This is a genomic window from Kinneretia sp. DJ1R-11 (genome assembly GCF_025717595.1).
In the GTDB taxonomy this organism is placed as follows: domain Bacteria; phylum Pseudomonadota; class Gammaproteobacteria; order Burkholderiales; family Burkholderiaceae_C; genus Paucibacter_A.
In genome coordinates this window covers 57,304-114,974 of record NZ_JAJIRR010000015.1, presented here as the reverse complement: position 1 = coordinate 114,974, position 57,671 = coordinate 57,304, and the positions used below count along the sequence as shown (strand labels likewise).

General features: G+C 66.4%; 43 protein-coding genes and 1 tRNA gene (1 of these 44 running past the window's edge). 24 read left to right on the top strand and 20 right to left on the bottom strand.

Annotated elements, in window-relative coordinates; translation table 11 throughout:
• Positions 1-330: 330 nt before the first annotated feature.
• Positions 331-972 (top strand): MBL fold metallo-hydrolase, encoded by a 642-nt coding sequence (locus tag LNV23_RS20795; protein WP_263564744.1) that lies wholly within the window; start codon positions 331-333, stop codon positions 970-972.
• 21 nt (positions 973-993) lie between these two features.
• On the opposite strand, the gene LNV23_RS20790 is transcribed toward LNV23_RS20795, so the two are convergent.
• Positions 994-1,608: a PEP-CTERM sorting domain-containing protein gene (locus LNV23_RS20790; protein ID WP_263564743.1), complete on the bottom strand. Its 615-nt coding sequence runs from the start codon at positions 1,606-1,608 to the stop codon at positions 994-996.
• Positions 1,609-2,031: 423 nt separating this feature from the next.
• Between LNV23_RS20790 and LNV23_RS20785 the strand changes: the two genes are divergently transcribed.
• Positions 2,032-2,700, top strand: coding sequence for an MlaC/ttg2D family ABC transporter substrate-binding protein (locus LNV23_RS20785; protein ID WP_263516955.1), 669 nt, complete (start codon positions 2,032-2,034; stop codon positions 2,698-2,700).
• A 3-nt stretch (positions 2,701-2,703) separates the two neighbouring features.
• Here the strand turns inward: LNV23_RS20785 and LNV23_RS20780 are convergent, their stop codons facing one another.
• Both LNV23_RS20780 and LNV23_RS20775 read right to left on the bottom strand, forming a co-directional pair.
• On the bottom strand, positions 2,704-3,297 hold the full coding sequence (locus LNV23_RS20780; protein ID WP_263564742.1) for an NADPH-dependent FMN reductase: 594 nt from the start codon (positions 3,295-3,297) through the stop codon (positions 2,704-2,706).
• Positions 3,294-4,073 (bottom strand): arylamine N-acetyltransferase family protein, encoded by a 780-nt coding sequence (locus LNV23_RS20775; protein WP_263564741.1) that lies wholly within the window; start codon positions 4,071-4,073, stop codon positions 3,294-3,296. The genes LNV23_RS20780 and LNV23_RS20775 overlap by 4 nt, the downstream gene beginning before the upstream one ends.
• 154 nt (positions 4,074-4,227) lie before the next feature.
• On the opposite strand from LNV23_RS20775, the gene recC reads away from it, so the two are divergent.
• From recC to LNV23_RS20750, 5 genes are read left to right on the top strand one after another with little or no spacing between them, the layout of a single operon-like run.
• Positions 4,228-7,869, top strand: coding sequence for an exodeoxyribonuclease V subunit gamma (gene recC / locus LNV23_RS20770; protein ID WP_263564740.1), 3,642 nt, complete (start codon positions 4,228-4,230; stop codon positions 7,867-7,869).
• Entirely contained in the window at positions 7,866-11,654 is a 3,789-nt protein-coding gene (gene recB, locus LNV23_RS20765; RefSeq protein WP_263564739.1) for an exodeoxyribonuclease V subunit beta, read from the top strand. The genes recC and recB overlap by 4 nt, the downstream gene beginning before the upstream one ends.
• Positions 11,651-13,630, top strand: coding sequence for an exodeoxyribonuclease V subunit alpha (gene recD, locus LNV23_RS20760; protein WP_411910608.1), 1,980 nt, complete (start codon positions 11,651-11,653; stop codon positions 13,628-13,630). The genes recB and recD overlap by 4 nt, the downstream gene beginning before the upstream one ends.
• Before the next feature lie 36 nt (positions 13,631-13,666).
• Positions 13,667-14,818 carry a metallophosphoesterase family protein gene (locus tag LNV23_RS20755; RefSeq protein WP_263564738.1) on the top strand — a complete coding sequence of 384 codons (1,152 nt, stop codon included), beginning with the start codon at positions 13,667-13,669 and terminating at the stop codon, positions 14,816-14,818.
• On the top strand, positions 14,815-17,487 hold the full coding sequence (locus LNV23_RS20750) for an AAA family ATPase (protein ID WP_263564737.1): 2,673 nt from the start codon (positions 14,815-14,817) through the stop codon (positions 17,485-17,487). The genes LNV23_RS20755 and LNV23_RS20750 overlap by 4 nt, the downstream gene beginning before the upstream one ends.
• A gap of 178 nt (positions 17,488-17,665) precedes the next feature.
• Here LNV23_RS20750 and LNV23_RS20745 read toward each other — a convergent pair.
• Positions 17,666-17,742 (bottom strand) — tRNA-Pro (locus LNV23_RS20745).
• Positions 17,743-17,800: 58 nt separating this feature from the next.
• Complete coding sequence (ispB, locus tag LNV23_RS20740; protein WP_263517167.1) at positions 17,801-18,730, bottom strand: octaprenyl diphosphate synthase; 930 nt, start codon at positions 18,728-18,730, stop codon at positions 17,801-17,803.
• A gap of 351 nt (positions 18,731-19,081) precedes the next feature.
• Between ispB and rplU the strand changes: the two genes are divergently transcribed.
• From rplU to proB, 4 genes are all read left to right on the top strand, one after another.
• Complete coding sequence (gene rplU / locus LNV23_RS20735) at positions 19,082-19,393, top strand: 50S ribosomal protein L21 (RefSeq protein WP_263516960.1); 312 nt, start codon at positions 19,082-19,084, stop codon at positions 19,391-19,393.
• Between the two features lie 49 nt (positions 19,394-19,442).
• Complete coding sequence (gene rpmA / locus LNV23_RS20730; RefSeq protein ID WP_263516961.1) at positions 19,443-19,700, top strand: 50S ribosomal protein L27; 258 nt, start codon at positions 19,443-19,445, stop codon at positions 19,698-19,700.
• 178 nt (positions 19,701-19,878) lie between these two features.
• Positions 19,879-20,979, top strand: coding sequence for a GTPase ObgE (gene obgE / locus LNV23_RS20725; protein WP_263564736.1), 1,101 nt, complete (start codon positions 19,879-19,881; stop codon positions 20,977-20,979).
• Positions 20,976-22,094 (top strand): glutamate 5-kinase, encoded by a 1,119-nt coding sequence (gene proB / locus LNV23_RS20720; protein ID WP_263564735.1) that lies wholly within the window; start codon positions 20,976-20,978, stop codon positions 22,092-22,094. Before obgE ends, proB begins: the two co-directional genes overlap by 4 nt.
• A 94-nt stretch (positions 22,095-22,188) precedes the next feature.
• Here proB and LNV23_RS20715 read toward each other — a convergent pair whose 3' ends face one another.
• Complete coding sequence (locus tag LNV23_RS20715; RefSeq protein ID WP_263564734.1) at positions 22,189-22,788, bottom strand: RNA pyrophosphohydrolase; 600 nt, start codon at positions 22,786-22,788, stop codon at positions 22,189-22,191.
• A 164-nt stretch (positions 22,789-22,952) separates the two neighbouring features.
• Between LNV23_RS20715 and LNV23_RS20710 the strand changes: the two genes are divergently transcribed.
• From LNV23_RS20710 to LNV23_RS20700, 3 genes are read left to right on the top strand one after another with little or no spacing between them, the layout of a single operon-like run.
• Positions 22,953-24,695 carry a proline--tRNA ligase gene (locus LNV23_RS20710; RefSeq protein ID WP_263564733.1) on the top strand — a complete coding sequence of 581 codons (1,743 nt, stop codon included), beginning with the start codon at positions 22,953-22,955 and terminating at the stop codon, positions 24,693-24,695.
• Positions 24,692-25,861 carry a DUF418 domain-containing protein gene (locus tag LNV23_RS20705; protein WP_263564732.1) on the top strand — a complete coding sequence of 390 codons (1,170 nt, stop codon included), beginning with the start codon at positions 24,692-24,694 and terminating at the stop codon, positions 25,859-25,861. The genes LNV23_RS20710 and LNV23_RS20705 overlap by 4 nt, the downstream gene beginning before the upstream one ends.
• Before the next feature lie 34 nt (positions 25,862-25,895).
• A complete protein-coding gene (locus LNV23_RS20700) occupies positions 25,896-26,534 on the top strand; it encodes a lytic transglycosylase domain-containing protein (RefSeq protein WP_263564731.1) in 639 nt (212 codons plus the stop codon).
• 11 nt (positions 26,535-26,545) lie between these two features.
• Here LNV23_RS20700 and LNV23_RS20695 read toward each other — a convergent pair whose 3' ends face one another.
• From LNV23_RS20695 to hemA, 6 genes are all read right to left on the bottom strand, one after another.
• Positions 26,546-27,115, bottom strand: a complete 570-nt coding sequence (locus tag LNV23_RS20695; RefSeq protein ID WP_263516968.1) for a UbiX family flavin prenyltransferase — start codon at positions 27,113-27,115, stop codon at positions 26,546-26,548.
• Positions 27,116-27,133: 18 nt separating this feature from the next.
• Entirely contained in the window at positions 27,134-27,445 is a 312-nt protein-coding gene (gene grxD / locus LNV23_RS20690; protein ID WP_263564730.1) for a Grx4 family monothiol glutaredoxin, read from the bottom strand.
• 61 nt (positions 27,446-27,506) lie between these two features.
• Positions 27,507-28,103, bottom strand: coding sequence for a hypothetical protein (locus LNV23_RS20685; RefSeq protein WP_263564729.1), 597 nt, complete (start codon positions 28,101-28,103; stop codon positions 27,507-27,509).
• A gap of 109 nt (positions 28,104-28,212) precedes the next feature.
• Positions 28,213-29,049, bottom strand: a complete 837-nt coding sequence (gene prmC, locus LNV23_RS20680; protein WP_263564728.1) for a peptide chain release factor N(5)-glutamine methyltransferase — start codon at positions 29,047-29,049, stop codon at positions 28,213-28,215.
• Positions 29,046-30,131: a peptide chain release factor 1 gene (gene prfA, locus LNV23_RS20675; protein ID WP_263564727.1), complete on the bottom strand. Its 1,086-nt coding sequence runs from the start codon at positions 30,129-30,131 to the stop codon at positions 29,046-29,048. Before prfA ends, prmC begins: the two co-directional genes overlap by 4 nt.
• Positions 30,132-30,210: 79 nt before the next feature.
• Positions 30,211-31,521: a glutamyl-tRNA reductase gene (hemA, locus tag LNV23_RS20670; RefSeq protein ID WP_263564726.1), complete on the bottom strand. Its 1,311-nt coding sequence runs from the start codon at positions 31,519-31,521 to the stop codon at positions 30,211-30,213.
• A 125-nt stretch (positions 31,522-31,646) separates the two neighbouring features.
• Between hemA and LNV23_RS20665 the strand changes: the two genes are divergently transcribed.
• Positions 31,647-31,925, top strand: coding sequence for a hypothetical protein (locus LNV23_RS20665; protein WP_263564725.1), 279 nt, complete (start codon positions 31,647-31,649; stop codon positions 31,923-31,925).
• Here the strand turns inward: LNV23_RS20665 and miaB are convergent.
• The 4 genes from miaB to LNV23_RS20645 form a co-directional block, all read right to left on the bottom strand.
• Complete coding sequence (gene miaB / locus LNV23_RS20660; RefSeq protein ID WP_263564724.1) at positions 31,909-33,273, bottom strand: tRNA (N6-isopentenyl adenosine(37)-C2)-methylthiotransferase MiaB; 1,365 nt, start codon at positions 33,271-33,273, stop codon at positions 31,909-31,911. The two genes, LNV23_RS20665 and miaB, sit on opposite strands and share 17 nt — an antisense overlap.
• Before the next feature lie 70 nt (positions 33,274-33,343).
• Entirely contained in the window at positions 33,344-33,745 is a 402-nt protein-coding gene (locus tag LNV23_RS20655) for a hypothetical protein (protein ID WP_263564723.1), read from the bottom strand.
• A gap of 116 nt (positions 33,746-33,861) precedes the next feature.
• A complete protein-coding gene (locus LNV23_RS20650; protein ID WP_263564722.1) occupies positions 33,862-35,217 on the bottom strand; it encodes a L,D-transpeptidase family protein in 1,356 nt (451 codons plus the stop codon).
• A 74-nt stretch (positions 35,218-35,291) separates the two neighbouring features.
• On the bottom strand, positions 35,292-36,482 hold the full coding sequence (locus tag LNV23_RS20645) for a YybH family protein (protein ID WP_263564721.1): 1,191 nt from the start codon (positions 36,480-36,482) through the stop codon (positions 35,292-35,294).
• A gap of 222 nt (positions 36,483-36,704) precedes the next feature.
• Between LNV23_RS20645 and LNV23_RS20640 the strand changes: the two genes are divergently transcribed.
• Positions 36,705-37,577 (top strand): hypothetical protein, encoded by an 873-nt coding sequence (locus LNV23_RS20640; protein ID WP_263564720.1) that lies wholly within the window; start codon positions 36,705-36,707, stop codon positions 37,575-37,577.
• A gap of 30 nt (positions 37,578-37,607) precedes the next feature.
• Here LNV23_RS20640 and arsH read toward each other — a convergent pair whose 3' ends face one another.
• From arsH to LNV23_RS20620, 4 genes are all read right to left on the bottom strand, one after another.
• Entirely contained in the window at positions 37,608-38,342 is a 735-nt protein-coding gene (gene arsH / locus LNV23_RS20635; RefSeq protein ID WP_263564719.1) for an arsenical resistance protein ArsH, read from the bottom strand.
• Positions 38,339-39,004, bottom strand: a complete 666-nt coding sequence (locus LNV23_RS20630) for an aquaporin (RefSeq protein ID WP_263564718.1) — start codon at positions 39,002-39,004, stop codon at positions 38,339-38,341. Before LNV23_RS20630 ends, arsH begins: the two co-directional genes overlap by 4 nt.
• Positions 39,005-39,036: 32 nt before the next feature.
• Complete coding sequence (locus LNV23_RS20625; RefSeq protein ID WP_263564717.1) at positions 39,037-39,543, bottom strand: arsenate reductase ArsC; 507 nt, start codon at positions 39,541-39,543, stop codon at positions 39,037-39,039.
• A 138-nt stretch (positions 39,544-39,681) separates the two neighbouring features.
• Positions 39,682-40,005 carry an ArsR/SmtB family transcription factor gene (locus LNV23_RS20620; RefSeq protein WP_263564716.1) on the bottom strand — a complete coding sequence of 108 codons (324 nt, stop codon included), beginning with the start codon at positions 40,003-40,005 and terminating at the stop codon, positions 39,682-39,684.
• Positions 40,006-40,099: 94 nt separating this feature from the next.
• Here LNV23_RS20620 and LNV23_RS20615 point away from each other — a divergent pair, with 94 nt between their 5' ends.
• From LNV23_RS20615 to LNV23_RS20580, 8 genes are all read left to right on the top strand, one after another.
• Positions 40,100-42,400: a heavy metal translocating P-type ATPase gene (locus tag LNV23_RS20615; protein WP_263564715.1), complete on the top strand. Its 2,301-nt coding sequence runs from the start codon at positions 40,100-40,102 to the stop codon at positions 42,398-42,400.
• An 85-nt stretch (positions 42,401-42,485) separates the two neighbouring features.
• Positions 42,486-42,860: a hypothetical protein gene (locus LNV23_RS20610; protein WP_263564714.1), complete on the top strand. Its 375-nt coding sequence runs from the start codon at positions 42,486-42,488 to the stop codon at positions 42,858-42,860.
• Positions 42,861-43,061: 201 nt separating this feature from the next.
• Positions 43,062-44,345, top strand: a complete 1,284-nt coding sequence (locus LNV23_RS20605; RefSeq protein WP_263564713.1) for a TolC family protein — start codon at positions 43,062-43,064, stop codon at positions 44,343-44,345.
• Entirely contained in the window at positions 44,342-45,664 is a 1,323-nt protein-coding gene (locus LNV23_RS20600; protein ID WP_263564712.1) for an efflux RND transporter periplasmic adaptor subunit, read from the top strand. The genes LNV23_RS20605 and LNV23_RS20600 overlap by 4 nt, the downstream gene beginning before the upstream one ends.
• Positions 45,665-45,697: 33 nt before the next feature.
• The gene (locus tag LNV23_RS20595) at positions 45,698-48,892 is read left to right on the top strand and encodes an efflux RND transporter permease subunit (RefSeq protein ID WP_263564711.1); all 3,195 of its coding nucleotides are present in this window, start codon (positions 45,698-45,700) and stop codon (positions 48,890-48,892) included.
• A 189-nt stretch (positions 48,893-49,081) separates the two neighbouring features.
• Positions 49,082-49,924 (top strand): hypothetical protein, encoded by an 843-nt coding sequence (locus tag LNV23_RS20590; protein WP_263564710.1) that lies wholly within the window; start codon positions 49,082-49,084, stop codon positions 49,922-49,924.
• A gap of 332 nt (positions 49,925-50,256) precedes the next feature.
• Positions 50,257-51,702 carry a tyrosine-type recombinase/integrase gene (locus LNV23_RS20585; protein WP_263564709.1) on the top strand — a complete coding sequence of 482 codons (1,446 nt, stop codon included), beginning with the start codon at positions 50,257-50,259 and terminating at the stop codon, positions 51,700-51,702.
• A gap of 1,609 nt (positions 51,703-53,311) precedes the next feature.
• Positions 53,312-57,671, top strand: the 5' portion of a protein-coding gene (locus LNV23_RS20580) for an NACHT domain-containing protein (RefSeq protein ID WP_263564708.1). It continues 2,153 nt past the right edge of the window; the window shows 4,360 of its 6,513 coding nt (coding positions 1-4,360); the start codon lies at positions 53,312-53,314; its stop codon lies off the right edge, out of view.

Genomic DNA, 57,671 nt, shown 5'->3' with positions numbered 1-57,671 from the left:
CGCTCAGGATCGAACCTCGATCGCTACTTGTCGAACGGCTGGTCTCAGATGAGCAGCGGCCCTACGTTGCACCGCCAGTCGAATGGTCGCTGCTGATCGAAGCAGCTGCTTAGACCGCCGGCCGCGAGTGGCTTTGACCAGCCTCAAGCAGTCAGGCCCCCCGAGTCTTCTCCACGCCGTTTACGCGCCTCCTGGCGCTTCCAATCAGCTACCTTTCCCAACTGTGACGCCAGGCTTCGAAACTTTGGCCACATCGCCTGGCCGGTCACCCCCCAAGACTTCGATAATTTGACAGTAACTTCGAAACTTTGTTCTCAGCCTCCTCCTGCCATGACCTTGCGCTATCAAACCATCCCCGTGACCGCTTTCCAGCAGAACTGTTCCCTGGTCTGGTGTGATCAGACGATGGACGCGGCCGTGATCGACCCCGGCGGGGACCTTCTGCGTATCCGGGCGGCGGTGCAGCAGCAAGGGCTCACGCTCAAGGCGATCTGGTTGACCCATGCTCATATCGATCATGCCGGCGGCACCGGGCAGCTGGCGCGTGAGTTGCAGCTGCCCATCATCGGCCCGCATCCGGGTGATCAGTTCTGGATCGATGGCCTGGCGCAGCAAAGTCAGATGTTCGGCTTCCCAGCCGCGGAGCCCTTCGCGCCGACGCGCTGGCTGGCCGATGGCGACACCGTGCAGATTGGCCGCCAGACCTTGAATGTGCGTCACTGCCCCGGCCACACACCTGGCCATGTGGTATTTCATTCGCCGGCGATTGCGCGCGCCTTCGTCGGCGATGTGCTGTTCGCCGGCAGCATCGGCCGCACTGATTTTCCCGGCGGCGACCATGGCACGCTGCTGGCCTCGATTCGCGAGCGGCTCTGGCCCATGGGCGACGAGACGGTGTTCATCCCCGGCCACGGCCCGGAAAGCAGCTTTGGCGCCGAGCGGCGCAGCAATCCCCATGTGCGGGATCGCTGAATGCGGCGCCTCTCCAGGCTCTCAGCCCGGCTGCTGGGCGCGGCGCTTCGTCAGGGCGCCGATCAGGCCCAGGCCCGCCAGCAACATCAGATAGGACTCGGGTTCAGGGACTGCGCTCACGGTGTCAATCCGCCCGGTCAGGCCCTGGCTGTTCTCCTGAAACTGCTGAGCCACCACCTGGGTCAGCGCTGGCGGCGTGCTGGGCAAGAGGCCCTGGCTGTAGTCAATGGCGTTCAAGTCACTCCAACGCAGGATCAGCGAGACGGCACCGAGCTGAAATGTCAGGCCGTCCACCAGCGGCCCCGTGGGGTCCGGGGGGTTGAGCTGGTTGTCGCGCACATAGATCAAGCCCCCGGCGCTGGCGTCCAGCTGCTGCCAGCTGTCTGTGCCGATCTGGTAGCGGATCGTCAGGGCTGAAATGTCGAGCGAATGCCGGTTGGGATTGACGGGCGTCAGTTCCTTGGCTGCCGTGTCGAAGTTCACCACCGCCTGAAAGCCGTCGCCCAGCTGGTGGCTTGACGTGCTTCCCACGCCAATGAGCTGGCCTTGGAAACTCCAGCTGACGAGATCGGCCTGGGCCAGTGGGGCCAGTGCCAGCAGTGCGGCGCCACAGAGGGCATGAAGTTTGGATGTCATGGCATGTTCCTGGTCGAGGATCAAAAAAGAGAGGGGAGGCTTGGCTGCCCAGGACTGCAGTGTCAAAGACATCCGGCGCGCTGTGTGCGACATGTCACGACGTTTTGTGACGCGGCTGTCGCACACCAGAGCGGGCTGATCTGGAGCGCAGACTTTGCTCGTAAGAGCACAATGGGACTGTCTGGCTTGCCGTCCGGCTTCGAAGTCAGGCATGACCTGACCCTGGCAGCTTCTTGAGGGGGCGCCTCGCGCTGCTCAGGAGCGCGCCGCGCGGCACTGCCGTTGCTGTGCTGTTGTTTTTGGCGCCTTGCTTTCAGAATCGGCTGTCCGCCGAGTCGGCTGGCGCCTGCAAAGGGCAGGGCCGCTGCCGTTTCGGCACCGCCGGGGCCTTTGCCCGGGCGCACCAGAAGGAAACGGTTCGCCATGAAAGACGCATCCCCCTCCACCTCCAGCTTGGCCCGCCGCGGCCGCGCCGCCTTGGCCTCGGGCTTGCTGGCACTGATGGCCATCAACCCGGGCTTGTCTTTGGCCGCTGATGCCAGCGCGCCCGACACCTTGATTCGTCAGCTGTCGCAGGAAACCGTGGAGGCCATCAAGGCAGACAAGGCGATTCAGGCCGGCGACCTGCAGCGCATTGTCCAGCTGGTCGACGAGAAGATCATGCCCCATGTCGATTTCGACAAGACCACGAAAAGCGCTGTGGGCCGACACTGGAATCAGGCCACGCCCGAGCAGCGTGAGCGCTTGAAGACCGAGTTCAAAGGCTTGCTCCTGCGCGTCTATGCCGGCGCGCTCTCGCAGTTCAAGGACCAGACTATCCGCCAGCTGCCGTTGCGCCCGGGCGCGGCCGATGGCGGCCACGTCGAGATCAAGACCCAGATCGTCGGTAAGGGCGAGCCGTTGCAGCTGAATTACAGCCTGGAGAAGTCGGAAGCCGGCATCTGGAAGATCTGGGACTTCAATGTGCTCGGTGCCTCCATGGTGCAGACCTACCGCAACCCCTTTGCGCAGGAAGTCGGCGCCAACGGCATCGATGGCTTGATCAAGATGCTGGCCGAGAAGAACAAGAAGCCGCTGCCGGCCAAGGCCTGAGCTTCAGCGGTGCAGAGGGCGGCTGGCCACAAAGCCGGCCAGCTCGCCCACCAGGCGCCGCAGCCTGCGCTGTGCTGCTTCATCGCTGAGCAGCAGCGCGTCATCAAAATCGCCATCGTCCAGAGTCAGTCGCGTCGGTGCCAGCCAAGCGCGCAGCTCCTGCACGCAGTTGGCCATGCCGCCCAGCGGTGAGCTGTCGGACAGGCTCACCAGGCCCACCGCACAACCTTGAAGATAGGGCCTTGGGTCACTGGCCAGCACTTGCATAAAGTCCAGCGCGTTCTTGAATACGCCAATCATGGCGCCGTGGTAGGCCGGGCAGGTCCAGAGCATGGCGTCGGCGCTGCGGAAGGCCGCGACCAGGCGTTGCAGCGAGGCTTGGTGTTCGCTTGGGTAGTCGGCCAGCGCCCAGTCGGGCCGGTACATGGGCAGCTGCAGCTCGCGCACATCGAGGGTTTCGCATTCCATGCCCAGCTCGGCCGCCATGGCCATGCCGGCGCGCAGGGCGGCCGCAGACCGTGAGGCTTCGCGCAGACTGCCGCCCAGGCCGACGATCTTGCCGCGCGGTTGATGTGTGGATTGTTGCGTGTCGCTCATGCTTGGATTCCGAAATGGTCGAGCAAGGCCTGTTGACAGGCCGCTTCCGAAGGCAAGAGGTGCTCGGTCTTGAGGCCTTCGGCCGAGGTTTGGATCAGACGCAGATCACTGAGGCTGATGCGGCCGCCATCGTCCGTGGCCCGCGAGCAGATGCGCTTGCGCGTGAAGTGCGAGTCGGCTGAAGTCTGGTGGAAGCGGCACATGGGCTCGAAGTCCATCAGAGCATGGGCCTGCAGCGTGAACCGGTACGCGTCGCCCCAAACGGCGCAGGCCTCTTGCTTGACCTGCCGCTGCTGCAGCGTGAAAACGCCGCCCTGCGCTTGAATGCGGTAGTGGTGGCGGCCTTGCAAGCTCGGCGGGGCTTCGGGTTCGAGCGGCAGGGGCTGCAGGAAGCAATCGCCGAAACCCACATCGACCAGGTAGGCGCCGTCTTCCAGATCTACGGCGAGGCAGAGGTGGTCGAACTCGGGTCCATAGTTCCCATCGGCTCCGGCCACCCGGGCGGCCAGCAGGCTGACGCGGTAGCCCAGCTCACGCAGCAGCGCCGCGAACAAGCCGTTCAGCTCATAGCAAAAGCCACCGCGCCGCCGCTCGACGATCTTGCGGAACAGCGCGGCCTCCTCAAGGACGATGGCTTCGCCGCTGTGGATGCTGAGGTTCTCGAACGGGATCTCGTGCAGATGGGCCCATTGCAGGGCGGCCAGGGTGGCGAGATTGGGCTGGCTGCTGCCCCGGTAGGCGAGGCGCTCCAAATAGGCGTCGACGTTGATGCGCATGGGCTGGCATTGTGCGCAAGTGCGGCGCCCTCGCCCAAGGTCATGGCCGCTGGACTAGGCGGACTCTTTTCTTGCGGCCACCCAGTTCTGTGCTTGAATTTGGCCCGGCGCGAGGAACGCCGACCCTCGGCCAGAACAAGACCCCATCCCTTCCATGAGCGCACTCCCATCCACCGACATCACCCCCGGCCTGCTGGTCCTGCACGGCAACCGCGCCGAGCTGCTGGGCGATGCGGTGTTCGAGTGGCTGCGCCGCAGTCCCTTGCGCCCGCTGGAAGAGGAGGTGCTGCTGGTGCAGAGCAATGGCGTGGCCGAGTGGCTGAAGATGCAGCTGGCCAGCCAGCGCGGCATTTGCGCCGCCACTCGGGTGGAGCTTCCCGCCCGCTTCATGTGGCGCAGCTACCGCCAGCTGCTGGGCCGCGAGACGGTGCCGCCGCAGTCGCCGCTGGACAAGCTGCCGCTGACCTGGCGGCTGATGCGCTTGTTGCCCGAACTGATGGAATCAGCGGCAGCTTCCGATCCGCAAGCGGCCGAGGTCTACGCGCCGCTGGCTGATTTTTTGCAGCGCGGTGGCCTGGACCGGCGCCTGCAGCTGGCCCAGCGCCTGGCGGATCTGTACGACCAGTACCAGATCTACCGCAGCGACTGGCTGGACGCTTGGGGCCTCGGCCACGATGTGCTGCCCGCCCAGCTGGCCCCGGCGGGCGAACAGCTGGACCTGCGCCAGGCCCCGCCGCTGGCGCCCGATCAACGCTGGCAGGCCTGGCTCTGGCGTGCCTTGCTGCAGCCGCTCTCGGCGGCCGAGCGGGCCGGCACCCGGCCGGTGCTGCACCAGCGCTTCATGCAGGCCTTGCTGGATGAGCGCCAGCCGCCGCGCGGCCTGCCGCGCCGCCTGGTGCTGTTCGGCATGACCCATGTGCCGCAGCAGACCCTGCAGGCCCTGGCCGCCCTGGCGCGGCATTGCCAGGTCATCCTGGCCCTGCCCAACCCCTGCCGCTACCACTGGGCCGACATCATCGACGGCCGCGAGCTGCTGCGTCAGCAACTGCTTCAGCAGCGCCGCCGCCAGCCCCTGCGCCAGGGCCGCGATCTGGCCGAGCTGCCGCTGGAGGAGATGCATGCCCACGCCCACCCCTTGCTGGCCGCCTGGGGCCGCCAGGGCCGCGATTTTGTGCGGGCGCTCGATGCCTTTGATGACGCGGCGCAGACCCAGGCACGCTTTCCCGCGGCCAAGATCGACCTCTTCGATGAAGGTGCTGCGGAAGGCGAGGGCGGCAGCCTGCTGCAGCAGGTGCAGGCCCGCATCCGTGACCTGGTGCCCCTGGCCGAGCATGCCGGCTATGGCCGCAGCACGCCCGAGCCGGCCGTGCTGCAAGACCGCTCCATGGTCTTCCACATCGCCCACGGTGCCCAGCGCGAGGTCGAGATCCTGCACGACCAGCTCTTGAGCCTGCTGGCCGCGCCGCCACCGCCGGGGTCGGCGAAGCTGCAGCCGCGCGACATCGTCGTCATGCTGCCCGATGTCGAGGGCTTTGCGCCGGCCATCCGCTCGGTCTTCGGCCAGTACGCGCGCAGCGATGCGCGCCACATTCCTTTCGACATTGCCGACTTGAGCGAGCGCGGCAACAACCCGCTGATGGTGGCGCTGGAGTGGCTGCTGCGCTTGCCGCAAGCGCGCTGCACCGCCAGTGAGCTGCGCGATCTGCTCGATGTGCCGGGCCTGGCCCTGCGCTTCGGCCTGGAGCCGGCCGATCTGCCGCGCCTGGCGCAGTGGATCAGCGGCGCCGGCATCCGCTGGGGCCTGAACGCCGAGCAGCGCGCCAGCCTGGGCCTGGCGGCTTGCGGCGAGCAGAACAGCTGGGCCTTCGGCCTGCGCCGCATGCTGCTGGGCTTTGCCAGCGGCCAGGGCGAGGCTTTCCAGGGCATCGAGCCCTACGGCGAGATCGGCGGGTTGGAGGCGCATCTGGCTGGCTCGCTCGCCGATCTGCTCGGCGCCTTGCTGGACTGGCAGGCGCAGAGCGCCAGCCTGGCCACGCCGGCCGAGTGGGCGGCGCGCGGCCGCGCCTTGCTGGAGACTTTCTTCGAAGCCAGCGACGAGCGCGAACGCCTGAGCCTGGCGGCGCTGAACGCCGGCCTCTCGGCCTGGCTGGAGGCCTGCGAGGCGGCTGGTTTTGTGGATCAGCCGGTGGACCTGGCCGTGGCCCGCGAAGCCTGGCTGGACGGGGTGGACGAGCCGGGCCTGAACAAGCGCTTCCGCGCCGGTGGCGTCACCTTCTGCACCTTGATGCCCATGCGGGCCGTGCCCTTCGAGGTGGTCTGCCTGCTGGGCATGAACGATGGCGACTACCCGCGCCGCAGCACCCGCAGCGATTTCGATTTGATGGGCCTGCCCGGCCAGCTGCGCCCGGGCGACCGCTCACGCCGGCTGGACGACCGCCAGCTGCTGCTGGAGGCCTTGCTCTCGGCGCGGCGCCAGCTCTACATCAGCTGGAGCGGCCGCAGCGCGCGCGACAACAGTGAGCAGCCGCCCTCGGTTCTGGTCTCGCAGCTGCGCGACTACCTGGCCGCCGGCTGGGGTCAGGGCTTGCCCGAGGCGCTCAGCACCGAGCACCCACTGCAGCCCTTCAGCCGCCGCTATTTCGAGCAGCCGGCCGATCCGCGCCGCTTGACTCATGCCCGCGAGTGGCGCGATGCGCATCTGCAAGCCCAGCCGGTGACCGGCGAGCCCTTGGGCATGGATGCAGCCGCTGAAGAGGAGCAAGCGCCGCTCAAGCTCGCCACCCTGGTCGCCTTTCTGCGCAATCCGGTGCGCGAGTTCTTCCGCCGCCGGCTCAATGTGCACTTCGAGGATGCGGAAGACGAGGCCGGCGAGGACGCCGAGGCCTTCGCGCTCGATGGCTTGCAAGACCACAGCCTGCTGGCCGGTCTGCTGGATCAGGTGCTCAATGCCCAGGAGCAACGCCTGCAAAGCGGCGCGCCGCCGCTCAATCAGGGCGATCTGGCCGAGCAGATCCGCCTGCAGGCCGCCCGCCTGCAGCGCGCCGGCCGCCTGCCCATGGCCGAGTTGGGCCGGCGTGAGGAACAACGCCTGGCCGAGGAACTCCTGCCCATGCTGGACCGCTGGCTGCGTCTGCAGGCCGACTACCCCGATGCCGCGCCCAAGGCCCCGCTGCGCCTGGGCCCGCTGGATGATTGGCTCGACGGGCTGCAGCAGGCCGGCGAGGGCCTGCTTGCCGAGCGCGTCTGGCTGCAGCTGCTGCCCAGCCGCCTGTGCGGCAAGGCCGCAGCCAAAGGCAAGCCGCCTGCGCTGCGCATGGAGCGCCTGATCGCCCCCTGGGTGCGCATGCTGGCGGCCAGCAGCTGCGGTTTCGACACCGTGCCCGGCGTGCTGGTCGGGCGTGATGCCTGGCTGCAGCTGCAGCCGCTGAGCCGGGAGGAGGCGCAGCCCCTGCTGGCCGATCTGATCGCGCTGTGGCAGCAAGGCATGCAAGAACCGCTGCCGCTGGCGCCAAAGACCGCGCTGGCTTTTCTCGATGCCGAAAAAGGCAAGCCGGCCGAAGTGTTCGAGGGCGGCGGCTTTGCCACGGCGGGGCGCCAGGCCATGCCGGGCGAGGGCGAGGAGATGAGCCTCACTCGCCTCTACCCCAGCTATGCCGCGCTCAGCGCCGACGGCCGTTTTGCCGATCTGGCCCAGCGCCAATTCGGCCCTCTGCGGGCCTGGGCCGAGCAAGGCGTGGTGATGCAGCTGCATGAAGCCGTGCAGGGCGTTGTGTCGAACCTTGAGCCCCAGCCATGAGCGCCATCGTGAACACCCCGGGCATTTCCCTCGACCCCCTGAGCTTCCCGCTCTGGGGCAGCCGCCTGATCGAGGCCAGCGCCGGCACCGGCAAGACCTGGACGATTGCGGCCCTCTATCTGCGCCTGGTGCTGGGCCATGGCGGCGAGGAGGCGGCCTTCGGGCGTCCCTTGCTGCCGGCCGAGATTCTGGTGATGACCTTCACCCGCGCGGCCACGCGCGAGCTGTCCGACCGCATCCGCGCACGCTTGCTGGAAGCGGCGCGGGTGTTCCGCGGCGAGATGGCTGCCCCCGATGGGCTGCTGCAAGCCCTGCTCGAGGCCTACCCCGAAGGCCCCGGCCGCCGCGCTGCCGCCTGGCGCCTGGCCGCCGCGGCCGAGGGCATGGACGAAGCGGCCGTGCACACCATCGACGCCTGGTGCCAGCGCATGCTGCGCGAGCATGCCTTCGACAGCGGCTGCCTGTTCGACGAAGAGCTGGTGGCCAACGAGCGCCTGCTGCTGGACGGCGCCACTCAGGACTACTGGCGCCAACAGGTCTACCCGCTGGCCGGCGAACAGCTCGATGCCGTGTTCGAGGTCTGGCCCGGCGTGGCTGCGCTGGGCGCCGATGCCCAGGCCTTGATGGTTCAGGAGCTGGAACTTGCGAGTGAGGGCGCCGGTTTTGAGCAGGCGCTGCCGGGCTCGCTGGGTGGCCTGATCGAGCAGTTGCAGGCTCGTCGAAGAGAAGCGCTGGCCTTTTTGAAGGACGGATGGGTGGAGCGCGCCGAGGCCATGCAGGGCTGGATCGACACGCAGCTGGCGCCCAAGCAATGCGCCTTCGACAAGCGCAAGCTGGCGACGCGGCATTACACCGCCTGGCTGAAAACCCTGGCCGAATGGGCGCTCGACCCGGAGCAGGAGACGCTGGAGCTCAGCGATTCGGCCCTCAAGCGCTTGCCGCTCAGCGGCATGAAAGAAGCGCTCAAGCCCGATGCTGCCGAGCCCGACTGGCCGCCCGAGTTCGCCGCCTTCGAAGAGTTGCTCGCCGGCCTGGCCGCCTTGCCCTCGGCCAGCGCACCGCTGCGCTTGCATGCGGCCCTGCACATCCGCGATCGCCTGGCCGAGCTCAAGCGCCAGGACGGCAGCTTCGGTTTTGCCGACATGCTGCAGCGCCTGGACGAGGCCCTCGATGAAGGGCGGCATGGCGAGCACGCGCGCCGCCTGCGCGAACGCATGCGGGCGCAGTACCCAGTGGCCTTGATCGATGAGTTCCAGGACACCTCGCCGCTGCAGACCCGCATCTTCGACCGGCTCTACCGCATCGCCGACAACGCGCGCGACAGCACGCTCTTGCTGATCGGCGACCCCAAGCAATCGATCTACGGTTTCCGTGGCGCCGATATTTACAGTTATCTGAATGTGCGCCGCCAGACCGAGGGGCGCCACTACCTGCTGGGCACCAACCACCGTTCGACCCAGGCCCTGGTTCAGGCGGTCAACACCGTGTTCGCCCGCGCCGAGGCCTTTGACGCCGGCGCCTTCTTGCTGGGCAGTGCGGGGCAGGCCAGCCCCTTGCCCTTCCAGCCCGTGGCGGCGCGCGGCCGGGGCGAGGCGTTCGTCTGCAGCAGCGGTGCCGTGCCGGCGCTGCAGCTGTGGCTGGACCTGGATTTGCAAGACGGCCGCGCCAGCCAGCAGCGCTTTGGTGAAGTCTCCGCCGAGACCATCGTCGGCCTGCTCAACGATGAGAAAGCCGGTTTCTTGAATGAAACCCAGGGCAGCTTCCAGCGCCTGCGCCCGGCCGACATCGCCGTGCTGGTGCGCAATGCCCGCGAGGCCTCGGCCGTGCGTGAGGCCATGCGGCGCCGTGGCCTGGCCTCGGTCTACCTGTCGGACAAGGATTCGGTCTTCGCCAGCGATGAGGCCCGCGACCTGCTGGCCTGGCTGCGCGCCGTGGCTTCCCCGCTCGATGCCCGCCTGGTGCGCGCCGCCCTGGCCAGCCCGACCTTGGGGCTGAGCCTGGTTGAGCTGGCCGAACTGGCCCGCGACGACGAAGCCTTTGATCTGCGCAGCGAGCAGCTCAAGGCCTTGCACAGCGTCTGGCAGCAGCAAGGGGTGCTCAGCATGTTGCGCCAGACCCTGCACCGCTTGCGGCTGCCCAGCCGCTGGCTGGCCGCAGGCCTGACGTTGCAGGTCAGCGGTGAGCGCCGCTTGACCAATGTGCTGCACCTGGCCGAGCTCTTGCAGTCGGCCAGCAGCCAACTGGACGGCGAGCAGGCCCTGATCCGCTGGCTGGCGGCCCAGATCGCCGAGCCCGGCAGCACCGGCGGCGAGGAGCAGATCGTGCGCCTGGAGAGCGATGCCGATCTGGTCAAGGTGGTGACGGTGCACAAATCCAAGGGCCTGGAGTACCCACTGGTCTTCCTGCCCTTTGCCGCCAGCTTCCGCGCCGTGGACAAGCGCCGCGCGCGCTACGTCAAGCTGGAGCAGCAGCTGCATCTGGAGCCCGATGCCGAGCAGATCGCCGCCGCCGATCTGGAGCGCCAGCGCGAGGACCTGCGCCTCTTTTACGTGGCCCTGACCCGCGCGCGCCATGCCCTGTGGCTGGGCGTTTCGGCCCTGAAGGTGGGGCAGAGCGAAGACTGCCAGGTGCATCGCAGTGCCTTGGGCTATGTGCTCGGCGGCGGTGTGCCGCAGACGCCGGAGGAGTTTTGGGCCTCGGCCGAGGATCTGGCCGCAGGCGACCCGGCGGGCATTCATTTGAACCGCCTGATCTACCGCCCGGACTGGCCCTGCAGCGCCCTGCAAGCGCGCGAGTCGGCGCCGCCGCTGCGCGAAGCCGAGGTGTATGAGGCCCAGTTCGAGCGCCGCTGGACGGTCAGCAGCTTCTCGGCCCTGGTGCGCGCGCTGGGTAGCGCCAAGGCGCCGGCCCTGGATGCCGGCCGCCTGATCAGCGACGCCGCCGCGCGCGACGACGAAGACCGTCTGGCTGACCCCGAGGCCGCGGCCCTGGCGGCGCTGGCGCCCGCTGAAACCCAAGCTTCAAGCAGTGTCAGCCTGCTGCCCGCCTGGCACCGCTTTCCCCGCGGCGCTTTCGCCGGTAATTTCTTGCACGATCAGCTGGAATGGCTGGCCGGCGAGGGCTTTGCCCTGGCCGAATCTCTGTCCCTGCAAGCCCAGCTGCGGGCACGCTGCGATCGCCAGGGCTGGGGCAACTGGTCAGACGAGGTCTTGAGCTGGCTGAGCCGCCTGCTGCAAACACCGCTTCCGCCGCTGAGCGAGGGCGCTTCGCTGGCGCGCCTGGACGCGCTGCTGCCGGAAATGGAGTTCTGGTTCCCCAGCAGCGGGCTGAGTTCACAGTCCATCGACGCGCTCTGCCGCCAGCATCTGCTCGGCGGCCGGCCGCGCCCGGCCCTGCCCGAGCGCGCGCTGCAGGGTTTGATGATGGGCTTTGCCGACTTGGTGTTCGAGCAGGGCGGGCGCTTCTGGGTGCTGGACTACAAGTCCAATGCCCTGGGCGAGCGCGATGCCGATTACGACCACGAGGCCCTCGAGGCCGCCATGGCCGAACACCGCTATGACGTGCAGGCCGCCCTCTACCTGCTGGCCCTGCATCGCCTGTTGCGCCAGCGCCTGGGTGAGCATTACGAGCCGGCCCAGCACCTGGGCGGCGCGCTCTACCTCTTCATGCGCGGCATGGACGGCCCCGAGGCCGGCTGCCTGTGGGTGCGGCCACCGCTGGCGCTGTTGGAGGGGCTGGAGGCATTGATCGACACGCAAGACGAAGAAGAGCAAGAAGAGGCATGAACATGGACCCGATCACGCCTTCCGCGCTGCAGCAGGAATTGAAAACCTGGGTGCAGAAGCAGTGGCTGCGCCGCCTGGATGCGGCCCTGACCGGCTTCATGCACGAACTGGATCCGCAGGCCGATGCGGCCGTCTTGCTGGCCGTGGCCTTGCTCAGCCATCTGGAAGGGCGCGGCCATGCCTGCTTGCCCCTGGCGCAGCTCTGCGAGGATGCGCCCGATCTGCTGGGCTGGGGCGCCGAGCCGGCGCAGCGGCTGGCGGAGCTGGACCTCCCGAAAACCTCGGTCGAGTGGACGCAGCATTTGGCGGCCAGCCCCCTGGTCTGGCAGCCCGGCGCGCCCGACAGCCACAGCCCGCTGGTGCTGCAAGGCCAGCGCCTCTATCTGCGCCGCTACTGGCAGTACGAGCAGCGTGTGGCCAGCCAGGTGTTGGCGCGCGTATCGGCGACCGAGCGGCTCGACACAGCGGCGCTGCGCGCCTGGCTGGGGCGTTTGTTCCCCTCACCGGCCGCGGGCCTGGACTGGCAGCAGCTGGCCTGTGCCGTGGCCTTGCGCAGCCGCCTGGCCGTCATCACCGGCGGCCCGGGCACGGGCAAGACCTACACGGCCGCGCGCCTGCTCGCACTGCTGTTCGCCGTCCACCCGCAGCGCCAGACCTTGCGCGTGGCCCTGGCTGCGCCCACGGGCAAGGCGGCAGCGCGGCTCAAGCAGTCCATCGAATCGGCCCTGCAGGGCCTGGCCGAGGCGCTGGCGCCGGACTTCGATCTGCGCGAGCTGGCCTCTCACATCGGGCCCGCGCGCACCCTGCATGCCTTGCTCGGCGCAAGGCCCGACACGCGCGCTTTCCGCGCCGATGCGGCCCATCCGCTGGAGCTGGACGTGTTGATCGTGGACGAGGCGTCCATGGTTCATCTGGAGATGATGGCGGCCTTGCTGGAGGCCCTGCCGCCCGGTGCGCGCTTGATCCTCTTGGGCGACAAGGACCAGCTCGCCTCGGTGGAGGCCGGCGCGGTGCTGGGGGATCTCTGCCGCGAGGCCGAGCGTGGCGGCTACAGCGCGGCCACCGCGGCTTTTGCGCAGGCGGCGACGGGTCAAGTCTTGCCGGCCGACTACTTGCAGGCCGAGCGGCCTCAAGCCCTGGCCCAGGCCACGGTGATGCTGCGCGAAAGCCGGCGTTTTGGTGGGCCGATCGGCCAGCTGGCCCTGGCGGTCAACCGCGGCGATGTGGCGGCGGCTCAAGGCTTGATGGCGCAGGCAGAAGATCAGGCCTTGCTGCAGCTGCCCTCGCCCGAGCCGGCTGATGTCTTGCGCCTGGCCCTGCAGGGCCGGCCCGGTGCGCCGGGCGGTTATGCCTCGTATTTGCAAGCCTTGCGCCAGCGCCCGCCGGCGGAAGCGGGCCTGTTGGCCTTTGAGGACTGGGCGCGTCGGGTATTGGGCGAGTTCGAGCGCTTTCGCCTGCTCTGCGCCGTGCGGGCCGGCGTCTGGGGCACCGAGGGGATTAATCTGGCGGTGGAGCGGGCCCTGGCCGAGGCGGGCCTGCTCAGCCGGCGCGGCGAGTGGTACGAGGGTCGGCCCCTCATGGTCACGCGCAACGACCCCAGCGTCGGTGTGTTCAACGGCGACATCGGCATCGCGCTCAAGCCGCACAAGCTGCTCGATGCCCAGGGCCTGATCCCTTTGCGCGCCTACTTCCTCGACGGCCCGCAGCTGCGCTCGGTCGGCGTGAGCCGGCTCAACGATGTGGAGACGGCGTTTGCGATGACGGTGCACAAATCCCAGGGCTCGGAGTTCGAGCACACGGTGCTGGTGCTGCCCGAGCAGGGCGGCAGCCACTTGAGCCGCGAGCTGGTCTACACCGGCATCACCCGCGCCCGCAAGTTCTTCACCCTGGTCAGCCCTCAGGCCCAGACCTTCCACCAGGCCTTGCGCCAGCGCACCCGGCGGGCCAGTGGCTTGCTGGACTTGCTGGCTGTTTGAGTCTTCCACATCGATCTTTTTTCACCCCCGCAGCCCATGCCCAGATTCCTGCACACCGCCGATTGGCAGATCGGCCGCTTGTTCAGCAGCTTCGATCCCGAGGATGCCTTGCCCCTGGCCGAGGCGCGCTTGGCGGCCGTGGAGCGGCTGGCCGCATTGGCCTGTACGCACGAGGTCGATGCGGTGCTGGTGGCTGGCGATGTGTTCGATGCGCAGACGGTGTCGGAGCGCACGATTCGCCGCATGTTCAATGCCATGGCGGGCTTCAGCGGACCCTGGGTGCTGATCTCGGGCAACCACGATGCGGCCCTGGCCGAAAGCGTGTGGACGCGTGCGCAGCGCCTGGGCGCGGTGCCTGCCCATGTGCATCTGGCCCTGCGGCCTGAGCCCTTGCTGCTGGAGGCCTGCCGCACGGCCATCCTGCCGGCACCGCTGAGCCAACGCCACACTTACGGGGACAGCACGGCCTGGTTCGACGCGGCCGAAACACCGGCGGGCTGGCTGCGCCTGGGCCTGGCGCATGGCAGCGTGCAAGGCATCCTGGCCGAATCCATGGTCGACGCGACCAACCCGATCGCACCGGACCGCGCGGCGCGTGCGCGCCTGGACTACCTGGCCCTGGGCGACTGGCATGGCGGCAAGCGCATCGAGGCCCGCTGCTGGTACAGCGGCACGCCCGAGCCCGATCGGTTCAAGGCCAATGAGTCGGGGCAAGCCTTGCTGGTGGAGATCGATGCGCCCGGTGCAGAGCCGCGCGTGTTGGCGCTGCGCACGGCGCAGTTCGACTGGCTGGAGCTGTCCGCCAGCCTGCGTGTAGCCAGCGATCTGGACGGCTTGCTGCAGCGCCTGGAGGCCTTGCCGGCCCACACCGTGCTGAGCTTGCAGCTCGAAGGCCAGCTGGCGCTGGACCTGCATCAGCGCTTGAATGCCGCACTGGCCGTCTTGCGCGGGCGCCTGCGCCACCTGAGCGTGGAGGCCTCGGCCCTGAGCCTGGCGCCGACCGACGAGGACATCGCCGCCCTGCAGGCCGATGGCTATCTGGCCGAGGTCATTGCGGAGCTGCGCGAGCTGGGAACTGCCGGCACGGCTTCGACCTCGGAGGAACCTGGCGAGGCCGAGATCGCCCGCGAGGCCCTGGCCTTGCTGACTGCTGCTCTGGCCCAGCGCCGCACGGAGTTGTCGGCATGAGCGCGCCTCTGCAACTGAGCCGCCTGCGCGTCGAGCAGCTGCGGCAGTTCCGGCAAGGATTCGAGCTGGCGAACCTGCAGCCCGGCCTCAACATCTTTTGCGGCCCGAACGAGGCGGGCAAGAGCAGCTTGGTGCGCGCCATCCGTGCCGCGTTTTTTGAGCGGCACCGCTCTTCGGCCGTGGGCGATCTGCTGCCCTGGGGCGACAGCAGCGCCGCGCCCAGCGTGGAGCTGGACTTTGCTTTTGACGGCCACCAGTACCGTCTGGCCAAGAGTTTTGGCAAACGGCCGCGCTGCGACTTGCGCATCGATGCTCGGGGCCTGGAGGGCGCCGAGGCCGAGGACCATCTGGCCCAGCTCTTTGGTTACGGCTTCGCCAGCCGCGGCGCCAGCAAGACCGAGCATTGGGGCATACCGGGTCTGCTCTGGGTGGAGCAGGGCACGGGCCAGGACCTGCGCGAGGCGGCCCAGCATGCCCGCGAACACCTGCACGGCGCCTTGCAAAGCCAGGCCGAGCGCCTGGGGCAGGGCGCAGCCGCCCAGGTCGCGGCCAGCGGCGGCGATGCGCTGCTCAGCGAGCTGCGCGCCCAGCGCGGCGAGCTGCTCACGGCCACCGGCAAGCCTCGCGCTGAGCTGGAGCAGGCCGCCCAGCGGGTGCAGGCCTTGCAACAATCGCTGCAGGACCTGGACCTGCAGATCGCCCGTTACCGCGAGGATGTGGACCGCCTGGCCCACTTGCGCAGCCAGCACCAGCGCGATGAGCAGGAGCGGCCCTGGGAGCAGCTGCAACAGCAGTTGCTGCAGGCCCAGCAGGCGCAGACCGCTTTGCAGCAGAGCGAGCAGCAGCTGGGCGAGGCCCGCCAGCGCCTGAGCCAGCTTCAGAATCAGCAGCAACTGCTGCAGCGGCAGCTGCAGGCTTTTGCCGAACAGGAACGGGCTGCCACCCAGCGCGAGCAGGCCTTGGCTCAGGCCAGCGAACAGCTGCTGCGAGCGCAGGCTAGTCTGGCCCCGGCGCGCGAGCAGTTCAAGCACAGCAGCGCCCAGGTGCGCCAGGCCCAGGTCCAGTTGCAACATGCGCGGCAAGCCGAAATCGCGCGCCAGACCCGGCAGCAGCTGGAAGCAGCGCAGCATCAGCAAGCCCGCTCGATCGAGGCCTTGCAACACGCCGAGGCCGCCCAGCAGCGCGTGGCTGCGCTGCGTGCGCCGCAGGCGCAGCAGCGGCCGCTCACCAAGACCGACCTGGATACCTTGCGCAAGCTGGATCAGCGTCTGCGCGAGCTGAGTTTGCAGCGCCAGGCCTTGGCCACCAGGCTGGAGTTCAAGCTGGATGCGGGCCAGCAGCTGCGTTTGCGCCAGGAGGGGCAGACCGAGGCGGAATCACTCGCGGGCCAGGGTCAGGTCTTGCTGGCCGCGCCAGGGGTGCTCGAGCTTCCGGGCCTGGGCCGCTTGCGCATCACGCCGGGCGGCCAGGATCTGGACGGTCTGGAGGCTCGCTGGAGCGAGGCGCGGGTAGAGCATGCCGCGGCGATGGAGCGTTTGGGTGTGCATGACCTGGCCGAGGCCGAGAGTCGGTATGCCGCTCAGCAGGAAGCCTTGGCCCAGCTCAAGCTGGCCGAGCAGGCTCTGGCCTTGAGCGCGCCTCAGGGCCTGGCACGGCTGCAGCAGGAGCAGGCAGATCTGCAGGCTCGGCTCTTGGTTTTGCAGGATGCGCTGGCGCAGCAGGCCGCCGGTGAAGCGACGACGGCCCTCAGCTTGGCTGAGGCTGAATCTGCGCTCGACGCGGCCCAGCGTCTGGAAGATGCGGCCCGCCAGCAGCTTGGCCGCTTGGAGCAGCAGCACAGCGCGATGGAGGCCCAGCAGCAGCAAGCGCAGCGCGAGTTGGAACTGGCCCGCGCTCAGTTGACCGAGCCCGGGCGACTGGGGCGGCAGCGCGAGCATCAGCAGCAGTGGCTGGCCGGTGAGACTGAGTTGTCGGCCCTGACCGCACGCATTGAAGCTTTGCAAGTCAGCCTGGACCGCGCGCGGCCGGACATCGTCCAGCAAGACATCGCGCGCCTGCAGCGCAGCGTTCAGCAACTGCAGCAGGCCCATCAGGAGCTTGCGGTGCAGATCCAGCTGATCGAGCAGAGTCTGCAGCAGGCCGGCGCGCAGGGCTTGGACGAGCAGCGCGAGCAAAGCGCCGGGGATCTGGCGCGTGCCCAGCGCCGCTGGCATGAGCTGCGGCTGCGCGCCGCTGCACTCGATCTGCTCTGCCGAAAGCTCGACGGCAAACGACAGGCCAGCCTGGCCCGCCTGCAAGCACCGCTGCAGCAGCATTTGCAGCGCTATGTGCAATTGCTGTTCCCAGATGCCCGGCTCGATGTGGATGAGGGCTTGACGCCGGGCTTGCTCCAGCGCGGCGTGGAGAGCGGCGATTTCGAAGCACTGAGCTTTGGCGCTCGCGAGCAGCTGGGGCTGATCAGCCGCTTTGCCTATGCCGACCTCTTGCAAGAAGCCGGCCGGCCGACCTTGCTTATCCTCGACGACGCTTTGGTGCACAGCGACGCCCAGCGCCTGGCGCAGATGAAGCGCGTGATCTTCGACGCCGCGCAGCGCCACCAGCTGCTGCTCTTCACCTGCCATCCCGAGGACTGGCGCGATCTCGGCGTCGCCCAGCGCAGCCTGCGCTGATCTCCAGCGGCCTGGGCGTGATCGCTGCGCCAGGGCCGCTGTGCTGCAGCAGAAGCAGAAAAGGGGAGCCAGAAACAAAAAACGCTGCGAATGCAGCGTTGGATGTGTGTGGCTTGGAGGGCTGCGGGTTTCGCGGAACCGATCTGCCTCATCGCAGGGGTTTGAACAAGAAAATAACTGGTCGGGGTGAGAGGATTCGAACCTCCGGCCTCTACGTCCCGAACGTAGCGCTCTACCAGGCTAAGCTACACCCCGATTTGTTTTTCTGACTTGTTCATTCTGCCGCTCTGCGCAGGTGCTTTTTAAACGGGGTTTAAAAGGACCGCTCAACCGACTGAGCCGCAAATTCTAGCAGAGATTCTTGCCACTTGCTAGCGGGCAGCAAATTCAGGCAGTCGCGGGCCAGTTTCGCTTCGGCGCGGGCGGCTTCGCGCGTGGCCTCTAACGCACCGGTTGTGCGGACGATTTCCACGATCTCGCTCAGGCGCTCCAGCTCGCCGTGCTCGATGGCATGGCGGATCAGGGTGCGTTGCTCCGGGCTGCCGCGCTCCATGGCGATCAGCAGGGGCAGGGTGGTCTTGCCTTCACGCAGGTCATCGCCGACGTTCTTGCCCAGAGCCTGGCTGTCGCCCTCGTAATCGAGCACATCGTCGATCAGCTGGAAGGCGGTGCCCAAGGCGCGGCCGTAGCCGGCGCAGGCTTCTTCCACTTCGGATGAGGCGTCGGCCAGCACGGCGCCAAGGCGGGCGCTGGCTTCAAAGAGCTTGGCGGTCTTGTAGCGGATCACGCGCAGATAGCTGTCGACCGTGATGTCCGGGTCGTGCATGTTCATCAGCTGCAGCACTTCACCCTCGGCAATCACATTGGTCGCCTCCGCCAGCACTTCCAGCACGCGCATGCGGTTCACCGACACCATCATCTGGAAGGCGCGCGAGTAAAGGAAATCGCCCACCAGCACGCTGGCGGCGTTGCCGAACAGGGCATTGGCAGTTTGTTTGCCGCGGCGCAGCGAGGATTCATCGACGACATCGTCATGCAGCAGCGTGGCGGTGTGAATGAACTCGATCACGGCGGCCAGCTCAAAGCGCTCCGGCTTGTCGTAGCCCAGGGCGTTGGCGAACAGCAGCACCAGCTTGGGGCGGATGCGCTTGCCACCGGCGTGAACGATATAGCCCGCAATCTGGTTGATCAGCGCGACGTCAGAGCCAAGCCGGCGGCCGATGACGGCGTCGACTTCGAGCATCTCGGCGTTCAGCGTGGCAAGGGCCTCGCTCAGCACGGGCTTGGGGGAGGGGGACGAAGCAGGCGCAGCGTGCACTCTCGGCTCTCAATTTGGCGAAGCTGTGATTATAGGAACAGCGTCGCACTGCTCGCCTCAAGCGGCGCGCGGCCAGCGCGCCCTCCGGCCGCGGCGCGGCTGGGAGGGGACAGCGGTGAAGCCCGGCTTGTGGGGTTCGCTGCCCCGTGCTACACTCGCGGGCTCTGCGCAGTTCATGCTGCAGAGTTAGGCCTGTACGGGCGAAAGCCGAAAGAGCGGTTCCGGGTGATCGGATGCTGCTCCGATAGTGCAGGTGGTTTAATTGAAAGGGCTGATATGTACGCGGTCATAAAAACCGGCGGCAAGCAATACAAAGTTGCGGCTGGCGAAAAGATCAAGATAGAACAGATTGCTGCGGATGTTGGCCAAGAGATTGTGATCGACCAAGTTTTGGCTGTCGGCAACGGCGCTGAACTGAAGGTTGGCACTCCCTTGGTTGCTGGCGCTAGCATCACTGCCACGGTTGTGGCTCACGGTAAGCACGACAAAGTGCGCATCTTCAAGCTGCGTCGTCGTAAGCATTACAAGAAGAGTCAAGGCCATCGCCAGACCTACACCGAGCTGCAAATCAGCGCGGTGAACGGCTGAGCGGCGGTCAAACGCTAACTTCTTCGCCAACAGTTCAAGGAGCTAATCCATGGCACAGAAAAAGGGCGGCGGTTCAACACGAAACGGCCGCGACTCCAAACCCAAGATGCTCGGTGTGAAGGCCTACGGCGGCCAGACCATCTCTGCAGGTTCCATCATCGTGCGTCAGCGCGGTACCAAGTTCCATCCCGGCACCAATGTCGGTATCGGCAAGGACCACACGCTGTTTGCACTGGTCGACGGCCAAGTGTCGTTCGCCATCAAGGGTGAAAAGAGCCGCCAGACGGTGTTCGTGACTCCAGTCTGATCGTTTCTTAACGAACACATCGAAGCACAGCGCGGGTGGAGGGCAGCAGCCGGCCACCCGACGCACAAAGCCCCGGCTTGCCGGGGCTTTTGCTTTTTGAGGCTGCATTTGCAATGCCGGGTTTTCACCCGCATTGCCTTACCATCGCCTCAAAAGGCACGGAGCAAGCGACAAGCTTATGAAGTTCATAGACGAAGCCACCATCGATATCGTGGCCGGCAATGGTGGCGCCGGCTGTGCGAGTTTTCGCCGTGAGAAATTCATTCCCTTCGGCGGCCCGGACGGCGGCGACGGCGGCCGTGGCGGCAGCGTGTTCGCGGTCGCTGACAGCAATCTCAACACCCTGATCGATTACCGCTATGCGCGCCGCCATGAGGCCCGCAATGGCGAGGCCGGCCGCGGTTCGGACTGCTATGGCGCCGCCTCCGACGATGTGATCCTGCGCATGCCGGTCGGCACCATCGTGCGCGACCTCGAAACCGACACCGTGATTGCCGAGTTGCTCGAGCCCGGCGAGAAGATCTTGCTCGCCAAGGGCGGCGATGGCGGCTTCGGCAATCTGCATTTCAAGACCAGCACCAACCGCGCCCCGCGTCAGAAGACGCCCGGCTGGCCCGGCGAGGCCAAGAAGGTCAAGTTGGAACTGCGCGTGCTGGCCGATGTCGGCCTGCTCGGCCAGCCCAATGCGGGCAAGTCGACGCTGATCACGGCTGTGTCCAATGCCCGCCCCAAGATCGCCGACTATCCCTTCACCACCCTGCATCCCAATCTCGGCGTGGTGCGTGTGGCGCCGGAGAAGAGCTTTGTGGTCGCCGACATCCCGGGTCTGATCGAGGGCGCGGCCGAAGGTGCCGGCCTGGGTCATCAGTTCCTGCGCCATCTGCAGCGCACGCGTTTGCTGCTGCATGTGGTCGACCTGGCGCCGTTTGATCCGGCCGTGGACCCGGTGGCCGAGGCGAAAGCCATCGTCAATGAGCTCAAGAAGTACGACCAGGAGCTGCACGACAAGCCGCGCTGGTTGGTGCTGAACAAGCTGGACATGGTGCCCGAGGACGAGCGCGCCAAACGCGTCAAGGATTTCGTCAAGCGCTACAAGTGGAAGGGCCCGGTCTTCGAGATCTCGGCCCTGACCCGCGAAGGCTGCCAGCCCCTGATTCACGCCATCTACGACCATGTGGCCACGGCACACAAGGTGCATGTGGAAGTGGACCCGCGCTTCCCGGACGGCAAGCCGGCCAGCGAGGCTGACGTAGCAGACGCAGCGGACGAAAAAGCATGAGCCGCGCGCTTGCGGGCGCGCGCCGCATCGTCGTCAAGGTGGGCTCCAGCCTGGTGACCAATGAAGGCCGTGGTGTTGACGCCGAGGCTATCGGCAATTGGTGCCGTCAATTGGCAGCCCTGGCGGCCGAAGGGCGCGAGGTGGTGATGGTGTCCAGCGGCGCCATTGCCGAGGGCATGAAGCGCCTGGGCTGGACCACCCGTCCCACCGAGTTGCATGAGTTGCAAGCGGCGGCGGCTGTCGGTCAGATGGGCTTGGTCCAGATGTACGAGAGCAAGCTGCGCGAGCATGGCATGGGCAGCGCTCAGGTCTTGCTGACCCATGCTGACTTGGCCGACCGCGAGCGCTACCTCAATGCCCGTTCCACCTTGTTGACCCTGCTGCAGCACCGCGTGCTGCCGGTCATCAACGAGAACGACACGGTCGTCAACGACGAAATCAAGTTCGGCGACAACGACACTTTGGGTGCCCTGGTGGCCAATCTGATCGAGGCCGATGCGCTGGTCATCTTGACCGACCAAAAAGGCTTGTACTCGGCTGACCCGCGCCGCGATCCGAACGCGCAGTTCATTGCCGAGGCGGTGGCGGGCACACCGGAGCTGGAGCAGATGGCCGGCGGCGCTGGATCATCGCTGGGCCGTGGCGGCATGATCACCAAGATTCTGGCTGCCAAGCGTGCGGCTGGCAGTGGCGCCAACACCGTGATTGCCTGGGGCCGCGAGCCCGATGTCTTGCTGCGCCTGGCCGCAGGTGAGGCCATCGGCACTGCTTTGCTGGCCAGCCTGCCCAAGCTGGCGGCGCGCAAGCAATGGATGGTGGACCATCTGCAGCTGCGCGGCGCGGTTGCGGTCGATGCGGGTGCTGTGCTCAAGCTCCAGGGCGAGGGCAAGAGCTTGCTGCCGATCGGTGTGATGGAAGTGCAGGGCGAGTTCCACCGCGGCGATGTGATTGCGGTGCGAGACCCCGAAGGGCGTGAATTGGCGCGCGGCTTGAGCAATTACTCCAGTGCCGAAGCCCGCCTGATCGCCCGCAAGCCTTCGGCCGAGATTGGTCGTGTGCTTGGCTACGCGGCCGAGCCCGAATTGATCCACCGTGACAATCTGGTGCTGCGCTGACTTTCCTGCGGTACTGAAATAGAAAAGCCTGCTGCGACCGCAAGGTCGAGCAGGCTTTTGTCATTTCAGCCTCCGCCTCTGCAGGCGGCAGCGCCTATTCCTGTGCCGCCGTCTTGCCGGCGTCCTGGCCCGTTTCAAGCTGTTGTGGCTCGCCCTGCTGCAGCTCGGCTCGCCCATGCTGCGGACGCATGCCCGAGCGCAGATAGCGGTTGTGGTGGTTGATGCGCGGCAGGTAGCGAGCGAGTTCGGTCAGGGCGTTTTCATAGACGCCGCGCTTGAATTCGATCACCGCATCCAGGGGCACCCAGTAGTCGTTCCAGCGCCAGGCGTCGAACTCGGGGTGATTGGTGGCACGCAGATTCATGTCCGAATCACGGCCGAGCAGCTGCAGCAGGAACCAGATCTGCTTCTGGCCGCGGTAATGGCCACGTGCGTCACGCCGTATGAAGTGGTCGGGCACCTCATAGCGCAGCCAGTCGCGGGTGCGCGCAATGATGCGCACATGGTCGGGCACAAGCCCCACTTCCTCGTGGAGCTCACGGAACATCGCCTGCTCAGGCGTTTCGCCATAATTGATGCCCCCTTGCGGGAACTGCCAGGAATGGGTGCGAATGCGCTTGCCCCAGAACACTTCATTCCTGTGGTTGAGCAGGATGATGCCGACGTTGGGGCGGAACCCTTCACGGTCGAGCATAATCAACCTCGAATCTATAGTTGGTTTGATTATTGCATTGGGATGCCGCCTTGGCATCACTGTCTAACCCGCAAGCCAGCTGCGAATCGATCCGCGCGGTCAGCGCGCACTCCCTTCCACTTTTGAATCCGGTTCGGCCCCCGTGGTCGAGCCCCGCCGCCGCCATGAAAGCCAGCCAGTTTTTCGTCTCCACCCTCAAGGAAGCACCTGCCGATGCGGAAGTTGTCAGCCACAAGCTGATGATGCGCGCCGGCATGATCAAGCGCCTGGGCGCCGGCATTTACAACTACATGCCCATGGGCTTGCGCGTGATCCGCAAGGTCGAGGGCATCATCCGTGAGGAAATGGTGCGCGCCGGTGCGGTGGAGCTGCTGATGCCGGTGGTGCAGCCGGCCGAGCTTTGGCAAGAAACAGGCCGCTTCGACAAGATGGGCCCGGAGCTGATGCGCGTCAAAGACCGCCACGGCCGCGATTTCATCATCCAGCCGACGTCCGAAGAGGTGATGACCGATATCGCCCGCCAGGAGCTGCGCAGCTACAAGCAGCTGCCCAAGAACTTCTTCCACATTCAGACCAAGTTCCGCGACGAGCGCCGCCCGCGCTTCGGCATCATGCGCGGCCGCGAGTTCACCATGAAGGACGCTTACTCCTTCGACCGTGATGTGGCCACCGCCACGCTCAGCTACCAGAACATGTACTCGGCCTACCAGCGCATCTTCGAGCGCTTCGGCCTGCAGTTCCGTGCCGTGGCGGCCGACACCGGTGCCATCGGCGGCGAACTCTCGCACGAATTCCAGGTCATCGCCGACACCGGCGAAGATGCCATCGTCTACTGCCCGAGCAGCGACTACGCTGCCAATATCGAGCTGGCCGAGGGTGTGGCCTTGCTGCCGGCCCGCGGGGATGCGACGCAAGCGCTGCTCAAGACCGCGACACCGGGCAAGAGCACCTGCGAGGACGTGGCTGCATTGCTCGGCCTGCCGCTGACGCAGACGGTCAAGTCCATCGTGCTGGCGGCAGACGAGCTGAACGAGCACGGCGAAGTGGTCAAGAGCGTGGTCTGGCTGCTGTTGCTGCGCGGCGATCACGACATGAACGAAGTCAAGGTCGGCAAGGTCGAAGGCCTGAAGGCCGGCTTCCGCTTCGCTACCGTCAGCGAAATCGAAGCTCATTTCGGCAGCAAGCCGGGCTACCTCGGCCCGATCCAGCTGCTCAAGCCGGTCAAGGTGGTGGCCGATCGCACGGTCGCTTTGATGAGCGATTTCGTCTGTGGCGCCAACGAGGCCGATTTCCACTTCACCGGTGCCAACTGGGGCCGCGATCTGCCCGAGCCGGATCTGATCGCCGACATCCGCAACGTCGTCGCCGGTGACCCCTCGCCGGACGGCCAGGGCGTGCTGGCCATCCAGCGCGGCATCGAAGTCGGCCATGTCTTCCTGCTGGGCACCAAGTATTCGGCCGATATGAAGGCCACCTATCTGGATGAGAACGGCAAGCCTCAACTGATGGTGATGGGCTGCTATGGCATCGGCGTGACCCGCATCCTGGGTGCCGCCATCGAGCAGAACCATGACGAGCGCGGCATCATCTGGCCGGAAGCCATCGCACCGTTCAGCGTCGTCGTTTGCCCGATCGGCATGGATCGCAGCGAGGAGGTCAAGGCCGCTGCTCACAAGCTGCACGACGAGTTGCAAGCCCTGGGCGTGGACGTGCTTCTGGACGATCGCGGCGAGCGTCCCGGCGCCATGTTTGCCGATTGGGAGCTGGTCGGCGTGCCGCACCGCGTGGTGATCTCGGACCGCGGTCTCAAGGAAGGCCTGGTTGAGTACCAGGGCCGCCGCGATGCCGAAGCTCGCAAGCTGAGCCTGGCCGAGGTGCTGGACCTGCTCAAGCCCAAGACGGCGTGACCGTCGCGGCGCTGCAAGCCGCGCCGCCACCGGGCGTGCCGGTGCAGCAGCGTCAGGCGCCGATTGATGGCCTGCGGGCACTGGCGCTGCTGCCCGTCGTTGCCATCAACTGGGTCGGTTATGTCGCACTGCCGGACGGCGGCCCTTTGGTGGCGCCGCAGCCGGCGGATTCGGGTACGGCCCAGGCCGTGCTCGCCCTCATCGCGGCGCTGCTGGCGGGCAAGGGCTTGTGTTTGTTGATCTTTCTGTTTGGCTACAGCCAGGCTGTCTCATTCCGCACCCAGCGAGGTCCTCGCCCTCTTGCTGCCTCTGTTGCGTCAGACCCCGCTCAGCGCCGCGGTCGCCGCATGCGCCGTCTCTTGCTGCTCGGGTTTTTGCATGGCGTGCTGGTCTATTCTGGTGACATCTTGACCGCCTATGCCCTGAGCGGACTGCTGATGCTCCGTGCACCGGCACTGCGTTTGCGTCAGTTGCGGCGGCGCTTGTGGGTGTGGGCCAGTCTTTCGTTGCTGATCATGGCGCTGACCCTGCTCTGGTTTGTATCGGACAGCAGCTTGTTCGCACCCGAGCCACCACGCTCCCTGGCCGCGCCCAATTCCTGGTCTGGCTGGTGGCTGCTCAATGGCAGCCACTATCTGCTGATGCAGCTGGGCGTTGTTGTGCAAGGCCTGCCCTTGTTTCTGGGCTTGATGACGGCGGGCCTGATGGCTGGGCGTTTGCGCCTCTTCACACATGCGCGCTGGCGCCCGCTGTGGGCTGCGTGGGCGCGACGCTGGCTCGTGCCCGGGCTCTTGCTCAATGCCGTCTGGGGTGCCGGCTGGTGCTGGGTCTTGATTGATCAGGATCGTCAGCAGGACGCTGTTTACGGCCTGCTCTCTCTCATTGCGGCGCTGCTTTTGTTGATCGGCCTGGTGCCTTGGTTGCTCGTGCATGGCCAAGGTTGGCTGACTGCCCTGGCGCCGGCCGGGCGCCACACCCTCAGCATGTATGTAGGCAGTTCCTTGCTGAGTCTGGCCTGCTTGAGCGGCGCAGGCTTGGCCCTGCCGCTGGGTACGGTGACCCTGGCGGCTGCGAGCCTTCTGTACTGGGCGCTCTGGCTGGCACTGGCCCGCGGCCTGGGGCCGCGGCGACGTCTGCCTTTGGAGGCCTGGCTGGGCTCCAATTGAACTCACCCACCTGATTGCATCGATTTTGCGAACCATGAATTCACTTGGCACACCCTGGACGCCCGGCCGACGCAGCCTGCTGCTGTCTGCGGGGGCGCTGCTGTGCTTGCCACGGCTGGCCAGCGCCGGTGCTCAGGTCGAGGAGCCGCTGGCCGACGCCGTGCGCTCGGCGCTGTCGGCTTCGGTGGCCAATAGCGCTCCACCCAAGCCGCGCTTCGATCAGATCGACGCTCGCCTGGCCTATCTACGCTGGTTGGGGGCCATGAGTGAGAAGCTCAAGAGTCGCAAGAGCGAGGCACTGACCCGGATCGAGTTTCTCGAGACGATCTGGTACGAATCCAAGCGTGCCGGTCTGGAGCCCAGTCTGGTGCTGGGTTTGGTGCAAGTCGAGAGCGGCTTCCGCAAGTACGCCATCAGCACGGCCGGCGCGCGCGGCTATATGCAGGTCATGCCCTTCTGGGCCAAGCTGATCGGTGACGGCCAAGCCTCACGGCTTTTCCATATGCAGACCAATCTGCGCTTCGGCTGCGTCATCCTGCGCCACTACCTGGACCGCGAACAGGGCGATATGTACCTGGCCCTGGGGCGCTACAACGGCAGCCGCGGCAAGCCCGAGTATCCCCGGGCGGTGTTTGCCTCGCGCCGGCAGTGGTTGATGCCGGGCGAGGTCTGAATCTCAGACCCTCAGGCCTTCAGGCCGGACCAGCGCTTGGGTTCAGCGCCACTCACGCCGGCCAGTTCCAGCACCCGTTCGGCACTCTCGTTGACCAGCTCCGCGATGCTCTGCGGGTGGTGATAGAAGGCCGGCAGCGGTGGAAAGACGATGGCGCCCATTTCCGTGGCGGCCACCATATTGCGCAGATGGGCCAGGTTGAAGGGCGTTTCGCGCACCATCAGGATCAGGCGGCGGCGCTCCTTCAGCGTCACATCGGCGGCGCGCGTCAGCAGGTTGTCACCGAAGCCATGGGCTACCGAGGCCAGGGTCTTCATGGAGCAGGGCGCGATCACCATGGCCGCTGTAGCAAAGCTGCCGCTGGCCACACAAGCGCCGACATCGCCGGGCGCGTGGGCGTAGGAGGCCTCAGCCTCTAGGGCCTTGCGGTCCAGGCCCAGCTCATGGTGGGCATTGAGCACCCCCGAAGGCGTGACGATCAGATGCGTTTCCAGGCCCAGTTCGCGGCCGCGCCGCAGCAGGCGCAAGGCATAGGCCGCACCGGTGGCGCCGGTGACGCCGACGACCAGTCTTTGTGTCATTCGGGCTGCGGCCTGGAATCAGGTGCTGAGCAGCTCTTGCAGCTCACCGGCTTCGTACATCTCCATCATGATGTCCGAGCCACCGACGAATTCGCCCTTGATGTAGAGCTGGGGGATGGTCGGCCAATTGGCATATTCCTTGATGCCCTGGCGCACGCCTTCGTCCTCCAGCACATTGAAAGTCTTCAGATCGCTGGCGCCGCTGGCCTTCAGGATCTGAATGGCACGGCCGGAGAAACCGCACATGGGGAATTGCGCCGTACCCTTCATGAACAGCACCACACGGTTGTTCTTGACCAGATCGTCGATGCGCTGTTGAACGTCGTTCATTGTCTTCATGCCCCAAAGTGAAAATCTTGGAGCAATTATCGACCAGGCGGCGCCGGGGCACTCAATAGCTGTAGGACAGCCCGAGTTGCAGCACGGGTTTGAGGCGCAAATCCCGCAGCAACTCTTCGGCGCCGGTGTTGCGGCTCAGGCCCAGGCGCAGGCCACCCAGCGACAGCGGGCCGATCAGACCCAGGTCGGCGCTGAAGCCCCAACCGCCGCGCAAGGACTGGCCGCTGTAGCCGATGCCGAGATAGCTCAGGGAGGGCGCCGCGTCGCCCAGCAGCTGTGTGTCAGGCCGCAGCAGGCTGACGCTGCGCTGGCCGACCGCCAGGCGTTGTCGAAAATCGCGCGTCAATGCCATGCCGGCGCTGCTTTGGGCCAAGCTGGCCGAGCCCATCATCATGCCGCCGGTGGCGCGCAGGCCGCCTGCAAAACCGCCCAGGCCGGAACCGGTCAGGTAGTAGTCGCCCAAGAGATTGGCGCTCAGCAAGCGTGCGCCTTGGCCTTCCAGGCTGCTCAGCTGCACGCGCGCTTGCCAGCGCGTCTGGTCGGCTTGCAGGCCGTGTCCCTCCAGTGCCTGGACGCTGCCGCAGCACAGGGCCAGCAAGCTCAAGGCCAAATTCAGGGGTGCAAACAGGGCCGTTCGGGCGTTTGTCATGGCAGTCTCCTGAAACAGTGGGTTGAACCCATGCTACTGCCTGTGCAGGAAAACACACGCGTCAAATTGCCAGCAATTTGCTGGCAATTGCTAATTTGTGTTGCGTGAATCAGCCAGGCCAGCGTGCGCCGCTGACGCGCGGCTGGCCGCCCAAGTCGTGTCGCAGGCCCACATCGACAAAGCCGCGATCTTGTAGCGCCAGGGCGACCGGCTCGGCCTGGTCGTAGCCATGCTCCAGCAACAGCCAGCCGCCCGGGCTCAGGTGAGCGGGCGCACCTTCGATCAAGGTCATCAGGTCGCTCAGGCCGTCGCCGCCCGGGGTGAGGGCGCTCAGCGGCTCGTGGCGCAGGGCGGGCAGATGTGGGTCCTGGCCGGCGATATAGGGCGGGTTGCTGACGATCAGCTCGAAGCGGCGGCCGCGCAGTGGGTTCCACCAACTGCCCTGCAAGAATTCCACCGCCAGGCCCAGACGCTCGCCATTGCCGCGCGCCACATCGAGCGCACCGGCGCTCAGGTCCACGGCGCTGAGCTCGGCCGCCGGACGGCCGGCCTTGATTGCCAAGGCGATGGCGCCGCTGCCTGTGCCCAGGTCCACCACGCGCGGTGCGGTGCCCAGGCCCGGCAGCAATTCCAGCGCCCAGTCGACCAGGGTCTCGGTGTCGGCGCGTGGGATCAAGGTGTCGCGGCTCAGGCGCAGGCTCAGGCCGTGGAATTCTTTTTCGCCCAGCACATAGGCCAGGGGTAGACCTTCGGCCATCTGCTGCATTTCGCTCGCCAACTGGGCGGCCAGGGCCGGGCTCAGGGCCTCGTCGTCGTGGCTGATCAGCCAGGCGCGGCTTTGCTGCAGGCGTTCGGCCAACAGGATCTGAGCATCACCGCGTTCCAGGCCCAGCTGGCGCGCCAGGGCCAGGGCGGCTTTGACGTCAAGGGGCGGGTTCAGGCTCATGCCCGGCCTTCCTCCAGCAGCGCCAGTTGTTCGGCCGCCTGGGCCGCTTGCAGGCCGGCGGCCACATCGTCGAGGTCGCCGTCCATGATGGCGCCGAGCTTGTACAGCGTCAGGTTGATGCGGTGGTCGGTCAGGCGGCCTTGTGGGAAGTTGTAGGTGCGGATGCGGTCGCTGCGGTCGCCGCTGCCGATCAGGCCCTTGCGGGTGGCGGCTTCCTTGGCGGCGCGTTCGTTCTTGTCCTTGTCGCGCAGGCGGGCGGCCAGCACGGCCATGGCCTTGGCCTTGTTGCGGTGCTGGCTGCGGTCATCCTGGCATTCGGCCACCAGGCCGGTGGGCAGGTGGGTGATGCGGATGGCCGAGTCGGTCTTGTTGACGTGCTGGCCGCCGGCGCCGCTGGCGCGGAAGGTGTCGATGCGCAGCTCGGCCGGGTTCAGCGTCACCTCCTCGGCCTCGTCGGGCTCGGGCATCACGGCCACGGTGCAGGCGCTGGTGTGGATGCGGCCCTGCGATTCGGTCGCCGGCACACGCTGCACGCGGTGGCCGCCCGATTCGAACTTGAGCCGGCCGTAGACCCGCTCGCCCTCGATGCGCACCACCAGCTCTTTGTAGCCGCCCAGGTCGGATTCGCTGGCCGAGAGGATCTCGCTGCGCCAGCCTTGGCGTTCGGCGTAGCGCAGGTACATGCGGGCCAGATCGCCGGCAAAGAGTGCCGATTCATCGCCACCGGCGCCGGCGCGGATTTCCAGAAAGGCCGGGCGCTCGTCGTCGGGGTCGCACGGCAGCAAGGCCAGTTGCAGCGATTCATGCAGGCGCGTGGTGTCGGCCTCGGCAGCGGCGATTTCCTCGCGCGCCATCTCGGCCATCTCGGGATCCTGCAGCAGGCTGCGGGCCTCGTTCAAGTCCGCCTCGCGCTGCAGGTACTGGCGGTACTGGCCGACCAGTTCGGCGGCCTCGGCCTGCTCCTTGGTCAGGGCGCGGTAGCGCTTCATGTCGGCGGCCAGAGAGCCATCGGCCAGCAGCGAATCGAGCTCGCTGAGGCGGAAGGCAAGGCGATCGAACTGCTGGCGCAGGGAGTCTTTCATGGGGAAGCAATCGGCAAAGGCAGAGAACGAGCGGAAGTGGGGCAAGAACCCACAGGGCAGGGGTGTACCTGCTCGGTCGCTAATTCTCGGACGCCGATTTTTCCGGGCTGCGTGCGCTGTTGCGCAGGAACAGGCGCGAGACGGTTTGCGCCAGCTGCAGGCGCTGCTCGCCGTCGACGCTGTGCAGCTCGGCCAGGGCACCGTGCAGCATTTTTTGCGTCAGGCCGCGGGCCAGGGCTTCCATGACTTCGTCGACATCGGCGCCCTTGGCCAGCAGCTTGCGCGCACGGCTCATCTCATGCTCGCGCCAGTCTTCGGCCTGAGCATTGAGGGCCTGGATCAGGGGCACGGTGTGGCGCTGGCCCAGCCAGTGCACAAAGCTCTGCACACCGGTTTCGATGATGGCTTCGGCCTGCTCGACCGCGGCCTGGCGCTTTTCGCCGGCCGACTGCACCAGTGTGGCGAGCTCGTCGACGGTGTAGAGGTAGACATCGTCCAGTTGCGCCACTTCGGGCTCGATGTCGCGCGGTACGGCCAGGTCGACCATGAATATGGGGCGGTGGCGGCGGGCCTTCAGCGCCCGCTCGACGGCACCCAGGCCGATCAGAGGCAGGCTGCTGGCGGTGCAGGAGATCACCGCGTCGAATTCATGCAGGCGCTGCGGCAGGTCGGCCAGGCGCACGGCCTCGGCGCCCAGGCGGGTGGCCAGCTTTTCGCCGCGCTCCAGCGTGCGGTTGGCCACGGCCATGTGCAGCGGTGTCTTGGCGGCGAAATGGGTGGCCACCAGCTCGATCATCTCGCCCGCGCCGACAAAGAGCACGCGGATCTTGCTCAGATCTTCAAACAGCTGGCCGGCCAGGCGCACCGAGGCAGCCGCCATGCTGATGGAGTGGGCGCCGATTTCGGTCGAGCTGCGCACCTCCTTGGCCACCGAGAAGCTGCGCTGGAAGAGCTGGTGCAAGGTGGTGCCGACCGTGCCGGCATCTGTGGCCTCGCGCACGGCCTGCTTCATCTGGCCGAGGATCTGCGGCTCGCCCAGCACCATGGAGTCGAGCCCGCTGGCGACGCGGAAGGCGTGGCGCGCCGCGGCGCTGCCCTCGCGCACATAGGCATGGTCCATCAGCGCGGCCGGGCTGACGCCGCCGACTTGGGCTAGCCAGTCGACAGCGGGCTGCACGCCGGCGCCCGAGCCGGCGACATAGATCTCGGTGCGGTTGCAGGTGGAGAGGATGGTGGCTTCGGCCGGCCCCTTGCTGGCCTTGTGGCCTTGGTTCAGTTGCTCGCGGAACTGCAGCAGGGTGGGGGCCAGTTGCTCGAGCGAGAACGCAAAACGCCCGCGCAGATCCAGGGGCGCGGAGTTGTGGTTCAGACCGAGGGCGAAGACCGTCATGGGTGGATTATAAAATTGACTGACGAGGCGCCTGTGGCCGCAAGGCCATGGATGTGCCTGAAAAGCTTGATGCACATCAAGCAAACCCCGTCCCAACGAACCGCCAGCTTGCGAGCACCGCCACCTTGAATCCCTTGGACGCCTTCTGGCACCTGAGCAATTTCTTCCTGCCCGCCTGGGTCGTTGCCGCCTTGATGGCGGGTGGCGCCAAGCTGCTGTGGCGGCGCGAGCTCAAGGCCCTGGCCTGGCGGCGCTTGACGGTCTGGGGCGGCTGGGGTGGCAGCGCGGGCTTGATCCTGGCTTTGGTGCTGCTGGGCCGGGACGGCAAGATGCTGGGCTATGGGCTGATGCTCTTGGGTATCAGCCTGCCGCAATGCATCCTGAGCTTCAGGCCGGGGCGCTGACGGTCTCCGAGGTCAGCACCTCGGCGCGCAGCGAGTGCGCGAAGGCCTGGGTGATCTTGACGTCCACCAACTGGTTCATCAAACGCGCCTGACCCTTGAAGTTGACGATGCGGTTGCACTCGGTGCGGCCCATCAGTTCGCTGGCGTCTTTGCGGGCATTGCCGGTGACGAGGATGCGCTGGGTCGTGCCGACCATGGTTTCGCTGATTGCCAAAGTGTTGGCCTCGATCACGGCTTGCAGCTCCTGCAGCCGCTTGACCTTCACTTCGTAGGGCGTGGTGTCTTCCAGCGCGGCGGCCGGCGTGCCGGGGCGGGGGCTGAAGATGAAGCTGAAGGACGCATCGAAGCCGATGTCATGCACCAGCTTCATCAGCTTGGCATGGTCTTCTTCGGTCTCGCCGGGGAAGCCGACGATGAAATCGCTGGCGATGCGGATGTCTGGGCGGATGGCACGCAGCTTTTTGATCGTGCTCTTGAACTCGAGGGCGGTGTAGCCGCGCTTCATGGCCATGAGGATGCGGTCGCTGCCATGCTGGACCGGCAGGTGCAGGTGGTTGACCAGCTGCGGCACCTTGCCGTAGGCCTCGATCAAGCGCTGGCTGAACTCGTTCGGGTGGCTGGTGGTGAAGCGCAGGCGTTCGATGCCAGGGATCTCGGCCGCGTACTCGAGCAGCAGGGCCAGGTCGGCAAATTCACTCGTGTCACCCATCTTGCCGCGGTAGGCATTGACGTTCTGGCCCAGCAGATTGAACTCGACCACGCCCTGGTCGGCCAGGCCGGCAATCTCGGTCAGCACATCGTCAAAGGGGCGCGAGACCTCTTCGCCGCGGGTGTAGGGCACGACGCAGTAGCTGCAGTACTTGGAGCAGCCTTCCATGATGGAGACAAAAGCCGAAGCGCCCTCGACCTTGGCCGGCGGCAGGTGGTCGAACTTCTCGATCTCGGGGAAGCTGATGTCCACCTGCGGGCGGCGCTCTTCGCGGCGCGCGGCCAGCATCTGCGGCAGGCGGTGCAGGGTCTGCGGGCCGAAGACCACGTCCACATAGGGTGCGCGTTCGATGATGGCCGCGCCCTCTTGCGAGGCCACGCAGCCGCCCACACCGATCAGCACGCCTTTCTCCTTCAGATGCTTGACGCGGCCCAGGTCGCTGAATACCTTCTCTTGCGCCTTCTCGCGCACTGAGCAGGTGTTGAAGAGGATCAGGTCGGCCTGCTCGACATCGTCGGTCTTCTCGTAGCCCTGGGCGGCGCCCAGCACATCGGCCATCTTGCCCGAGTCGTACTCGTTCATCTGGCAGCCGAAGGTTTTGATGAAGACTTTCTTGGGGGACGGGGTGTTGCTGCTCATGGCGGGACTCAGGAAAAAAGAGGGCGGGCTGGCGCGCGAGGCCAGCCGGATGCAAGGACGCTGCGGACGCTCAGCGTTTGAGCCAGGTCTGCGTGCCGGGCTCGAAGGCCCAGCTGGCGGCTTCCAGCGGCGTGCGGGGCCAAGTCTTGTTGGCCAGCTCGACGGGGTTCAGAAGCCAGACATCGAGGATCTGGCCATCGGGTGCCACCGTGTAGTGCACGGTCAGCTTCTGGCCGGCCAAGCTGGCCGGTTGCTGCAGCAGATTGGTGTCGCCATACACCCGAGTTCCGGGCGAGAGCTTGCTCGGCTTGCCGTTGAGCAGTACATCGGGTGTTTGCACCAGCACGAATTCGCCGCGCAAGGTCTGCGGGCTGAATTGCCGGTGGGACTGCGCCTGCGCGGCGAAAGGCGCACTGAGCGCAAGGGCGGCGCCGGCCAGGGTGGCCAAGGCGGAATGAACACAGCGTTGCATGGTATTTGTCCAGGGGCTGCGTGAATGGGCGCGCTGCGCGGAGGCAGCACGGGGCTGGGCGCTGGCTTCAGCGCAAACGACGATTTTAGTGCAGCGCCCGTCGAAACCGGCGAGTCTCAGCCGATGACGCCGTCGAAGAAGATCTTCCACTGCCCATTTTGTTCACGCCAGTACTGACGCTTGAGTCGGGCGCGCTCGTCCTGGGCGCTGAGTTCGCGGTAGGTGACGATGAGCACCGGTTCGGCATGCTGGCCCGGCAGCACGCTCAGGCGTTCCAGCGATTGCAGAGGCAACTCTTGCTTGGCCATGCGGGCCAGATTGCTGGCCAGCTTGTCGCTGCTGCTGTCCGAGCCGCGCTGCAACCCTGGTTCGTAGAGCTGGCGCAAAGCGGCTGCGTCCTGGCGCAGGCGCGCCTGCTGCCACTGCTCGTAGGCTGATTCAAAACCGGCGTCCAGCGCCGGCGGGCTGCTGACACTGCTCTTTTTGACCCAGCGAATCTTGTCCATCACCAACACCGGCGTTTCGCGAGGCGTCACGGTCTCGGCCAGCAGGCGCATCTCGTCATTGCTGAGCACGATGCAGCCGTCGGTGGACTGCGGGCTGCGCGCGTAGTTGCCGCTGCGCTCGCCGTGCAGCCAGATGCTGGTGCCGCCGCGGCCGGCCAAGCGGTCGATCTCGTTCGGGTAGTTCAAGGGCAGTGCGGCGGCGCCATAGCGCGCAGCGGCCTCATCGCGGCGCGGGCCGACGTAATAGGTGCCCAGCGGCGTGCGTTGGTCGCCTTCGACCAGCTTGCCGGTGCCCAGCTTGCCAATCGAGACATAGCTGTCGCGCAGCAAGCGCACGCCGTTGGCGCTGTTCTCAAACAGATAGAGGCGGGCGCGGCTGGTGTCCACCATGATGGCGTGGCGCACGCTGGGCGAGAGGCCGAACATCTGCTCGGGCAGGGCGTCTTGCGGCGGGCGCTCGACCAGCGCGGCCAGGCGCAAGCGCGCTTCGGTGCGCAGCAGCGTGGCCGGGTCGGGCTTCTTGCCGCTGGCGGCCAACTGTCGCTCCAGTGCTTCACCTTGGCCGCTGCGGGCCAGCAGCAAGCTGCCGTAGACCATTTGCGCCAGAGCGAAATCGGGTTGACGGCGAACCAGATGTTCCACCAAGGCAAAGGCTCGGCTTTCTTCGCCTTTGGCCAGCTGTTGGTAGACCTGAATCAGCTGGCTTTCCGGCGTGTCTCCGTCGAGTTGCGCCGTCAGCAAGTCTGGGCCGGTCTGGCCATGACCGGAGCTGGAGCTGGCCCTGCCGTCCAGCGAGTCGGCGGCGCTGAATTTGGACCGGGCTGAGACAAAGCCCACCGTACCGATGACGCTCAGCAGTGTCGTCGCCAGACCGGCGATCAACAACTGCCGCCGACGCTCTTTGCGGCGGCGCCGTGCCGACAGGCGCTCGGTCAGTCGTTCGAGATCGGAATTGGGGGCCGGCATGGAAGCAGTAGACAACAGGAAAGGGCGGTGACTTGCGGTTGTGGGGAGTGCTCAGGGCTCAGGGCTGTTTGTGCTCAGCGGTTGGTTTCGTCGGCGATCTGCCAGCGGCCGCTGCGGCTCTTACTCATGGTGAAGGTCTTGCTGCTCTTCACGCTGAGTGCGTCGGAGCTGTAGTCCTGGCGCAGGCTGACCGTGGCTTTGTCGCCCTGAAGCTTGACCTTGATGTCGCTGAGCTTGACCTTGATGTTCTTCTTGCTGGTGATGCGCTCGCGACGCTCTTGTTCCCAGGCCTTGCGGTTGGGCAATTTGCCCTTGAACTCGGGCACATAGGCCGCGTAATAGCCGTTCATATCACGCGAGCTCCAGGCTTTGGCCCAGGCTTGCAGGGTGTTCTCGACCGCCTGGCGATCGGCTGCCACGCTGTTCTCGGCCTTGCTCGGTTCGGCCTTGGCGATCGGGGCTGGGGCCGGGCTTGGTGTTGCGGCGACGGCAGTTGGTGCCGGTGCCGGCGCGGCTGCAGGCTTGGGTGCCGGTGCAGGCACAGGGGCCTGCGCAGGGGTGGCAACAGGAGCGGGTGCCGGTGTCGGTGGCGCTGTGGCCGGAGCTGGTGCTGGTGTGGCCTTGGTCGCAGGCGGCGCTGCCACGGGGGCAGCGGCCGGCGAAGGTGCGGGCGTCGGCGCGGGGCTGGCTGCCGGAGTCGCCGGTTTGCGTGGGTCCACGCTGGTTTCAAAGATGTTCTGCACCACGGCCAGCTTCAGCGGCAGCACGCCGTCGCTCTTGTCCAGGGCCAGGGCTTTCTTGTAGGCCTGTCCGGCCAAACGGGCATAGACGTCGCCCAGATTCTGGAAGGCGGTCGCGTAGGCCGGATTGGTGCGGATGGCCAGTTCCAGCGCTTGGCGGGCCTTTTCGTATTCGCCCTGGTTGCCGTAGAGCACGGCCAGGTTGTTGTAAGGGCCGGGCAGCTCGGGGTGGCTGTCAATCAGCTTCTGAAACACGCCGATGGCCTCTGAATTTCGGTTCAGCAGCGACAAAGCAATGCCACGCTGCAGGCGCAGGCGCGGGTCTTCGGGTTTGGCGGCCAGCAAATGCTCGACCTTCTTGAGACCTTCAGCGGCCTTGCCGGCGGCCAGCAGGGCCTGCACATCACTCACATCGTCGGCGCGTACCAGGCCGGTGCTCAGCAGGCCTAGAGACAGGGCCAGCAGGCTGGCCAGAACGGTCGGGCGAAACTTGGTGCGTGTCACAGGCAGGAGTTTAGAAAGCATGGTCGCGGCCGAGTGGGAACTGCCGGTGATTGTAGTGGCGCTACCCAGTCAGCGGCCGCTGTGCGCAGCATCGTAACTACCCTGTGTTGCAGGTCTTGCATGCTAGAGTCCCAGGAAGGTCAAGCCGGTTTACCGGCACTCCCATGAATCGCCTGGGTGCGCATGCTGCATAACGTCACTTTCCGTGATCTCCTCCCTCGGGTCTGGCTGGCAGCTGGTCTCGTGGCCGCCGCGTCGAGTCAGGCCCTGGAGATCAGCCCGCCGCGCCTGCAGTCCGCCCTGCATCAGCCTTTGCAGGTGCAGATTGCGCTTCGTTTGACGCCCGGCGACAAAACCAGCAAGACCTTGAGCGACCCTTGTTTCAAGGTGGATGTCAGCGTGGGTGATCGTCTGCTCAAGCCCGCCGAGTTCATGCGCAGCATCGATTGGCAGGCGGCCGGCGGTTCCATCGTGATGCGTGTGCAGACCCATGCACCGGTGGCTGAGCCGGTGGTGGTGCTGAGTTTGGGTTGCCCGCGCCAACAGTTCAGCCTGATGCTGGAGCCGTCCTTGCCTGCTTCAGTGTCTGCGGCTTCGGCACCGGCCAGGCCTGCCGTTCCGCCAGCGTCGCCGGTGCTCGCGAAGACCAAGCCTCAGCCGGTGCCGGCACCGACTGTGGTGTTGCGCCACAAGGGCCCGGCCTTGCGCCTGGATCTGGGCCTGGCCGAGCGTAGTGCTGCAGTTTCGCCCTCAGCCAGAGGCAGCCCGGTGGATTGGTATGCCCCGCTCGCCGGCATTCGTCTTCTGATGGCACTAGATGTCGGCGGTCCGCTCGGTGCCATGCCGAGCACCACGGTCGGCGTCGAAGGCCCGCGGCCCGACCGTATCAAGCAGGCCGAGGCCCAGTTCGTGGCCTTGCAGGCAGAGCAGAAGGCACTTCATGCGGAAATGGGCGAGCTCAGCGATGCACTGCTGGCGCGCGAGCAGCGGCGTGCTGGTGCCGGCGCGCAAGCCGGCTGGTGGGCCCTTGGTCTGGCCACCTTGGCGGCACTCGGCGGCGTGGGCGGCTGGTGGTGGCTGCGGCGGCAGCGCCGCGGCACGAGCGCCGCTCTCTGATCCTCCTGTCGACCCCGGCCGCTGGCCGTTTTACAAGGCGGCCTGATTGACCCGTTGCGACAAGGCCTCGGCGTTTTCCTTGCGCTCGCTGTAGCGGTCGACCAGGCAAGGCCCGATATCGCGCGTCAACAAGGTGAATTTGAACAATTCCTCCATGACGTCGACGACCCGGTCGTAATAGGCCGAAGGCTTCATTCGCCCCTGCTCGTCAAACTCGAGGAAAGCCTTGGCCACCGAGCTCTGATTGGGGATGGTCAGCATGCGCATCCAGCGGCCCAGCACGCGCAGCTGGTTCACGGCATTGAAGCTCTGCGAGCCACCGCTGACCTGCATCACCGCCAAGGTCTTGCCTTGGGTCGGGCGCACGGCGCCGCTGGTCAAGGGGATCCAGTCGATCTGCGCCTTCATCACGCCGGTCATGGCGCCGTGGCGCTCGGGGCTGCTCCAGACCATGCCCTCGCTCCACAGCACCAGCTCGCGCAGCTCCTGCACCTTGGGGTGGCTGTCGGCGCTGTCGTCCGGCAAGGGCAGGCCGCTCGGATTGAAGAATCGCACCTCGCCGCCCATGGCTTGCAGCAGGCGCCCGGCCTCTTCGGCCAGCAAGCGGCTGAAGGAGCGCTCGCGCAGCGAGCCGTAGAGGATCAGAAAGCGCGGTGCATGCACGCTGAGCTGGGCGGGGCGCAGGGCTTCGAGCTTGGGGCGCTGGAACAACTGCGTGTCCAGGGCCGGGAAGTCTTCGGGCTTGATGTGAAGAGAGTCAGTCATGGCGATGGGGTCGGTGAGCAAGGGCGGGGTGAGAGGGCGTGGTGCAGCACCAGGCCCAGTCCAGCGCCCAGGAGCTCGGCCAGCACAAAGCCGGGCGCGCTGGCCGGGGCGATGCCGGCAAAGCTGTCGCTGAACATGCGGCCGAACACGGCGGCGGGGTTGGCAAAGGAGGTGGAGGCGGTGAACCAGTAAGCCGCGCCGATGTAAGCGGCCACCAGGGACGAAGCCCGGCCTGCCGGCGCGCGCAGGATCACCAGCAGCAGGCCGGCGGTGGCAATACCTTCGGCCAGCCATTGCGCCGGACCGGCGCGCAGCTTGGCTGAGGTTTGCAGCAAAGGCAGCTCGAACATGGCGTGGGCGGCCCAGGCGCCGAGCAGCGCACCGAGCAACTGGGCGGCGATGAAGGGCGCCGCGCTGGGCCAGGGCAGTTCGCGGCGCCAGGCCATCACCAGGGACACAGCGGGGTTGAAATGGGCGCCGCTGATGGGGCCGAAAACTTCGATCAGCACATAGAGTCCGCCCACGGTGGCGGCCGTGTTGGCCAGCAGGGCGATGGCGATATTGCCGCCGGCCAGGCGCTCGGCCATGATGCCGGAGCCGATGACGATGGCCAGCAGCAAGGCCGTGCCCAGGGCTTCGGCCAGCAGCTTTTGAGACGACAAGCGGTGGTGCATGGTGAAGCTGCCCCGTCAACTCAGCTGCGCGCAATGGCCTGCAGTGCCGCGGCCAACTCGGCGCCGCGCAGGCGCTCCAGAGGCAGGGCCAGCAGCTGCAGCATGCGGTAGGCGATGGCCTGGCGGGTCAGCTCGAAAGCACGGCGCTTGCCCTCCTCACCGCCCTCGGCGTTCGACGGGTCGGGGTAGCCCCAATGCACCTGTACCGGCGGCTGCTCGCTGCCGGAGAAAAACAAGGGGCAGGTCTCCGCCGCGGCGCTGTCGCAAACCGTGATGACGATGGACAGCGGCGGCGCCTCCGGGCCCGTGAACTCGTCCCAGCTCTTGCTGCGGTAGCCCGCGACATCGACGCCGGCATTCGTCAAGGCTTCCAACGCGAAGGGGTTGAGCCGGCCGCTGGGCGCGCTGCCGGCACTGTGGGCGCGCACATCCCGGCCGAGCTTTTGGGCCCAGTGATTGAGCATGCCTTCGCTGAGCACGCTGCGCGCGGAGTTGTGGGTGCAGAGGATGAGGACGTGGGTGGTCATGGCTTGGGTGAACAGGTGAACAGGTGAACAGGTGAATGGGTGAATGGGTGAATCGTGAGTCGTGAGTCGTGAGTCGTGAGTCGTGAGGGGGCGGCTTGAGTTCACCCGTTCACCTGTTCACTCGTTCACCTTCCCCACTCAGCAGCCGCAGTCCAGCGGCTTGGGTTGCAGGCAGTCCTGGCCCTGGCAGCAGTTCTCGCCGAGGTAGGCCAGCAGGCCGTTCATCTGCGCAAAGTCGGCGCGGTAGACCAGGTTGCGGCCCAGGCGCTCCTGGCTGAGCAGGCCGGCATTGCTGAGTTCCTTGAGGTGAAACGACAGGGTGGCCGCTGGCAGGCCCAGGGCTTCGACCAGGGCGCCGGGCGTGAGCCCGTCAGGCCCGGCCACCACCAGCAGGCGAAAAATGCGCAGGCGGTGGCTTTGGGCCAGGGCGGCAAGGGCGCGGATGACGTGTTCTTCAGGCATGGCATAAATTATTTCATATCTATGGAAATATCGAAAAGTAAAAGCCAGCGATGCGCTTGACTCTGGACTCACTCCAGGGTTTCCAATGCAAGCCATGGACACACGCGCCCCTTCTGCTTCCCGCTCTGCTCCTCATGGGCATGCCCACAGCCACGGCCATGAACACGGTCATGCCCATGCACATGCCCCGACCGAGCCGGCCGCCCACGGCGACTGCTGCAGCCATGCCTGCGAGGCATCCGAGCCTGTGCTGCCGCCGGCCGCGCCCGCCGCGCTGACCGGTTACACCCGCTACCGCATCGCCAGCATGGACTGCGCGGTCGAGCAGGCCGAGATACTCGCGGCGCTGGAGCCGATCGCCGGTATCGAAGCGCTGCGTTTCGATCTGCCCCAGCGCCAGCTGGCCCTGAAAGCGCCGGAGGCCGTGCAGGCCCAGGCCCTGGCTGCCATCCGCCGGCTCGGCTACGAGCCGCAGCTTTTGTCCCAGGATGCCGAGCCGGGCGCTCCCGCGGCCTCAGGCCTGGGTGCCGGTATCTCGCGCTTGATCGCCTCCTTGCTTGCGGCCTTGGGCGCCGAAGCCCTGGCCTTTTTCGCGCCGGACACGCTGCCCTTCCAGATCGCCTCCATGGCCCTGGCCCTGGTGGCCATCGCCCTGGCTGGATTGGAGACCTACAAAAAAGGCCTGGCGGCGCTGCGCGTCGGCCGCCTCAACATCAATGCCTTGATGGCCGTGGCCGTCACCGGCGCTTTTGTCATCGGCCAATGGCCCGAGGCGGCCATGGTGATGGCGCTGTATGCCCTGGCCGAGCTGATCGAAGCGCGCGCCGTGGACCGTGCGCGTCATGCCATCCAGAGCCTGCTGGCGCTGGCGCCCGAGGATGCCGAAGTGCTGCAGGCCGATGGCCAGTGGCGCCGCTTGCCCAGCGCCGAGGTGGCCTTGGGCGCGAACGTGCGCCTGAAGCCGGGCGAGCGCGTGCCGCTGGACGGCCGCGTGCTGCGCGGCCAGAGCGCGGTGGACCAGGCCCCGGTCACGGGCGAGAGCCTGCCGGTGGACAAGCGGGCCGGCGACGAGCTTTTTGCGGGCACCATCAACCAGACCGCGGCGCTGGAATTTGAAGTCACGGCCCTTGCGGCCGACAGCACCCTGGCCCGCATCATCCATGCCGTTCAAGAGGCGCAGTCCAGCCGTGCACCGACGCAGCGTTTTGTTGATCGCTTTGCGGCCATCTACACCCCGGCGGTCTTTGTGCTGGCGCTGGCCGTGGCGGTGCTGATGCCCTGGCTGGCCGGCTGGACCTGGCTGCAATCGGTCTACAAAGCCCTGGTGCTGCTGGTGATCGCCTGCCCCTGCGCCCTGGTGATCTCCACGCCAGTGACCGTGGTCAGCGGCCTGGCCGCAGCGGCGCGGCGCGGCATCCTGATCAAGGGCGGGGTCTATCTGGAAGAGGCTCGCAAGCTCAAGGTCGTGGCGCTCGACAAGACCGGCACCCTGACCGAAGGCCGGCCGGTGCTGACGCATTTTGAGCTGCTGCGCCCCGGCGCCGAGCTGGTGCGCGTGCAAGCCTGGGCACAGGCCCTGGCTGCGCGCTCTGACCACCCGGTGTCCAAGGCCATCGCTCAGGGCCTCACGGTGGCCGCCATGCCCGAGGTCCAAGGCTTCCGCGCCGAAGCGGGCCGTGGCGTGGCCGGCCACGTCGAGGGCCAGGCGCTGGTGCTGGCCAACCACCGCTGGATCGAGGAGCGCGGCCAGTGCTCGCCGGAACTGGAATCGCAGATGGCGCTGCATGAGCAGGCCGGCCGCAGCGTCAGCCTGCTGGCCGATGCCGGCGGCGTGTTGGCCTTGTGCGCCGTGGCCGACACGGTCAAGCCCTCCAGCCGCCAGGCCGTGGCCGATCTGATCGATCTGGGACTGACCCCGGTCATGCTCTCGGGCGACAACCCGCGCACCGCGCAGGCGATCGCCACCCAGCTGGGCATCACCGAGCTGCGCGCCAATCTGCTGCCCGAGGACAAGCTGGCCGCCATCACCGAGCTGCAGGCCCGGCTGGGCCCCACGGCCATGGTCGGCGACGGCATCAACGACGCGCCGGCCCTGGCCCGCGCCGACATCGGCTTTGCCATGGGCGGCGCCGGCACGCACACGGCCATGGAGGCGGCCGATGTGGTGGTGATGAACGACGACCTGTCGCGCCTGCCCGAGACCATCCGCCTCTCGCGCCGCGCCCGCGCCGTGCTGTGGCAAAACATCGCCTTGGCGCTGGGCATCAAGGCGGCGTTTTTGCTGGCAGCCTTGTTCGGCAGCGCGACCATGTGGATGGCGGTGTTCGCCGATATGGGCGCCAGCCTGCTGGTGGTGTTCAACGGGCTGCGCATGCTGCGCAGCCCGCGCCGCTGAAATTCAGCGCTGACATCAAGCGTTTACCCGCATGATCGTCTGCCGCGCTGGCTATACTGCGCCCGCTTTTGTTCAAGCCTTCTCCATGCGTCGTCTTCTCCTCACCGTGCTGGCACTGTTGATGCTGGCCCAGTCCAGCTGGGCCGCGGCAGCGCTGTGCTGCATCAAGGAGTTCCAGGCCAGCGCGCTGGAGGCGGCCGTGCATCTGAAAGGCCAGGCCCATGCCGAGCCGCGTGAGCCTCAAGTGCTCGGCGATGACGGTGATGCGCTTGAGCTCAGGGCCCAGGATGTCTGCGCCCTCGGCCATTGCCATTGCAACCATTCGCCGCTGGCCGTGTCGCCCGACGACGGTCTAGGTGCCCAGGCCGACGGCGCCGAGAGGCGCCCGCCGCCGCGCTGCGCAGCTGCGCGCTCGCACATTCCCGAGGGGCGCGACCGCCCCAATTGGCTGCGCGCCTGAGCGGCGCGTCGTCCAAGACTCTCTTTCCCTTTTGCTCGTCCTCACACGGCCTGGCCGTGTGAGATGAGTTCGGCCTGATCGTTTCGTTTTCAGGCCCGCCGGACGCTGCGCCGACCACCCGTATGTGCTGTTTTTCCACACAAACCGGAGTGTTCGATGCGAACCCCTTTGTCTTTTCAAGTTGTACCGGTGCCGCTGCGGATGACCCGCGCCGCGACGCTGCTGTCGCTCTGCGCCTTGGCCCTGCTGAGCCCGGGCTTGCTGGCGCAAACGCCTGAGCCTTCGCTCACGCTCGCGGCGAGCTTGAGCCTGCCGCAAGCCCTGAACCTGGCCCTGAGCCACAACCCCGATCTGGCCGCGGCGCGCCTGGAGCTGCAGGCTCAGGAAGCGGCCGAGCAGCAAGCTGGCGTGGCCCCCAACCCCGAGCTCAGCCTGCTGATCGAAGACACGCGCCGTGCCAGCCGCAGCAGCACCGTGCAGTGGAGCCAGGCCCTGGAGCTGGGCGGCAAGCGCGCCGCCCGCGTGGCCGCGGCCGCCCATGCCCGCGAGCAGGCGGCCGTGGGCTTGCTGGCGCGGCAGGCCGAGCTGCAGGCCGCCGTCAGCACGGCATTCTTTGAACTGCTGGCGGCGCAGGAGCAGCAGCGCCTGAGCGAGTCGGCCATGCAGCTGGCCGAGCGCAGCGTGCAGGCGGTGCAGCTGCGCCTGCAGGCTGGCAAGGTGGCGCCGCTGGAGCTGCACAAGGCCCAGGTCGCCGCCGGCGCCGTGCGTGCGGACCTGGCCCAGGCGCGCAGTGAGCTGAGCCTGGCCCGCCAGCGCCTGGCTGCACTCTGGGGCGGCGCCGAGGCCCGCTTCGAGCGCGCCGAGGGTCAGGCCGAGCAGATGCCGCCCAGCAGCGCCGAAGTCGCGCCCAGCAGCACGGCACTCGATGAAGCGCCGGCCCTGCGCCTGGCCCGCCTGGACATCGCCCGCCGCCAGGCGCTGACGGCCGGCGAGCGCGCCAAGCGCGTGCCCGATCTGACCGTCAGCCTAGGCGCCAAACATGAGGCGGAAACTGGGCGAAGCATGGCCGTGATCGGCCTGTCTTTGCCTTTGCCGCTGCGCGATCGCAACGAGGGCAATTTGCTCGAAGCGCTGAAGCGCGAGGAGCAGGCGCGCGAGCAACTGGCCGCCGCGCAAGTGCGCCTGCGGCTGGACCTGGCGCAAGCCCAGGAGCGCCTGCGCCAGACCCGTCTGCAGCAGCTGAGCCTGCGCGAGCAGCAGCTGCCGCTGGCGCAGACGGCGTTTGACACCGCGCTGCGCGGTTATGAGCTGGGCAAGTTCGCCTTCATCGACGTGCTCGATGCCCAGCGCAGCCTGTTCCAGCTGCGCCAGCAAGCCCTGCGCCAAAGCGCCGAAGCCTGGCGCGCCGCCGCCGAGATCGCCCGCCTTTTGGGGCTGCCGCCTTTCACCGTGCAGCCCGCCACCCAACAAGACACCACATCATGATGAAGAAGAGCAACACTCCCACTGAAGCTACAAATCCCAGCCCGGCAGCGCGCCCCAAGAAGCAGGCCGTGGCCGTGGCCGTGGTGCTCGCCCTGGGCCTGGCCGGCGGCTGGGCCATCCTGCGCGGCGGGCCGGCCGTGGCCGGGGCTGACGCCCATGCGCACAGCGAAGGTGAGGCGCCCCACGAAGAAGCGCCCTCTGTGGCGGCCCCGCCCGTGGTGCCCGCCTCGGCCCCTGCTGTGGCGGCCAGCTCCGCCGACGGCGGCGAAGAATTCGTCGAGCTCAGCGACGAGCAGCTGCAGCGCCAGGCCATCCGCCTGGAAGCCGCCGGACCGGCCAACCTGGCCCGCAGCCTGGAGCTGCTGGGCGAGGTCAAGCTGAACCAGGACCGCAGCGTGCTGGTGACGCCGCGCCTGGCCGGCCAGGTCGAGGCGGTGCGCGTCAGCGCCGGTGACCGGGTGCAAGCCGGCCAGGTGCTGGCCGTCATCTCCAGCCAGGCCCTGGCCGACCAGCGCAGCGAGCAGCTGGCGGCGCAAAAGCGCCTGGCCCTGGCGCGCGGTGTCTACGAGCGCGAGAAGAAGCTCTGGGAGGAAAAGATCAGCGCCGAGCAGGATTACCTCCAAGCCCGCCAGGCCTTCCAGGAGGCGGACATCACCGCCGAGAACGCGCGCCAGAAGCTGCAAGCCCTGGGCGCCGGCGCGGCGGCCAGCGGCACCGCGGGCCTGACCCGTTACGAGGTCCGCGCGCCGATGGCTGGCGTGGTGGTCGAGAAAAAGATCAGCGTTGGCGAGGTGCTCAAGGACGATGCGCCCATCTTCCAGCTGGCCGATCTGGGCACGCTGTGGGTGGAGCTGAGTCTGCCGGTGCAGACCCTGGGCCAGCTGCAGATCGGCGCGCGCGGCCGCATCCAGGGCGCAGCGGCCACCGAGCCGGCGCTGACGCTGAGCCATATCGGCAGCACCGTGGCCGAGCAAAGCCGCAGTGCCATGGCCCGCCTGCTGCTGCCCAACCCGCGCGGCCAGTGGCGGCCGGGCCAGCCGGTGACGGTGGCGCTGCAAACAGGCCAAACAGGCGCCTCGGCTGAGGTGACGGTGCCGGTGGCGGTGCGCAACGAGGCCTTGCAAAGCCGCGAAGGTCGCGACGAGGTGTACGTGCGCGAAGGCCAGCGTATGGTGGCCCGCGCTGTGCGCCTGGGCCGCAGCGACGGCAGCCACACCGAGGTGCTGCAAGGCCTGAGCGCCGGGGAGCGTTACGCCTCGGCCAACAGCTTTGTCGTCAAGGCCGATCTCGGCAAGTCGGCCGCGGCCCACGCGCACTGATGAGCAAAGAACAGCGAGAGGACGCAAACCATCATGTTTGAAAAACTCATAAGAGCTGCCATCTCCCAGCGCTGGGCGGTGATGCTGGGCGTGCTGGCCATGGCGCTGTGGGGCTTGTACAGCCTGCAGCGCCTGCCCATCGACGCCGTGCCGGACATCACCAATGTCCAGGTGCAGATCAACACCGAAGCGCCCGGCTACTCGCCGCTGGAATCCGAGCAGCGCGTCAGCTTCCCGATCGAGACGGCCATGGCCGGCCTGCCGAATCTGGAGCAGACGCGTTCGCTCTCCCGCTACGGCCTGTCCCAGGTGACCGTGGTGTTCAAGGATGGCACCGACATCTACTTCGCCCGCCAGCTGGTGAACGAGCGCATCCAGCAGGCGCGCAGCCAACTGCCGGCCGGCCTGGCGCCGGCGCTGGGGCCCATCGCCACCGGCCTCGGTGAAATCTATATGTGGACGGTGGAGGCCAAGCCTGATGCGCGACGGCCGGATGGCCAGGCCTACACGCTCAGCGATCTGCGCGAGATCCAGGACTGGATCGTCAAGCCGCAGCTGCGCATCGTGCCCGGCGTGACCGAGATCAACACCATCGGCGGCCATGCCAAGGAGTACCTGGTGGCGCCCCGGCCCGAGCAGCTGGTGGCCCATGGCCTCAGCCTGGCCGAGCTGGTGCAGGCGCTGGAGCGCAACAACAGCAATGTCGGCGCCGGCTATATCGAGCGGCGCGGTGAGCAGTATCTGATCCGCGCGCCCGGTCAGCTGGGCTCGATCAAGGACATAGCCAACACGGTGATCCAGACCCGCCAGGGCCTGCCGCTGCGCGTGCGCGATGTGGCCGAGGTGGGCCTGGGCCAGGAGCTGCGCAGCGGCGCGGCCACCGAGAACGGCCGTGAGGTGGTGCTGGGCACGGTCTTCATGCTGATGGGCGAGAACAGCCGCGTCGTCGCGCGTGCGGTGGACTTGAAGCTCAAGGAGATCGCCCGCAGCCTGCCCGAGGGTGTGATCGTGCAGACGGTGTACGACCGCACCGTGCTGATCGACAAGGCGATTGCCACCGTCAAGAGCAATCTCTTCGAGGGCGCGCTGCTGGTGGTGGCCGTGCTCTTCCTCTTCCTCGGCAATTTGCGCGCGGCCCTGATCACGGCGGCGGTGATTCCGCTGGCCATGCTGTTCACGTTCAGCGGCATGGTGGCCAATCGCGTCAGCGCCAATCTGATGAGCTTGGGCGCGCTGGACTTCGGCATCATCATCGACGGCGCCGTGGTCATTGTGGAGAACTGCGTGCGCCGCCTGGCCCATGCCCAGGCCCTGGCCGGCCGACCACTCAGTCGCAGCGAGCGCTTTGCCGAAGTGTTTGCCGCCGCGCGTGAGGCGCGCCGGCCGCTGCTTTACGGCCAGCTCATCATCATGGTGGTCTACCTGCCGATCTTTGCCCTCAGCGGGGTGGAGGGCAAGATGTTCCACCCCATGGCCTTCACCGTGGTGGCGGCCTTGGCGGGCGCCATGATCCTGTCGCTGACCTTTGTGCCGGCGGCCGTGGCCTTGTTCATCGGCGAGCATGTGGCCGAAAAGGAAAACCGCCTGATGGGCTGGGCTCGCCGCGGCTATGCGCCGGCCTTGGACTGGGCCTTGCTGAACAAGCCCCTGGTGCTGGCGCTGGCGGCGGTGTCGGTGAGCCTGAGCGGCTTGATGCTCAGCCGCATGGGCAGCGAGTTCGTGCCCAGCCTGGACGAGGGTGATATTGCTTTGCATGCCTTGCGCATCCCGGGTACCAGCCTGAGTCAATCGGTGGCCATGCAGGCGGAGCTGGAGCGGGTGATCCAGACCTTCCCCGAGGTGCTGCGCGTCTACGCCAAGCTGGGCACGGCCGAGATCGCCACCGACCCCATGCCGCCCAATGTGGCCGACACCTTTGTCATGCTCAAGCCGCGCGCCCAGTGGCCCGACCCCAAGCGGCCCACGGCCGACTTGGTGGCCGCGCTGCAGGCGGCGGTGGCCCAGGTGCCGGGCCAGAACTACGAGTTCACCCAGCCCATCCAGATGCGCTTCAACGAGCTGATCTCGGGCGTGCGCAGCGATGTGGCCGTCAAGGTGTTTGGCGATGAGATGGCGGTGATGGAGCGCAGTGCCGAGGCCATCGCGGCGGTGCTGCAGCGCATCCCCGGCGCGGCCGACGTCAAGGTCGAGCAGACCACCGGCCTGCCCATGCTCAGCCTGCAGCTGGACCGCGCCAAGCTGGCCCGTTTGGGCCTGAGCGTGGCCGAGGTGCAGGAGAGCGCGGCCATCGCCATCGGCGGCCAGGAGGCAGGCACGCTGTTCGAGGGCGACCGCCGCTTCGACATCCTGGTGCGCCTGCCCGAGACCCTGCGCAGCGATGTGGAGGCGCTCAAGCGTTTGCCGCTGCGCCTGCCTCCCACCTCCGCCAATGCCGCGCCGGCCTATGTGACCCTGGGTGAGGTGGCGCAGTTCGACATGGCGCCGGGCCCGAACCAGCTCAGCCGCGAGCAGGGCAAACGCCGCGTGGTCGTGACGGCCAATGTGCGCGGACGCGACATCGGCTCTTTTGTGGCCGAGGCGCAAGCCCGGCTGCAGGCCGAGGTCAAGATCCCGCCGGGCTACTGGACCCAGTGGGGCGGCACCTTCGAGCAGCTGCAGTCCGCCAGCCAGCGCCTGAAGATCGTCGTGCCCCTGGCCCTGAGCCTGGTCTTTTTGCTGCTGTTCGCCATGTTCCGCGACCTCAAGGACGGCCTGCTGGTCTTCACCGGCGTGCCTTTTGCGCTGAGCGGCGGCATTGCGGCCCTGTGGCTGCGCGACATCCCGCTGTCCATCTCGGCCGGCGTGGGCTTCATCGCCCTGTCCGGCGTGGCAGTGCTCAACGGCCTGGTGATGATTGCCTACATCCGCAGCCTGCGCGAGGAGCAAGGCATGGCGCTGGACGAGGCCGTGCGCGAAGGCGCGCTGACTCGTCTGCGCCCGGTGCTGATGACGGCCCTGGTCGCCTCGCTCGGCTTCGTGCCCATGGCCCTGGCCGTGGGCACCGGCGCCGAGGTCCAGCGCCCGCTGGCCACGGTGGTGATCGGCGGCATCCTGTCGTCCACCGCGTTGACCTTGCTGGTGTTGCCGGTGCTGTATCGCTGGGTGCATGGGCGCAGGGCAGCTCGCGGTGAATTGGCGCACAGCGCTCAATTGCAACAAGACGCAAGCGTGAGGGACCTAACTTCCTAACTCATGCTGTCGCAGCTGGTAGGCTAAGCGCCGCCTGCCGCCCATGGATCGATCCAGCCTCGGGGCGGCTGGCGCTCGGCGCTTCAGGTAGGGTGCCGCGCTCGGATGAATCATCGGGAACTCGAGGGTCTGTGGCTGCCGTCTTGGCGACGGCCTGGCCTCTCGCAAGCAACAAGACCAGGACGAGTGATGCGCAAGAACGTGACCATGCCGGCGGGCGAGATGTGGATGGAGGTGGTGGAGGGCGAGGTGGTCTCGCAGCAGAAATGGAGCGAGACCCATGTGCGAGGCTCCGGCGGTGGCGGTTACATCAACCAGGGCTCGGGTCAAATCGCGAGCACCCAAATCATCAGTTCGACCTCGGAGCAGCTGGAGTTCTGGGTCAAGAGCGACGACGGCAAGGAGACCGCCTTCCGTCTGTCCGATGTCGACATGGCCGTGCGCGCCGGTCAGCGTGTGCGGATTGCCAGCGGCACGAAAGCGGGCGGCAAGAAAAAGAGCACCCCCTTGCTGGCTCAGAACTTTGCCAGCGGCGAGACCCATGCCTTGATTTCGGACTGGCAGCGCTGGGCCCTGTCCGCCGGCCTGCTGCGCCGCCCGCTCTGGTATCGCCTGCTGACCAATTGGGTGACCTTGTCCTTGGCCGTGATTTGTGCTTTGGTCCTGCTGCATCAGCACACCCATCCCGAAGCGAGCCGGGCCCTTGATCATTTGATGGCGCATGCCAACGGCGTGATCCCTGTCGCCGAGTTGACGGGCACGTTGATGGAGCAGGCCGCCTCGGGCGGCAGCGAGTTGGTCCGCGAAACTCGGCAATGGGTGGATGGCGGCGCCGACCTCAGCAAAGGCAAGGTGGCTTCCAATGGCATTGCGCTCTTTGGCTTTGTGCTGTTTCTGTGGCTGGCCTTCGCGCTCGCGCTGAAGCTGGCCGGCCGGATGCTCCTGAGCTTGGTCTGGTCGCGGGGGGCTGGGCGTGATGTGCGCAAGCGGGTGCTAGCGGCGTTTGAGGCTCCGGCAGCGGTTCGAGCCTGAGCCATACGCTGACTCCCGCTGACTTCCTTTGCTGCTCGACCGCGCTTGCAGAGGAGCACAGAGCTCGGAAAAGAGAAAAGCCCGCGACCTTTCGGTAGCGGGCTTTCTATATTTTGGTGGCGCTTCAGGGATTCGAACCCCGGACCTGCGGATTATGATTCCGTTGTATTGCATGTTTTCTTGTGTTGAACTGAATTGATTAAACACATAAAAATCAATAACTTAGTGATAAAGTTTGCCTTGAGGCGTTGAAGGAAGTTTGCCTGTTTTTAAGAAATAGTCTTACATCCTCCCTTACATCGGTGGCGGTGTAAGACAAAGAAGAGGTCAGCATGGCGAAGGTGTCTTTCACGGTCGGCCGGGTCAACGGGTTCAAATGTCCTGGCGACAAAAAGCAGGCGTTTCTATGGGATTCCAATGTGCTTGGGCTCGGAGTTCGGTCCACGCCGGCTGGAAAGCCAGCCTATGTGTTCCAAAGCACCTACCAAGGCAAGGACCTGCGCCTGACCATCGGCGGCCTTGATGCCTGGAGCATTCCCGAAGCACAAGCCAAAGCGCGGGAATTGCAGCGGATGATTGACGAGGGCAAAGATCCACGTGACCTCAAGCGCAATGCAATCGCGGCGACACAAGCCCGAAAGGTGGCTGAGGCAGCGCAGGTGGAGGCGGAGAAGCTGGCCAGCGTCACCGTCGGCGAGGCTTGGGCTGTTTACCTTGAGGACCGCAAGCCTTTTTGGGGCGAGCGCAACTTTGCCGATCACGTGAAGATGAGCAAAGCGGGCGGAGAGGTCAGCAAGCGCGGTGTCAAACTCGCCCCAGATGGCAGCAAGCCAAAGACACAGCCTGGTCCAATCTTCCAATTGATGTCGCTCCAGATCCGGGAACTGACGCCGGCTGTGTTGGAGGCCTGGGCCGGAGAACACGCAGCAGTTCGAGCGACCTACGCCCGCCTTTGCTGGCGCTGCATGAAAGTTTTCCTGAATTGGTGCGCCGAGCATCCCGAGTACTCGCGCTTGCTGGTCAATGCCAATCCGGCGAAGACAAAGAAGGCGCGTGAAGTGCTTGGCAAACCGGCGGCGAAAGATGACGCCCTATTGCGGGAGCAACTTCCGGCCTGGTTTAGCGCTGTGGGGCAGGTTCAGAACCCCGTCATCAGCGCCTACCTGCGCGTGTTGCTGATGACAGGCGCACGTCCGGGCGAAGTTTTGACATTGAAGTGGGAGGACGTGAATACGCAGTGGAAGAGTTTGGCCATCCGCGACAAGGTAGAGGGCGAGCGCTTGATTCCACTCACTCCCTACGTTGCGCACCTCCTCGCCGGTCTGCCTCGCCGAAATGAGTGGGTTTTCGCGAGTACGAGGGCGCTCAGCTTGGATCCGGAGAGCATTCGACGGCGGCAGGCGAAGCACTCCCGAAAGGGCTCGACTGCACCCACAGGCGCCCTCGTGCAAGCCAGTGCAACCGGGCACCTAACCGATCCCAGCAGCGCGCATCGCTGTGCTGCTGCCGGCGCAGGGCTCGAAGGTCTGACCCTGCACGGCTTGCGCCGTAGTTTTTCGAGCCTCACCGAGTGGTTGGATATCCCGTCTGGCGTCGTCGCACAGATCCAGGGCCACAAGCCCAGCGCGACGGCCGAGAAACATTACAAGCGCCGCCCCTTGGATCTGCTGCGAGTTCACCACGAGCGTATCGAGGCGTGGATCCTGGATCAGGCAGGCGTTGCCTTCGAGGCCGCAGTCAGTTCGCAGGCCCGTCCGAAGCTGTCTGCTGTTTCCTGAGGTCGCATTGAGCGCATCACCACAGCTTCTCGGCCTGTCCCAGGGGACTCACCTGGGAGTCCCCCTGGAATCCCCGCCGAATCCCCGGCGAAGTACCGCTTTGCCGAAGCGTCAGGCTGCAGATCACTCCAGCACGCGCGGTCGCGTTTCAGTGATGCCTGCTGCATTAGAAGGCTAGGGCAGAGGGCAAGATCGAGGCCGCAGGCCAGAGGCTGCTGCTGGCCTGCATTGAGGGCTGTGGCTGCTTGCGAGCCGGCCATGAACCTTTGGTGGTGCGAGCAATTGCAATGTCCCCGGGGACGTATCGGGGACTCCCAGGGGAGTCCCCTGCCGAAAGCGGACATACCGTGGAGCGGCATCTGTTCGATGTCACGCGTGTGTGGTTTCTAGAACCTGAAGCCCGAGGAGATCCAATCGACCGCCTTGCGTGCAAGCCTCGGCATGCGCGTCGCGCATTCGTCCGGATTTGCGGCGGTTGATCACCGCAACGACGGTGCCGCTTTGTTGTCGCCGCTTAGGGTTGGTGATTTCTTCCGAGACGCCAGGATCTCTTGTACCTGGCGTCCCACCTCCTTAAAGTGCTGCCGCAGCTCTTCGATCTCGGACGGACTCAGGCGGTTTGAACCAGGCAAGCCGGTGGGCTTCGGACTCTGTGAGGGAGTCGACGCCTCGCCCTGTTGCGGCGCGGAATTGATGCGTGGATTCACTATGTTTCTCACGTAGTTCAGCCTGCCGGTCAGGTTCTCTCAGTCGGGGGGTGTCCTTGGCCGGGATCTGCTGCCAACGCCCCCGTGCGCCGAGAGCTTCCTGAGCGTCATCTCGTAGTCGGACGGCGACAAACTGAGGAGCCAGTCAGATATTCCTCTCGACGGGCAGTGCGGCGGCTGCTGCACTTCCTGCGATGACGTCGTGTCCGCGTTTGACTCGCTGGCTTGAGACATTTCTGCCCTCGTGGAGTCGTGCATTGTCATTCAGTGTCTGGGCGACGTATCGCCCCTCGTGAAAGTCGACCTAGGGCGGCAAAGAAAGTGAGTTTCGTGCATGGATGTGCGCAGTTATTGTGAGTGGTTTATCGCGTGTTGGGAAGGTCAGGTCTAGGGGAGAACTGGGGGCGACGACTAGTGCGTGAGGCATTCATGCGAGTACCTACAGCCGGTGCAAGCCAGGCCCCTCGCACTCAGAGTCCAGGCAGACTGGCACGCCGGCGCTCGATGAACTTCCGTTGCCTTGGAGTACTTCTGAACTTCGGCCTACGTGGAGTTGAGCAAGTTGGCGCCGGATGACCGCTCTCGGCGGTTGTGGTAACTCGGGCGCCGAGAATGGATGGGAGAGATGTGTACGTAGCTGATGTTGGTTGAACTTCGGCAGCAGGCTGGTTGCGGTCGTTCGTTGCAGTCCGGCCGAATGCTGCTGTTGGCCAAGACCGTTAGTTCAACCGCGTTCGAGGAGCCTGACCATCGACCGTCGCAGCGGGCGCGATCTGCAGAACCATCAACTTGACGCGACGCTAACATGGGTATCCTTGGGTTAGGTCTGGGTGGAATGGGCAATGGCGATAGCGACTAAGAAGTCCACGACGACGCGTAGGACGGTAGCCCCGCAGGAGGCCATGCCGAAGCCCAAGGCGTCGCTCAAGCTCAAGAGGAAGGCTAACCCTCGAACGCGCCCGGCGGTAGACACCGTTCGCGCCTCCCGCGACGGTCACGAGTTCCACGAAGCCTGGGTTGCTCGAAAGTGTCTGGGCTTGCTCCTGCCGGGATCCGAGTTGGTCGGCATTGCGGTGGAAGGATTCGCCAACGAGGACCAGCGCGGCGTCTCGAACGAAGGCAATGAGATTGCTGACGCGGTCCTGTACTTCGGAGGCCGGGCCGACCTTGAGCACGCGAAGCGAGTGGTCGTGGTCCAGGTGAAGTACTCCAAGGCGGCCGAGCACAAGCCGTTTCGGGCGGCGGATGCGAAAAAGACAATTGGCAAGTTCGCGTCCACGTATCGCGCCTGTAAGACTTCGCTTGGGACCGAGAAGGCGCGGGCAAAGTTGCGATTCGAGTTGGTCACCAACCGGCCCATCGAGCCTGCGTTGCTCAAGGCCATCGAAGGTCTGGCGGCGCAAAGCGAGCTTAAGGGCGACGCGAAAGTGCAATCGAAGCAGGTGGCAGACGCCTGCAAGCTGACGGGAAAGGACCTCGCCGAGTTCGCCGCGCGGCTGGACATGAACGGCCTGACTGGCGACCTGCGTGAGAACAAGCAGCAGCTCGCACTCACCCTGGTGGACTGGTCGGACGCGCGGGACCACATGGCCCGCCGTCGTCTCGCTGACATCCGGGAAATGGCACGCGACAAGGCCGGTTTGGTCGAGCAGCACCGCAACGTCATCCTGCGCACGGACGTCCTGGCTGCGTTGGGCCTTTCCGACGACAAGGACCTGCTCCCGGCGCCGGCGAGCTTCCCGTTGATCGGAAAGGTGCTTGATCGGGTGCAGTTGGACGACACCGTTCACCGCATCCCACGGCTAACTCGCCCGTTGGTGGTGCACGCCGAAGGCGGGTTCGGAAAGACGGTCTTCATGACCTCGCTGGCCGCCCGCCTGAGTCACGAGCATGAGACGATCCTGTTCGACTGCTTCGGCATGGGGCAGTACCGTGCCGCTGACGACAGTAGGCACCTGCCAAGCCGCGGCCTAGTGCACATCGCTAATGAACTCGCCTGTCGAGGCTTGTGCGACCCCATGCTGCCCTCGACCAGCAACAGCGAAGACATCCTTCGCGCCTTCCGCGTGCGCCTGGAGCAAGCCGTCGCGACCTTGCGCCGTGGTTCGGCGGACCGGCAACTGGTCCTGCTGCTCGACGCGATAGATAACTCCAGCGAAATCGCTCGCGATCGCCATCAGGACTCGTTCCCGCGCCTGTTGCTGCAGAGCTTGGAGCACGGCGTAGCGATCGCCGGTCTGCAGGTGGTCGTCAGTGCCCGAACGCACCGGCGGCTCGCCGCGACCGGCGAGACCTCCGCCGAAGAGGTCGAGTTGGCGCCCTTCGTCGAGGGGGAGACACGTGCGTTCCTGCGCGCACGCGTGAGCAAGCTGACCGAGACGATGGTCCAGGTAGGTCAGGCACGGTCCAAAGGCAATGCTCGTGTGCTGGAACACTTGGCCCTGGAAGCCGGCCTGCTGGCGCCGAGCGAGATCGAGAAGCCGATCGAACTGGACGACCTTATCCAGCACCGTATTGACCAAGCTCTGGTGGAGGCACGGAAGCTGGGCAATGCCGATCGCAGCATCCGCGCTTTCCTGGCGGGGTTGGCCACCTTGCCGCCGCCGGTGCCGCTCAAGGAGTACGCGCAAGTCAACGGCCTGGCCGAGGGTGCGGTCGTCAGCTTCGCGGCAGACCTGTCGCCGCTGCTGGAGCAGACCAAGCATGGTCTGATGTTCCGCGACGAGCCCACCGAAACCCTCATCCGGCGCAACTACGCCGGCGACGCTACGCCGCTGCGTGAGCTGGCAACGAATCTGTTCGCCATGCAGGGCGAGTCGGTCTATGCCGCCACGACGCTTCCTGACCTGCTGCTGCAGCTGGAGGATGGGGAGCGGCTCTTTCAGCTTGCCTTCGACGAGCGGCTGCCCGCGAGCATCACCGGCACCGTGGGCCTGCAGACTATTCGCCATGCGCGGCTTCGCGCCGCCGTGGCGCACGCCGTTCGCGTCAACGACCACGACCACCTCGTGCCGTTGCTGGTCGAGTTGTCGACCCTCGCCGCGATGGACCAGCGGGGAACGACGTATCTGCTGGACTACCCCGATCTCGTGGTCGCCTCGGCCGATCCGGATTCGCTTCGGCGCATCTTCGAGGCACGAACACCGTGGCCAGGCTCCCGCCACGCCCGCCTGGCGATTGCTAATGGGCTGATGGGCGACACCGCCGAAGCAATCTGGCACGCCAGGTGGGTCGCTGAATGGCGGCAGCACTACTTCGACCAGAAGAACGACGCGCATGACCGCGCTCACCCCACGGTGCTGGACTTGGCGGCGCTCCCGTTCTGCCACCTGCTCAAGGGCGACGGCAAGGCGGCGGCTCGAGACCTATCGGGTTGGGTCAGCGCCGAGCACGGTTACGACACCTCCAAAGCGGTGTTCCAGATGGCGCAACGTCCCGAGGCGGCGTCCTTGCTTTCACCCGAGGTGATCCGAGCCTGTGTCGATGCGCTGGCGTCGATTGGGCCGATCGCGGCAGCGATTCGTTACGCCGCCGGCAGCCCGGAGCAGCAACGCGCTCAGCTCGAGTCGCTCGGTGCGGCATGCATTGCTGACGGTCCGGTGAAGTTTCGAGATCACTACCGACCCGACGATCGCCCGTTGGTACAGGGCATGGTGGAGGCTGCGGCGAAGGCGGTGCGGTTGGGCATGCCCGCCCCGGCTGCCGCGATCCTCGCGGCACTCCCCTTGGTGCCGCCGAACCTGCACGTGTTCATGGACTCGTCGTACTGGGTCGGTGAGGTCGCCACGTACATTGCCCGGCAGGTTGTCGCCTGCTGCGCGTCCGGCACCCCGATTGGTCCACGCGACCTGTTGCCTCGCGAACTGGCCGAGCTCGCTGCGACCTTGACTCCGAATCTGACCGAAGCGGAGTTCCTCTCCGCGCTCAAGCAGGCCCTGGATGCGGAGCACGAGGCGAAGGCCAAGGCCGCCCGAGACGCGAAGAAGGATGCGCGCCACGAGTACAGCCTCCACGCATCGGCCGTGCGATTCCTCCAGGAGCGAATTCCGCGCTGGCTCGATATCGCGCGTGACTTCGCACAGGCCGTTGTTGGTTCCGGTTCCGCGGCACCTAGTTTGGCGCCACTGACGGCCCGCTGGACCGCGCTGCGCAAAACCGACGATTACGACTCTGGCGGCCGCTCGGCGCAATGGCAGTACAACACGGTTGTCGAGCGCTTGCTGGCGTTGGCTCTTGCGGCGAACGACTCATTTCCTGCGGGCGAAGTCGCGGCACACATCGAAGCGGCCAGCGAGCCGGACGCTACGCCCTTGTCGAGCCTGATCGGGCTCGTCGCATTGTTGGCGTCTCGTCCGGCGTTCCATGCCATGGCCGGCATGCTCGCGATTAAGGCGGGCGTGGCCACCGAGAAGGAGCACGATGTCACCGATCGCGCCGCACACTTTGCGCGCCTCGGACAGGCGATTGCGTTGGCCAGCCCTACCGAAGCGGTCGCGTATTTCCGGAAAGGGCTCGAGCAGATGGACGCGATCGGCTCGGGCGACTATCACTTCGTCGAGGGGCTAATGCACTTCGCCGGCGCGCTGACCGGCGAGGGTCTAAGCCAGCGCGAGAGCCACACCTTGTCCAACATCTGCGAGCTCAACTTGGGCGAGGAGCAGAAGTTCGGCTGGGGTTCCTACGGTGCCGCGATGAGCCGGGCATCCGGCGTGGCCGGGCTTGCAAGGCTGGCGCGGTGGCAGGACCGCGGGCGAATCTCGTTGGACTTCACGCTGTTGCCGTATGTGCGAGCCTTGCTGGAGGACGACAAGCTCGATGCCGAGCTTGCCCTGACGCTCTTGCGACTGTCGAATCCAGTCGAGCTCTACGTGTGCGGGACCACGCAGTTGGTCACCACTCTCGAATCCAAGCCGTCCGCACGCGTAGTCGCCGTGGCCACCGAGCTTGTCGCGCAATACCTGCAGAACAATCCTGGTTCTCTGGGCTCGGAAACGCCCCGCGCGCTCGCCCGCTTCGCCGGCTCGGTGCTGGACAAGGACGCCTGGCAGCGGCAGTACCTTGAAGCTGCGGCGGATAGGATCGACGTCAAGCGCGATGACCACAACCGGAGCACAAACTGGAGGGCGTCCGGAGGCGACGCCGCGTCTCGAACCTGGGAAGACGAGCAGAACAAGGCGAAGGCGCATGTTCTGCAGATCGCCGCGGGCACCGATCCGCTCGATGAGGTCGCGGTGGGGCGCCTCCTCGATGCGGCCCGCAAGC

Excerpts from the sequence above, each read along its gene's own strand:
- LNV23_RS20795 (WP_263564744.1), top strand. The coding sequence starts at position 331 with ATGACCTTGCGCTATCAAACCATCCCCGTGACCGCTTTCCAGCAGAAC.
- LNV23_RS20790 (WP_263564743.1), bottom strand. The coding sequence starts at position 1,608 with ATGACATCCAAACTTCATGCCCTCTGTGGCGCCGCACTGCTGGCACTG.
- LNV23_RS20785 (WP_263516955.1), top strand. The coding sequence starts at position 2,032 with ATGAAAGACGCATCCCCCTCCACCTCCAGCTTGGCCCGCCGCGGCCGC.
- LNV23_RS20780 (WP_263564742.1), bottom strand. The coding sequence starts at position 3,297 with ATGAGCGACACGCAACAATCCACACATCAACCGCGCGGCAAGATCGTC.
- LNV23_RS20775 (WP_263564741.1), bottom strand. The coding sequence starts at position 4,073 with ATGCGCATCAACGTCGACGCCTATTTGGAGCGCCTCGCCTACCGGGGC.
- recC (WP_263564740.1), top strand. The coding sequence starts at position 4,228 with ATGAGCGCACTCCCATCCACCGACATCACCCCCGGCCTGCTGGTCCTG.
- recB (WP_263564739.1), top strand. The coding sequence starts at position 7,866 with ATGAGCGCCATCGTGAACACCCCGGGCATTTCCCTCGACCCCCTGAGC.
- recD (WP_411910608.1), top strand. The coding sequence starts at position 11,651 with ATGAACATGGACCCGATCACGCCTTCCGCGCTGCAGCAGGAATTGAAA.
- LNV23_RS20755 (WP_263564738.1), top strand. The coding sequence starts at position 13,667 with ATGCCCAGATTCCTGCACACCGCCGATTGGCAGATCGGCCGCTTGTTC.
- LNV23_RS20750 (WP_263564737.1), top strand. The coding sequence starts at position 14,815 with ATGAGCGCGCCTCTGCAACTGAGCCGCCTGCGCGTCGAGCAGCTGCGG.
- ispB (WP_263517167.1), bottom strand. The coding sequence starts at position 18,730 with ATGCTCGAAGTCGACGCCGTCATCGGCCGCCGGCTTGGCTCTGACGTC.
- rplU (WP_263516960.1), top strand. The coding sequence starts at position 19,082 with ATGTACGCGGTCATAAAAACCGGCGGCAAGCAATACAAAGTTGCGGCT.
- rpmA (WP_263516961.1), top strand. The coding sequence starts at position 19,443 with ATGGCACAGAAAAAGGGCGGCGGTTCAACACGAAACGGCCGCGACTCC.
- obgE (WP_263564736.1), top strand. The coding sequence starts at position 19,879 with ATGAAGTTCATAGACGAAGCCACCATCGATATCGTGGCCGGCAATGGT.
- proB (WP_263564735.1), top strand. The coding sequence starts at position 20,976 with ATGAGCCGCGCGCTTGCGGGCGCGCGCCGCATCGTCGTCAAGGTGGGC.
- LNV23_RS20715 (WP_263564734.1), bottom strand. The coding sequence starts at position 22,788 with ATGCTCGACCGTGAAGGGTTCCGCCCCAACGTCGGCATCATCCTGCTC.
- LNV23_RS20710 (WP_263564733.1), top strand. The coding sequence starts at position 22,953 with ATGAAAGCCAGCCAGTTTTTCGTCTCCACCCTCAAGGAAGCACCTGCC.
- LNV23_RS20700 (WP_263564731.1), top strand. The coding sequence starts at position 25,896 with ATGAATTCACTTGGCACACCCTGGACGCCCGGCCGACGCAGCCTGCTG.
- LNV23_RS20695 (WP_263516968.1), bottom strand. The coding sequence starts at position 27,115 with ATGACACAAAGACTGGTCGTCGGCGTCACCGGCGCCACCGGTGCGGCC.
- grxD (WP_263564730.1), bottom strand. The coding sequence starts at position 27,445 with ATGAACGACGTTCAACAGCGCATCGACGATCTGGTCAAGAACAACCGT.
- LNV23_RS20685 (WP_263564729.1), bottom strand. The coding sequence starts at position 28,103 with ATGACAAACGCCCGAACGGCCCTGTTTGCACCCCTGAATTTGGCCTTG.
- prmC (WP_263564728.1), bottom strand. The coding sequence starts at position 29,049 with ATGAGCCTGAACCCGCCCCTTGACGTCAAAGCCGCCCTGGCCCTGGCG.
- prfA (WP_263564727.1), bottom strand. The coding sequence starts at position 30,131 with ATGAAAGACTCCCTGCGCCAGCAGTTCGATCGCCTTGCCTTCCGCCTC.
- hemA (WP_263564726.1), bottom strand. The coding sequence starts at position 31,521 with ATGACGGTCTTCGCCCTCGGTCTGAACCACAACTCCGCGCCCCTGGAT.
- miaB (WP_263564724.1), bottom strand. The coding sequence starts at position 33,273 with ATGAGCAGCAACACCCCGTCCCCCAAGAAAGTCTTCATCAAAACCTTC.
- LNV23_RS20655 (WP_263564723.1), bottom strand. The coding sequence starts at position 33,745 with ATGCAACGCTGTGTTCATTCCGCCTTGGCCACCCTGGCCGGCGCCGCC.
- LNV23_RS20650 (WP_263564722.1), bottom strand. The coding sequence starts at position 35,217 with ATGCCGGCCCCCAATTCCGATCTCGAACGACTGACCGAGCGCCTGTCG.
- LNV23_RS20645 (WP_263564721.1), bottom strand. The coding sequence starts at position 36,482 with ATGCTTTCTAAACTCCTGCCTGTGACACGCACCAAGTTTCGCCCGACC.
- arsH (WP_263564719.1), bottom strand. The coding sequence starts at position 38,342 with ATGACTGACTCTCTTCACATCAAGCCCGAAGACTTCCCGGCCCTGGAC.
- LNV23_RS20625 (WP_263564717.1), bottom strand. The coding sequence starts at position 39,543 with ATGACCACCCACGTCCTCATCCTCTGCACCCACAACTCCGCGCGCAGC.
- LNV23_RS20620 (WP_263564716.1), bottom strand. The coding sequence starts at position 40,005 with ATGCCTGAAGAACACGTCATCCGCGCCCTTGCCGCCCTGGCCCAAAGC.
- LNV23_RS20615 (WP_263564715.1), top strand. The coding sequence starts at position 40,100 with ATGGACACACGCGCCCCTTCTGCTTCCCGCTCTGCTCCTCATGGGCAT.
- LNV23_RS20610 (WP_263564714.1), top strand. The coding sequence starts at position 42,486 with ATGCGTCGTCTTCTCCTCACCGTGCTGGCACTGTTGATGCTGGCCCAG.
- LNV23_RS20605 (WP_263564713.1), top strand. The coding sequence starts at position 43,062 with ATGACCCGCGCCGCGACGCTGCTGTCGCTCTGCGCCTTGGCCCTGCTG.
- LNV23_RS20600 (WP_263564712.1), top strand. The coding sequence starts at position 44,342 with ATGATGAAGAAGAGCAACACTCCCACTGAAGCTACAAATCCCAGCCCG.
- LNV23_RS20595 (WP_263564711.1), top strand. The coding sequence starts at position 45,698 with ATGTTTGAAAAACTCATAAGAGCTGCCATCTCCCAGCGCTGGGCGGTG.
- LNV23_RS20590 (WP_263564710.1), top strand. The coding sequence starts at position 49,082 with ATGCGCAAGAACGTGACCATGCCGGCGGGCGAGATGTGGATGGAGGTG.
- LNV23_RS20585 (WP_263564709.1), top strand. The coding sequence starts at position 50,257 with ATGGCGAAGGTGTCTTTCACGGTCGGCCGGGTCAACGGGTTCAAATGT.